The 57,671-nt window shown below is 72.6% G+C and carries 43 protein-coding genes and 1 pseudogene (1 of these 44 cut by a window edge); 19 read left to right on the forward strand and 25 right to left on the reverse strand.

Going from position 1 to position 57,671, the window contains the following annotated elements; genetic code table 11:
* Positions 1-2,964, forward strand: the 3' portion of a protein-coding gene (locus tag GA0115234_RS37840; protein WP_093550843.1) for a M28 family peptidase. The gene continues 519 nt to the left of window position 1, outside the view; only the last 2,964 of its 3,483 coding nucleotides appear in the window; its start codon lies beyond the left edge, outside the window; its stop codon occupies positions 2,962-2,964.
* Positions 2,965-3,033: 69 nt separating this feature from the next.
* Here the strand turns inward: GA0115234_RS37840 and GA0115234_RS37845 are convergent, their stop codons facing one another.
* Entirely contained in the window at positions 3,034-4,479 is a 1,446-nt protein-coding gene (locus GA0115234_RS37845) for a helix-turn-helix domain-containing protein (RefSeq protein WP_093550845.1), read from the reverse strand.
* 691 nt (positions 4,480-5,170) lie between these two features.
* Between GA0115234_RS37845 and GA0115234_RS37850 the strand changes: the two genes are divergently transcribed.
* The 4 genes from GA0115234_RS37850 (at position 5,171) to GA0115234_RS37865 (ending at position 8,924) form a co-directional block, all read left to right on the forward strand.
* A complete protein-coding gene (locus tag GA0115234_RS37850) occupies positions 5,171-6,112 on the forward strand; it encodes a DUF3048 domain-containing protein (protein ID WP_093550847.1) in 942 nt (313 codons plus the stop codon).
* 204 nt (positions 6,113-6,316) lie between these two features.
* Positions 6,317-6,979 (forward strand): DedA family protein, encoded by a 663-nt coding sequence (locus tag GA0115234_RS37855; protein ID WP_093550849.1) that lies wholly within the window; start codon positions 6,317-6,319, stop codon positions 6,977-6,979.
* A gap of 92 nt (positions 6,980-7,071) precedes the next feature.
* The gene (locus GA0115234_RS37860) at positions 7,072-8,289 is read left to right on the forward strand and encodes a sensor histidine kinase (RefSeq protein WP_370804733.1); all 1,218 of its coding nucleotides are present in this window, start codon (positions 7,072-7,074) and stop codon (positions 8,287-8,289) included.
* Positions 8,289-8,924 carry a response regulator gene (locus GA0115234_RS37865; RefSeq protein WP_093550851.1) on the forward strand — a complete coding sequence of 212 codons (636 nt, stop codon included), beginning with the start codon at positions 8,289-8,291 and terminating at the stop codon, positions 8,922-8,924. Before GA0115234_RS37860 ends, GA0115234_RS37865 begins: the two co-directional genes overlap by 1 nt.
* Positions 8,925-8,953: 29 nt before the next feature.
* Here the strand turns inward: GA0115234_RS37865 and GA0115234_RS37870 are convergent, their stop codons facing one another.
* A complete protein-coding gene (locus GA0115234_RS37870) occupies positions 8,954-10,309 on the reverse strand; it encodes a dipeptidase (protein ID WP_093550853.1) in 1,356 nt (451 codons plus the stop codon).
* A 191-nt stretch (positions 10,310-10,500) separates the two neighbouring features.
* Here GA0115234_RS37870 and GA0115234_RS42670 point away from each other — a divergent pair, with 191 nt between their 5' ends.
* Complete coding sequence (locus tag GA0115234_RS42670) at positions 10,501-10,779, forward strand: hypothetical protein (protein WP_161275742.1); 279 nt, start codon at positions 10,501-10,503, stop codon at positions 10,777-10,779.
* 34 nt (positions 10,780-10,813) lie between these two features.
* Here GA0115234_RS42670 and GA0115234_RS37880 read toward each other — a convergent pair whose 3' ends face one another.
* Complete coding sequence (locus tag GA0115234_RS37880) at positions 10,814-12,310, reverse strand: APC family permease (RefSeq protein WP_093550855.1); 1,497 nt, start codon at positions 12,308-12,310, stop codon at positions 10,814-10,816.
* 390 nt (positions 12,311-12,700) lie between these two features.
* On the opposite strand from GA0115234_RS37880, the gene GA0115234_RS37885 reads away from it, so the two are divergent.
* Positions 12,701-14,029 (forward strand): geranylgeranyl reductase family protein, encoded by a 1,329-nt coding sequence (locus tag GA0115234_RS37885; RefSeq protein ID WP_093550857.1) that lies wholly within the window; start codon positions 12,701-12,703, stop codon positions 14,027-14,029.
* Positions 14,030-14,084: 55 nt separating this feature from the next.
* Here the strand turns inward: GA0115234_RS37885 and GA0115234_RS37890 are convergent, their stop codons facing one another.
* The gene (locus GA0115234_RS37890) at positions 14,085-14,888 is read right to left on the reverse strand and encodes a LysR family substrate-binding domain-containing protein (RefSeq protein ID WP_093550859.1); all 804 of its coding nucleotides are present in this window, start codon (positions 14,886-14,888) and stop codon (positions 14,085-14,087) included.
* Positions 14,889-14,946: 58 nt separating this feature from the next.
* On the opposite strand from GA0115234_RS37890, the gene GA0115234_RS37895 reads away from it, so the two are divergent.
* Positions 14,947-15,351 (forward strand): DUF5997 family protein, encoded by a 405-nt coding sequence (locus GA0115234_RS37895; protein WP_093550861.1) that lies wholly within the window; start codon positions 14,947-14,949, stop codon positions 15,349-15,351.
* Positions 15,352-15,435: 84 nt separating this feature from the next.
* Here GA0115234_RS37895 and GA0115234_RS37900 read toward each other — a convergent pair whose 3' ends face one another.
* Positions 15,436-15,966, reverse strand: a complete 531-nt coding sequence (locus GA0115234_RS37900; RefSeq protein ID WP_093550863.1) for a nucleoside deaminase — start codon at positions 15,964-15,966, stop codon at positions 15,436-15,438.
* A gap of 149 nt (positions 15,967-16,115) precedes the next feature.
* Between GA0115234_RS37900 and GA0115234_RS37905 the strand changes: the two genes are divergently transcribed.
* Positions 16,116-17,321 carry an MFS transporter gene (locus GA0115234_RS37905; protein ID WP_202554610.1) on the forward strand — a complete coding sequence of 402 codons (1,206 nt, stop codon included), beginning with the start codon at positions 16,116-16,118 and terminating at the stop codon, positions 17,319-17,321.
* A gap of 29 nt (positions 17,322-17,350) precedes the next feature.
* Positions 17,351-18,538: an amidohydrolase gene (locus GA0115234_RS37910; RefSeq protein ID WP_093550865.1), complete on the forward strand. Its 1,188-nt coding sequence runs from the start codon at positions 17,351-17,353 to the stop codon at positions 18,536-18,538.
* A 113-nt stretch (positions 18,539-18,651) separates the two neighbouring features.
* Here the strand turns inward: GA0115234_RS37910 and GA0115234_RS37915 are convergent, their stop codons facing one another.
* The 3 genes from GA0115234_RS37915 to GA0115234_RS37925 form a co-directional block, all read right to left on the reverse strand.
* Complete coding sequence (locus GA0115234_RS37915) at positions 18,652-19,944, reverse strand: MFS transporter (protein WP_093550867.1); 1,293 nt, start codon at positions 19,942-19,944, stop codon at positions 18,652-18,654.
* Positions 19,945-20,038: 94 nt separating this feature from the next.
* Positions 20,039-21,550 (reverse strand): UbiD family decarboxylase, encoded by a 1,512-nt coding sequence (locus GA0115234_RS37920; RefSeq protein ID WP_093550869.1) that lies wholly within the window; start codon positions 21,548-21,550, stop codon positions 20,039-20,041.
* A gap of 13 nt (positions 21,551-21,563) precedes the next feature.
* The gene (locus tag GA0115234_RS37925; RefSeq protein ID WP_093550871.1) at positions 21,564-22,229 is read right to left on the reverse strand and encodes a UbiX family flavin prenyltransferase; all 666 of its coding nucleotides are present in this window, start codon (positions 22,227-22,229) and stop codon (positions 21,564-21,566) included.
* A gap of 111 nt (positions 22,230-22,340) precedes the next feature.
* Here GA0115234_RS37925 and GA0115234_RS37930 point away from each other — a divergent pair, with 111 nt between their 5' ends.
* On the forward strand, positions 22,341-22,793 hold the full coding sequence (locus GA0115234_RS37930; protein WP_093550873.1) for a MarR family winged helix-turn-helix transcriptional regulator: 453 nt from the start codon (positions 22,341-22,343) through the stop codon (positions 22,791-22,793).
* Between the two features lie 21 nt (positions 22,794-22,814).
* On the opposite strand, the gene GA0115234_RS41655 is transcribed toward GA0115234_RS37930, so the two are convergent.
* On the reverse strand, positions 22,815-23,021 hold the full coding sequence (locus GA0115234_RS41655) for an amidohydrolase family protein (RefSeq protein WP_237542086.1): 207 nt from the start codon (positions 23,019-23,021) through the stop codon (positions 22,815-22,817).
* On the opposite strand from GA0115234_RS41655, the pseudogene GA0115234_RS44000 reads away from it, so the two are divergent.
* Positions 22,972-23,355, forward strand: a pseudogene (locus GA0115234_RS44000) (LysR family transcriptional regulator); the annotation flags it as partial. The gene GA0115234_RS41655 and the pseudogene GA0115234_RS44000 sit on opposite strands and share 50 nt — an antisense overlap.
* 366 nt (positions 23,356-23,721) lie before the next feature.
* On the opposite strand, the gene GA0115234_RS42675 reads toward GA0115234_RS44000, so the two are convergent.
* Both GA0115234_RS42675 and GA0115234_RS37950 read right to left on the reverse strand, forming a co-directional pair.
* Positions 23,722-23,877, reverse strand: a complete 156-nt coding sequence (locus GA0115234_RS42675; RefSeq protein WP_093550875.1) for a DUF6131 family protein — start codon at positions 23,875-23,877, stop codon at positions 23,722-23,724.
* Between the two features lie 69 nt (positions 23,878-23,946).
* Positions 23,947-24,567 (reverse strand): L-threonylcarbamoyladenylate synthase, encoded by a 621-nt coding sequence (locus GA0115234_RS37950; protein ID WP_093550877.1) that lies wholly within the window; start codon positions 24,565-24,567, stop codon positions 23,947-23,949.
* Between the two features lie 173 nt (positions 24,568-24,740).
* Between GA0115234_RS37950 and GA0115234_RS37955 the strand changes: the two genes are divergently transcribed.
* Positions 24,741-25,217 carry a GreA/GreB family elongation factor gene (locus tag GA0115234_RS37955; RefSeq protein WP_093550879.1) on the forward strand — a complete coding sequence of 159 codons (477 nt, stop codon included), beginning with the start codon at positions 24,741-24,743 and terminating at the stop codon, positions 25,215-25,217.
* A 33-nt stretch (positions 25,218-25,250) separates the two neighbouring features.
* Here GA0115234_RS37955 and GA0115234_RS37960 read toward each other — a convergent pair whose 3' ends face one another.
* Positions 25,251-25,886 carry a DUF1345 domain-containing protein gene (locus GA0115234_RS37960; protein WP_093550881.1) on the reverse strand — a complete coding sequence of 212 codons (636 nt, stop codon included), beginning with the start codon at positions 25,884-25,886 and terminating at the stop codon, positions 25,251-25,253.
* Positions 25,887-26,147: 261 nt separating this feature from the next.
* On the opposite strand from GA0115234_RS37960, the gene GA0115234_RS37965 reads away from it, so the two are divergent.
* Positions 26,148-28,481, forward strand: a complete 2,334-nt coding sequence (locus tag GA0115234_RS37965; RefSeq protein ID WP_093550883.1) for an FdhF/YdeP family oxidoreductase — start codon at positions 26,148-26,150, stop codon at positions 28,479-28,481.
* A gap of 53 nt (positions 28,482-28,534) precedes the next feature.
* Here GA0115234_RS37965 and GA0115234_RS37970 read toward each other — a convergent pair whose 3' ends face one another.
* Entirely contained in the window at positions 28,535-29,167 is a 633-nt protein-coding gene (locus GA0115234_RS37970) for a TetR/AcrR family transcriptional regulator (RefSeq protein ID WP_093550884.1), read from the reverse strand.
* An 87-nt stretch (positions 29,168-29,254) separates the two neighbouring features.
* On the opposite strand from GA0115234_RS37970, the gene GA0115234_RS37975 reads away from it, so the two are divergent.
* From GA0115234_RS37975 to GA0115234_RS37985, 3 genes are all read left to right on the forward strand, one after another.
* Positions 29,255-30,691: a purine-cytosine permease family protein gene (locus tag GA0115234_RS37975; protein WP_093550886.1), complete on the forward strand. Its 1,437-nt coding sequence runs from the start codon at positions 29,255-29,257 to the stop codon at positions 30,689-30,691.
* Between the two features lie 72 nt (positions 30,692-30,763).
* Positions 30,764-32,395: an amidohydrolase gene (locus GA0115234_RS37980; protein ID WP_093550888.1), complete on the forward strand. Its 1,632-nt coding sequence runs from the start codon at positions 30,764-30,766 to the stop codon at positions 32,393-32,395.
* Positions 32,392-33,498, forward strand: coding sequence for a C45 family autoproteolytic acyltransferase/hydolase (locus tag GA0115234_RS37985; RefSeq protein ID WP_093550890.1), 1,107 nt, complete (start codon positions 32,392-32,394; stop codon positions 33,496-33,498). Before GA0115234_RS37980 ends, GA0115234_RS37985 begins: the two co-directional genes overlap by 4 nt.
* A gap of 88 nt (positions 33,499-33,586) precedes the next feature.
* Here the strand turns inward: GA0115234_RS37985 and GA0115234_RS37990 are convergent, their stop codons facing one another.
* The 4 genes from GA0115234_RS37990 to GA0115234_RS38005 form a co-directional block, all read right to left on the reverse strand.
* Positions 33,587-33,961, reverse strand: coding sequence for a hypothetical protein (locus GA0115234_RS37990; RefSeq protein WP_093550892.1), 375 nt, complete (start codon positions 33,959-33,961; stop codon positions 33,587-33,589).
* Positions 33,962-34,107: 146 nt separating this feature from the next.
* A complete protein-coding gene (locus tag GA0115234_RS37995; protein ID WP_093550894.1) occupies positions 34,108-34,803 on the reverse strand; it encodes a response regulator transcription factor in 696 nt (231 codons plus the stop codon).
* Positions 34,775-36,013 (reverse strand): sensor histidine kinase, encoded by a 1,239-nt coding sequence (locus GA0115234_RS38000; RefSeq protein WP_202554611.1) that lies wholly within the window; start codon positions 36,011-36,013, stop codon positions 34,775-34,777. Before GA0115234_RS38000 ends, GA0115234_RS37995 begins: the two co-directional genes overlap by 29 nt.
* 59 nt (positions 36,014-36,072) lie before the next feature.
* Complete coding sequence (locus GA0115234_RS38005; RefSeq protein WP_093550896.1) at positions 36,073-37,125, reverse strand: alpha/beta hydrolase; 1,053 nt, start codon at positions 37,123-37,125, stop codon at positions 36,073-36,075.
* 283 nt (positions 37,126-37,408) lie between these two features.
* On the opposite strand from GA0115234_RS38005, the gene GA0115234_RS38010 reads away from it, so the two are divergent.
* Positions 37,409-39,499, forward strand: a complete 2,091-nt coding sequence (locus tag GA0115234_RS38010; RefSeq protein ID WP_093550898.1) for a DUF4139 domain-containing protein — start codon at positions 37,409-37,411, stop codon at positions 39,497-39,499.
* Positions 39,500-39,505: 6 nt separating this feature from the next.
* A complete protein-coding gene (locus GA0115234_RS38015; protein ID WP_093550900.1) occupies positions 39,506-41,068 on the forward strand; it encodes a DUF4139 domain-containing protein in 1,563 nt (520 codons plus the stop codon).
* 47 nt (positions 41,069-41,115) lie between these two features.
* On the opposite strand, the gene GA0115234_RS38020 is transcribed toward GA0115234_RS38015, so the two are convergent.
* The 8 genes from GA0115234_RS38020 to GA0115234_RS38055 form a co-directional block, all read right to left on the reverse strand.
* Positions 41,116-42,531 (reverse strand): DHA2 family efflux MFS transporter permease subunit, encoded by a 1,416-nt coding sequence (locus GA0115234_RS38020; RefSeq protein ID WP_093550903.1) that lies wholly within the window; start codon positions 42,529-42,531, stop codon positions 41,116-41,118.
* Complete coding sequence (locus GA0115234_RS38025; protein ID WP_093550905.1) at positions 42,528-52,520, reverse strand: non-ribosomal peptide synthetase; 9,993 nt, start codon at positions 52,518-52,520, stop codon at positions 42,528-42,530. Before GA0115234_RS38025 ends, GA0115234_RS38020 begins: the two co-directional genes overlap by 4 nt.
* Before the next feature lies 1 nt (position 52,521).
* A complete protein-coding gene (locus GA0115234_RS38030) occupies positions 52,522-53,307 on the reverse strand; it encodes an ABC transporter ATP-binding protein (protein WP_093550907.1) in 786 nt (261 codons plus the stop codon).
* Entirely contained in the window at positions 53,304-54,245 is a 942-nt protein-coding gene (locus GA0115234_RS38035) for a FecCD family ABC transporter permease (protein ID WP_093551087.1), read from the reverse strand. Before GA0115234_RS38035 ends, GA0115234_RS38030 begins: the two co-directional genes overlap by 4 nt.
* Before the next feature lie 50 nt (positions 54,246-54,295).
* Positions 54,296-55,318, reverse strand: coding sequence for a FecCD family ABC transporter permease (locus GA0115234_RS38040; RefSeq protein ID WP_093550909.1), 1,023 nt, complete (start codon positions 55,316-55,318; stop codon positions 54,296-54,298).
* The gene (locus tag GA0115234_RS38045; protein WP_093550911.1) at positions 55,315-56,313 is read right to left on the reverse strand and encodes an ABC transporter substrate-binding protein; all 999 of its coding nucleotides are present in this window, start codon (positions 56,311-56,313) and stop codon (positions 55,315-55,317) included. Before GA0115234_RS38045 ends, GA0115234_RS38040 begins: the two co-directional genes overlap by 4 nt.
* Before the next feature lie 101 nt (positions 56,314-56,414).
* A complete protein-coding gene (locus GA0115234_RS38050) occupies positions 56,415-57,266 on the reverse strand; it encodes a siderophore-interacting protein (RefSeq protein WP_093550913.1) in 852 nt (283 codons plus the stop codon).
* The gene (locus tag GA0115234_RS38055; protein ID WP_093550915.1) at positions 57,263-57,502 is read right to left on the reverse strand and encodes a phosphopantetheine-binding protein; all 240 of its coding nucleotides are present in this window, start codon (positions 57,500-57,502) and stop codon (positions 57,263-57,265) included. The genes GA0115234_RS38050 and GA0115234_RS38055 overlap by 4 nt, the downstream gene beginning before the upstream one ends.
* Between the last annotated feature and the right edge of the window lie 169 nt (positions 57,503-57,671).

Consider the following 57,671-nt stretch of genomic DNA (forward strand, 5'->3'; position numbering starts at 1 on the left):
GTCTTCGTCGACGCGGGCACCGGCAAGGTGCTCGACAGCTACGACGACGTCAAGGCGGGCACCGGGAACAGCCAGTGGAACGGCCCGTCGCCGCTGGCCATCGACACCACCGCGTCGGGCAGCAGCTACTCGCTGCGCGACCCCAACCGCCCCGGCCTGAGCTGCGCCGACTACAGCACGGGCAGCGTCTTCACCAAGTCCACCGACTCCTGGGGCACCGGCAACCCCACCAGCAAGGAGACCGGCTGCGTCGACGTCATGTGGGCGGCGCAGCACGAGTGGAACATGCTGAAGGACTGGCTCGGCCGCAACGGGCACAACGGCAACGGCGGCAGCTGGCCGGTCAAGGTCGGGCTGAACGACGTCAACGCCTACTGGGACGGCTCCTCGGTCTCCATCGGCCACAACAACGCCAACCAGTGGATCGGCGCGATCGACGTGGTGGGCCACGAGTTCGGCCACGGCATCGACCAGTACACGCCCGGCGGCGCCAACAACGAGTCCGGTCTCGGTGAGGCCACCGGCGACATCATGGGTGCCCTGACCGAGGCGTACACCAATGAGCCGGCCCCGTACGATGACCCCGACTACACCGTCGGCGAGAAGATCAACCTGGTCGGCAACGGGCCGATCCGGATCATGTACAACCCGGGCCAGATCGGCGACCCGAACTGCTACAGCTCCTCGATCCCCAACACGGAGGAGCACGCCGCGGCCGGTCCGCTCAACCACTGGTTCTATCTGCTGGCGGAGGGCTCGAACCCCGGCGGCGGCAAGCCGTCCAGCCCCACCTGCAACAGCTCCTCGGTCACCGGTGTCGGCATCCAGAGCGCCGGCAAGGTCTTCTACGGCGGCATGCTGCTGAAGACGAGCGGGATGACCTACAAGCGCTACCGCACGGCGACGCTGACCGCGGCGAAGAACCTCGACGCGAGCTGTCTGCTCTTCGGCCGGACCAAGGCCGCCTGGGACGCCATCAGCGTCCCCGCGCAGAGCGGCGACCCGTCCTGCACGCCCAGTGGCAACAACGACTTCACGATGTCCCTGGACCCGGCGTCGGGCTCCGTGAAGCCGGGCAGCTCGGTGACGGCCGCGGTGCGGACCACGGTCAGCTCCGGGAGCGCGCAGACGGTCGCCCTGACGGCGAGCGGTCTGCCCAGCGGGGTCACCGCGGCCTTCAGCCCCTCGTCGGTGCAGTCCGGGGCGTCCTCGACGATGACCGTCTCGGCGTCCTCGAACGCCGTGCCGGGCGCGTACACCTTCACGGTGAAGGGTGACGGCACCCAGAGCCACACCGCGCAGTACACCCTGACCGTGGACAACGGCGGCGGCAATCCGGGCGGCGGCGCACCGGACATCAGCATCGCCAATGTGCAGGCGCACCTCACGCAGCTGAACACCATCGCCACCCAGAACGGCGGCAACCGCCGGGCCGGAAGCGCCGGCTACACGGCCTCCGTCGCCTATGTGAAGAGCAAGCTGGAGGCGGCCGGATACACCGTCAGCGAGCAGACCTGCACCAGCTGCACCTACCGCGGCAACAACCTGATCGCCGACTGGCCGGGCGGCCCGTCCGACCAGACGATCATGTTCGGTGCCCACCTGGACGGCGTCTCCGCCGGTCCCGGGATCAACGACAACGGCTCGGGCTCGGCCACCCTGCTGGAGAACGCCCTCACCCTGGCCCAGCGGAACCCGACCATGACGAAGCACGTCCGCTTCGCCTGGTGGAACGGCGAGGAGCAGGGCCTCCAGGGTTCCGAGTACTACGTCGGCCAGCTCAGCGCGGCCCAGCGCAGCGCCATCAAGGCGTACTACAACTTCGACATGGTGGCCTCGACCAACGCCGGCTACTTCATCAACAACGTCAACTCGGCCGCCTCCGCGCCGATGAAGGAGTACTGGGACTCGCTGAGCCTCGCGCCGGAGGAGAACATCGAGGGCCAGGGGCGTTCGGACGACTACTCCTTCCAGCAGGGTGGCATCCCCACCTCGGGCTACGCGACCGGCGCCGACGCCACCAAGACATCGGCACAGGCCACCAAGTGGGGCGGCACGGCGGGCCGTTCCTACGACTCCTGCTACCACTCGTCCTGTGACACCACGGCCAACATCAACGCGACCGCGCTCGACCGCAGCGCCGACGGTGTCGCGTACACCATCTGGAAGACCTCGGTCGGCACCACCGCGCCCGCCGACGACTTCTCCGTCTCGGTGAAGCCGGTCTCGGGCAACGTCCAGCCGGGTGGCTCGGTGACCGCGAGCGTGTCCACCGCGACGACCAGCGGCTCCGCGCAGAGTGTGAAGCTGACGGCCTCCGGCGCGCCGAGCGGGGTCACCGTCTCGTTCGACCCGGCGTCCGTGCAGTCGGGCTCCGCCTCGACGATGACCGTCTCCGCCGGGGCCCAGGCCGCGGCGGGCACGTACACCCTCACGGTGACCGGGACCGGTACGGCCACCCACACCACGACGTACTCGCTCGTCGTCGGTGGCGGTGGCAGCTGCCAGGCCCGGCAGGTCGTCGTCAACGGCGGCTTCGAGAACGGTGTCGCTCCATGGACCCAGACGGACGGTGTGATCAACAACCGGACGTCGGAGAAGCCGGCCCACTCCGGCTCCTACACGGCCTGGCTCGGGGGCTGGGGATCCACGCACTCGGACACGGTCTCGCAGTCGCTGACCGTTCCGGCGGGCTGCTCGACGTACAAGCTGTCGTTCTATCTGCGCACCGACACGGACGAGTCGGCGGGCGACCCGACCGTGTACGACACGTTCACCGTGAAGCTGGGCACCAAGACGCTCGCGACGTACTCCAACGCGGACGCCTCGGGTTCCTACGTCCAGAAGACCTTCGACGTCGGCGCCTTCGCCGGCCAGACGGTCGCCCTCGGCTTCACCAGCAGTGAGGACGCCTATCTGCAGACCAGCTTCGTCCTGGACGACGTGACGCTCGACGCGAGCTGATTCTCCACCGGTTCACCGTCCGGGGCGGGGCGTGCGCACACGTCCCGCCCCGGATTCTCTCCGCCTCTCTCAGCGGACGACGGCCGCCAGTCGGCGGGTGAAGTCCTCGATCTCCGGCCGGTTGTCGTGCCGGGCCGCCAACCGTCCGTGCAGGCCGCGCAGTTCCTGGCCGAGCAGGGTCGAGGCGGTGACCTCGGTGGTGTCCAGCACCGGTCCCGCGATGGCGATCGCCGCCTGCGGGTCCCGGGCGCAGACATGGGCGTCCGCCATCCGCACCAGGAACAGCATCCGCGCCGAATGCATCCCGGGCGGGAGCAGGGTCAGCGCGGTGCGGGCCGCCCCGACCGCGCGCAGCGCCAGGCGGCGGTCCCCCGTCGCCGCGGCGAGGTCCCGCAGCGCCCCGGCGGCACCGGACTCCACCCGCAGGCGCACCGAGGCGACGGACAGCCAGGGCGCCTCCGTCTCGTCCTGCTCTCCGACCCGGTCCAGCTGCGACCAGGCGCGGTCGATGTGCCCCAGGGTCTGCCGCGCGTCGCCCCGTACCGCGTGCCCGCGCGCCAGGTACAGGTCGCTCATCGCGCCCGCCCAGTACCGGCCGACGGCGGCCTGCCGGATCGCGCCTCCGTAGGCGAGGGCGGACGGGCCGTCGCCCTCCAGCCGCGCCAGTGTGCTCATGTCGCTGAGCGCGGCCACCTCCGTTCCGACATGACCGGCCAGTCCGGCCCAGACCAGGGAGCGGTCCAGCCAGGCCATCGCCGTCGCGTTGCGGCCCCACAGCAGTCGAAGGCAGCCGGCGGACTGCGCGTACTCGGCCGCCAGCGGGGCGAGCTGGCGCTGGTACGGCGCCGCGGGCAGGGCCATCCAGCGGAGCATCGCGTGCAGGGTACGTTCGACCACGACGGTCGCTCCGGGCCAGGCACGCTCCTCGTCGGCCCGCAGACAGACGGCGAGCAGCGCCGTCAGGGCGTGCACGGTGTCGATGTCCAGCGCCGGGCACGACACGGTGGCCGGGCCGAGGGAGCAGAAGGCCGAGTGCAGGGCGACGACGTCGGCGAGTACAGGGACGGTGCAGCCGTCCCGGCCGTGCACCGGACATATCAGCCCGTAGCTGGGCAGTCGGCTGGGCAGGACGGTGTCCGGTGGCAGCATCGCGAGCAGGGCGCCGCCCGCGGGCTCTCCGGGGAAGGGGCCCTGCCGTGCGGGGGCCGGCGCGGGGACCGGTCCCGCGCTCTCCGCACCCGTGCCGCCCGTGCCGGCGGCCTCGGCGGCCTCGCAGGCGGCGAGCAGCGCGCCGTCCGCCGACATCAGCTCGTCCAGCCTGCGGGCCAGCGGCAGCGGTGTCCGGCGGGTGCCGTGCTCCAGCTTGCTGATGGCGGTGTGGTCGTATCCGACGCGGGCACCCACCTGGGCCTGGGTGAGTCCGGCGCGCCTGCGCCACTGACGCAGCCGGGTGCCGAAGGCTCGCCACACCTCGGCGGTGCGGGCATCCGGCGCGGGGCCCATGCCCTCGGTCACCCGGGACTCCGCGGCGCCCCGCCGGATGCCCCGTCCGTGCCACGCTGACGGCTCATAGCCCGGAGAATAGCGAGGGCGTGGGCGCGCTGTCCCCTGTGCGAAGGGAAGATGGCGCCTTCCCGTCACCTCCCATTCCTTCCCGTGCGCCCGCGGCTCCGGTACGGGGAACGGCGAACGGCCCAGGGGGCTCCGGACCCTGGGCACGCCGTCCCGGCCCGCGAACGCGGGTAGATCCTGCCGGGGCGGCAGGGAGCGGCCCGTCCGGTCCGACGGAGCGTCATGACCGGTCCGACGGGGCGTCGTGGCCGGTTCGCCCTGCGCGTGATGGCGCGAAGCGGCCGCCCGCGGTCCGTGATCCGGACGATTCGCGCCGCAGCCGCATGAACGGGTCGCCCGCCGGGCATGTGACGGGTGACCGACAGGGGGTGGTGGCAGTGGGCCGCATCAGGATCGTCCGACGACCACAGCTGCCGTCCCGGCCGCCGCCCCTCGATCTGAGGACCCCGTCCGGCCGCCCGCTGCCGTACTGAGCGCGGAGTCCGACACGCCGCTGTCCGCGGCCGAGGGCCGCACGTCCTGCCTTCGGGAGCCCCTGGGGCGCCCTTCTGCGTGATGATGGGCAGGAAGCCGTCGCGGCGGGCGGCAGTAGCCGGAGGCGTCGCGTCGGCCGACTCGGAAGGGACGGCCCCTCATGCACGCATCCCGGACGAAGCGACCGGCCGCGGCCTCATCGGTCCTGCTGGCACTGCTCGTCGCGGCAGTATCCGGCTGCCGGGGCGGCTCGTCCAGCGGTACCGCGCCCACGTCCTCCGGCACGCGCGCCCATGTGCTCGCAGTGAAGATCGACAATGTCGGTCCCGCCCGCCCGCAGACCGGACTCGACAAGGCGGACATCATCTACGTGGAGCAGGTCGAGGCCGGTCTCAGCCGCATGATGGCCGTCTATTCGTCCTCGCTGCCACCCGTGGTCGGCCCGGTGCGCAGTGCCCGGGAGACGGACCTGGAACTGCTCCGCCAGTTCGACCGGCCGACGCTCGCCTTCTCCGGGGCCCAGACCAAGCTCCTCCCGGCCATCGCGGAGGCGCCGTTGGACCCGCTGCCTCCCGAGAAGGATCCGGGCGCGTACTTCCGCGCCGACGACCGCGCGGCACCGCACAACCTCTTTCTGCGCCCCGGCCGGACACCGCACGCCACCACCGGGAGGAACGCGGCCGAGGACATCGGGCTGCGTTTCGCCGCCGCCGTGCCGGGCGGCAGGGCCGTCGCCGACCGCACGGTCCGCTACCCGGCCGCGCGCTTCACGTTCACCTGGTCCGCCGAACGGGGTCGGTGGCTCGTCGCCATGGACGGCACACCGGCCCGTACGGCCGGGGGCGCCCGGCTCGGTGCGGCGGATGTGGTGGTGCAGAACGTGACGGTGCGCCCCTCGCTGTACCGGGACCGGTGGGGCAGCACCTCCCCGTACACCGAGACCGTGGGGTCCGGATCCGCCGTGGTCCTGCGCGACGGCAAGGAGTACGACGTGCGCTGGTCGCGGCCCTCGGCCGATTCCGCGACCTCGTTCACCGCTTCGGACGGCGAGCGGATGACCTTCGCTCCGGGCCAGGTCTGGATCGTCCTCGCACAGAAGTGAAACGGCCGGCGCGGCACCACGCCTACAGAAGTGAAACAGCCCGGCACGGCACCGCGCTTACGGAAAACCGCAGGGTGGCGGGTGCGGAGAACAGCATCCGGTCCTGCGGACATCCCGGTACCGGCGCCGCCCCTCGGTTCCTAGCGTTGCCGGTGGGGCGCGGCGGACTTCCCGCGCCTCACCTCGACGGCCGGGAGTCGATTCATGGATTTCGTCATTCTGGGTCTCCCCCAGGAACCCGCGGGCGGTGTGGCCGGCTGGGCGGCCGGCCTCGTCGACACCATGGGAGGTCCGGGAGCGGGCCTCGCCATCGCACTGGAGAATCTCTTTCCGCCGCTGCCCAGCGAGGTCATCCTCCCGCTGACCGGGTTCGCGGCGGGGCAGGGTGTCATCGGTCTGGCCTCAGCGCTCTTCTGGACCACGCTGGGTTCGGTGGTCGGCGCGGTGGTTCTGTACGGGATCGGCATGCTCTTCGGCCGCGACCGCATGCATGCGATCTGGGCGAGGCTGCCGCTGGTGAAGCTCTCCGATCTGGAGCGCACGGAACGGTGGTTCGCCCGGCACGGCACCAAGGCGGTCCTGCTGGGCCGCATGGTGCCGATCTTCCGCAGCCTCATCTCCGTGCCGGCGGGCGTGGAGCGCATGTCGCTGCCGCTCTTCGTGACGCTGACCGCCATGGGCAGCCTGGTGTGGAACTCGGTTCTGGTGATGGCGGGTTACTGGCTGGGCGACCGGTGGGATCTGGTGGAGACCTATGTCGGGGTGCTGTCCAAGGCCGTTCTCGTCCTGGTCCTGATCGCCGTCGCGGGGTACGTGGTCATGCGGCTGCGGCCCCGTGGCCGCGCGCAGCACCGCCGGGTCCGGTGAACCCGACGCCGTGGCCCCCGAGCCCTGCGGTCGCCCCCACCGGGCCGGAAGGATCTTGCCGTGCCTCCGCCGCGCGACTAGCCTCGGCAACCGTGCAGGGGGAATCCGCGGAAGGAACGGCCGGTCTGCTTCCGGGAGTTCCCGTCCGGTGGCACGAGGAGGCGGGTGTCCCCGCGGCGCGGCCGTATCCGTGGCCCCGCAGAGCCGCGGGCGCGCTGCTCGGCAGCTGCACCGCTCTGACCGGGCTGCTGTATTTCGCCGTGCCGGGCGCGTTGTCGCTGCCGTTCGTGTGGTGGCCCCGCACCCGGCCGCGTGCTCTGGCCCTGCTGACTGCCGGGGCGCGTCGGCTCACCGCTCTGGAGCGGATCCGCCGCAGTGTGTTCTTCGGCGATGTGTTCCCCGCCCACCACGCTGCCGACCAGGACGTCCTGCGCTATCTGGCCGCCCGCACCGGCACGGGGGCACTGTCCGCCGGGGTGCTCGCGCTGCTGGGGTACGGGGCGGTGCTGGCGGGGCTGCTGGCCGTGGGGGTGGTCCGCGATCCCACCGACTGGCGGGGACTGCTGCCGCAGGCGCTCCTCGGCGGTGTCCTGCTCTTCCTGGACCTCCAGGGGCTCGTGTCGCTGAACGCGCTCGACACCCGGCTGGCACACGATCACTTCGGGCCTTCCGAACGGGAGTTGCTGGAGCGGCGCATCGCCGAACTGGCCGCCAGCCGGGCCGGAGTGCTCCGGGCGGTCGACGCGGAACGCAGGCGCATCGAACGCGATCTGCACGACGGTGTGCAGCAACGGCTGGTGGCACTGGGCATGCTGCTGGGGCGGGCGCGCCGCAACCGGACGCCCGAACAGGCAGAGTCGCTGCTCCGGCAGGCCCACCAGGCTTCGCAGGAGGTCCTCACCGAACTCCGCGAGGTGGCCTGGCGCGTCTACCCGTCGGCGCTCGACGACCTGGGGCTCGAAGAGGCGCTCGGCGGAGTGGCCCAACGCTGCGGCATTCCCCTGCACGTCGAGTTCGGTCTGCCGCTGCCCCCGCCCCGGCCGGTGGAGACCGCAGCCTACTTCGTGGTCTGCGAGGCCGTGACCAACGCGGCCAAGCACTCCGGGGCCACCCGTATCCGGGTGAGCGTCGGCGGCGACGGAAGCCGTGTGTCGGTGTCCGTCCAGGACAACGGCACCGGTGGCGCGGATCCCCTGGGCGGCGGGCTGTCCGGGCTGCGCAGCCGGGTGGACGCGCTGGACGGCCGGTTGTACGTCGACAGCCCCTGCGGGGGCCCCACCACGATCACCGCGGAGTTGCCGTGCGCGTAATGCTCGCCGAGGACTCGACCCTGCTCAGGGAGGGCCTGGCCCTGCTGCTCGCGGAGGAGGGCCATGAGGTCCTCGCCGCGGTGGGTGACGGCACCTCCCTCGTCCGGGCCGTCGAGGCGGACCCGCCGGACCTCGTCGTCGTCGACATCCGGATGCCTCCCACCCACACCGACGAGGGGCTGCGGGCCGCGCTGGAGATCCGCGAGCGCCGGCCGCTGGTGGGTGTGCTGGTGCTCTCCCAGCACGTGGAGCGCACCTACGCGGTCCGGCTGCTGTCCCAGAGCGCCGAGCGGGTCGGCTATCTGCTCAAGGACCGGGTCGCGCAGGTGGACGAGTTCCTGGAGTCGCTGGAGCGGATCCACGCGGGCGGGGCGTCGATCGACGCCGAAGTCGTACGGCAGTTGGTGGTCCGGACCACGCATGTGGATCCGTTGGCCGGTCTGACTCCCCGGGAGCGCAGCGTCCTTCAGGAGCTGGCGCAGGGCCGCAGCAACGCGGCCATCGCCCAGCAGTTGCACATCTCACTCAGTTCGGTCGAGAAGAATCTCAACGCGGTCTTCGAGAAGCTGGGTCTGCCACGCGCCACCGGTTACAGCAGGCGGGTGCTGGCGGTGTTGCGCTATCTGGAGTCGTAGCGGGGCCCTCCGTCGGTTCCGGCCGGTGCTCAGTGCCGCCGTGCGGCGGCGTACCGGCTCAGGAAGAGGGCCTCGACATGGGCCATGTGCTGGATCTCGGTGGGGTCGACGCTCTCGTCGGGGGCGTGGATGAGGCACTGCGGTTCCTCCACGCCCATCAGGATGATCTCGGCGCGGGGGCAGGCGTTGCCGAAGACGTTGCACAGCGGGATGGAGCCGCCCTGGCCGAGGGCGGCCATCGGCTTTCCGTAGACGTCCGCCATGGCCCGGCCCAGGGTCGCATAGGCGGGTCCGTCGGTGGCGGCCCGGAACGGTGCGCCGGTCCCCTCCGGCTCGACGGAGACGTGTGCGCCCCAGGGGGCGGCCTTCTCCAGATGGGCGGTCAGTGCCCGCAGGGCGGCGTCCGGGTCCGTTCCCGGCGGTACGCGCAGGCTCACCCGGGCCCGCGCGGTGCCCTGGACGGCGGCGGACGAGCCGACGACCGGCGGGCAGTCGATGCCCAGGACGGTGACGGCGGGGCGGGCCCAGAGCCGGTCGGCGACGGTGCCGGATCCGGTGAGCGACACCCCGTCCAGCACATCGGCGTCGCGCCGGAACCGCTCCTCGTCGTACGGCGCCCCGGACCAGGTGCCGGTGGCGTCGAGACCGTCGATGCGCGTTCCGCCGTCCGGGGCGCGCAGGGTGGCCAGGATCTGGACGAGGGCGGCGAGGGCGTCCGGGGCCGGTCCGCCGAACATCCCCGAGTGCACCTCTCCCCGCAGGGTGGAGACCGTCACCACGAGACCGGCGAGTCCCCGCAGGGAGGTGGTCACGGTCGGCTGCCCCACGGCGGCGTTGCCCGTGTCGCAGATGAGCAGGGCATCGGCGAGGAACTGCTCGCGGTGCTGTTCGACGTACGCCTCCATGCCGCCGGTGCCCTGTTCCTCCGAGCCCTCGGCGACGAACCGCAGCCCGACGGGCAGGTCGTCGCCGAGGGCCCGCAGTGCGGTGAGGTGCATGACGATGTTGCCCTTGCAGTCGGCGGTGCCGCGCCCGTACCAGCGGCCGTCGCGCTCGGTGAGCGTGAAGGGCGGCGAGGTCCAGGCCGCGTCGTCGAGCGGCGGCTGGACGTCGTAGTGGCAGTAGAGCAGCACGGTCGGCGCTCCGGGCGGCGGCGGGCGGTGGCCGAGCACCGCCGCGCTGCCGTCGGGCGTCTCGGCGAGATGCACATCGTGGAGGCCCGCCTCGGTGAAGGCGTCGGCGACCCACTGGGCCGCTTTCCGGCAATCCTCGGGCGGGTACTGGCGGGGGTCGGCGACGGAGGGGATCGAGACCAGCTCGGTGAGATCCGCCTTGGCGCGCGGCATCAGGGCGGCGATCCGGTCGGCCAGTCCGTGCTCGCTCATCGTTGTCTCCCGGTCGTCGGGCCCGGACCCGGGTGGTCCGGTTCTCGTACTTGCTTCGTGGGGTCCGGGGCCAGCGCCGGACCGTGCTGTCGGTCCTGAGCTCGTCCACGGTCCTGTCGAACGCCTCGACCTGGTCGGGGCAGTAGACCTGGAGGACGATCCGCTCGGCTCCTACCGCCCGGGTGTCGGCGATGACGGGGCGCTGTCCGGGCCCGTCCGAGCCGTTGGACAGCTGGATCTTCCAGAGGGCGGTCCTGAGGGCGTCGTCGGGCGACTCGCAGACGATGCCGCCGTCCTTGCCCAGCAGCCGCTGGACGGTGCCGGGGTCGGGCGCCGGGTACCCGCCCTCCACCAGCTTCTCGCTGAGCTCGTCGGCCTTCCTGCGGGAATCGTCGGTGGCCCTGACGCTCGTGTACTGGACGACGCCGATGACGACGAGGGCGACCAGGAGCACGATCGCACCGAGGTAGATCCAGCGGTGCTCGGAGGCCATGCGTGTCGGGCTCATGCGCCGCCGTCCGCCGTGGCGCCCTCCGGCCCGGCCGGGGGTCCCGCGGCGGGAGTGCGCCAGCCCGGCTTGCGGAGCCTGAGGAAGAGGTACGGCACGAGCAGGCCGAGCACGACGAGCCCGCCACCGACCAGCGCGATGTACGACCAGACGCTGCCGCCACCGAACTGCGACGACGGTACGAAGCCGATGGCCAGGGCGGCGAGCGAGGCGAGCAGGCCGAGGACGCACAGGGGCACGAGGGCGGGGGCGCGGTAGCCGCGCGGGTGGTCCGGCCGGGTCCTGCGGAGCCGGATCGCGGCGGCGAACATCAGCAGGTAGACGATGAGGTACACCTGTGTGGTGATCACGGAGAAGATCCAGTAGGCGCTGGAGACGTTGGGGATCAGCGCGTACATGAGGGCGATGGCGGTGGTCACGACGCCCTGGGTGACGAGGATGTTCTGCTGGATGCCGTTCTTGTTGAGCTTCTGCAGGAACGGTGGCAGATAGCCCTCCTCCCGGGAGATCAGCAGGAGGCCCTTGGACGGCCCCGCCAGCCAGGTCAGCATGCCGCCGAGCGCGGCCGCGACGAGGGCGACGGCGACGACCGGGGTGAGCCAGCCGACGTGGAAGTGCGAGAAGAACGCGTCGAACGCCTGCATCACACCGGCGGTGAGGCTCAGTTGGTCGGACGGGACGACCCAGCTGATGGCCAGCGCCGGAAGGATGAAGATCAGCAGCACCAGTCCCATGGCGAGGAACATCGACCGCGGATACTCCCTGGCCGGGTTCTTCAGCGACGAGACATGGACGGCGTTCATCTCCATGCCGGAGTAGCTGAGGAAGTTGTTGACGATCAGGACGAGACTGGCGAGCCCCGTCCACTGGGGCAGCAGATGGCTGCTGGTCATCGGGGCGGCGGAGCCGTTGCCCTGGCCCAGGAAGACGAGCCCGAGGACCACCAGGACGGTACCCGGGACCAGTGTCCCGATGATCAGGCCCCAGGACGAGAGCCCGGCTACGGCCTTCGTGCCCCGGGCGGAGACCCACACCCCGGTCCAGTACAGGACCATGATCACGATCGCGGTGTACAGGCCGCTGCCGGCCAGTCTCGGGTCGATGACATAGGCGATGGTGCTGGCGACGTAGGCGAGCAGGCTCGGATAGTAGAAGATCGTCATCGCGAACTGGCACCACACGGCGAGGAATCCGAGCGGCTTCGACAGCCCCTCGCTCACCCAGCGGTAGACACCGCCGTTCCACCCCGACGCCAGCTCGGCGGAGACCAGCGCCGTCGGCATCAGGAACACGATCGCCGGGACGACATAGAGGAATACGCAGGCCAGTCCGTACACGGCCATCGTCGGGGCGGACCGCAGGCTGGCCACCGACGCGGTGGTCATCAGCGCCAGCGTGACCCAGGTCATTCCCGGCGCCGCGGTCTTCCTGGCCTGTGGCTGCGATGCGGGGAGCTCCGACTCGGCTTCCGAGGGGACGTCCATGGTGCTCATACGGCACTCCTTGCGGCGGCAGAACGGTGCTGGCGGGAAGGGGCGACGGGACTCGTGCGGCGGTGGGCCGGACCTGCGCAGGGCGGAGCCCCGGCGCGCGACGGCCCGGCGGGGCCGGGTGCCGCGGCGTCGGCCGGTGCGCTCTCGGGGAGGGCGGGACCGTGTAAGGGTCTTCGGACCGTCGTACGACGCCCCATCAGACGGCCCCCTTCACCCGAGCAGCTGGTCAGCAAGGGTAAATTGTCACGGTTTCAGCAACTTCGCATCTTGGGCCCTCCTCAAGAAGGGGCCGGTTTTCCGGACCGGGTCCCGCGTCGGCCGTCCTTGATCGATGATGATGCGGATGGCTGCCGTCCCCGGTACGGCACCGGCTCCAGGAAGGGGTTCCCGATGCGGGAAACGACGCCAGACCGGTCTCCGTCGGACGCCCGGTCCGACCACGGCCCGGACGAGGAGGCCCAGGTGATCGTGGTGGGGGCGGGGCCCGCGGGGTCGGCCGCGGCCTTCCATCTCGCCAGGGCGGGTGTCGATGTCCTGCTGCTGGAGAAGTCCCGCTTCCCCCGGGAGAAGGTGTGCGGGGACGGCCTGACCCCGCGCGCGGTGCACCAGCTGATCAGGATGGGCGTCGACATCAAGGCTCCCGGCTGGACGCGCTCGCGCGGGATGCGCTGGGTGGCCGGGAAGCACCAGGTGCACATCGACTGGCCCGCGCTCGGCCGCTATCCGGACTTCGGCCTCTCGCGCAGCCGGCACGATTTCGACGACATCCTCGCCCGGCACGCCGTCGCCGCCGGGGCGCGGCTGCGCCCGGGTGTGAAGGTGACCGAGCCCCTGACCGACCGGGTCGGCCGGATCACCGGGGTCACCGCCACGACCACCGAGAAGGAGCCCCTGGCCTTCCACGCACCGATCGTGATCGCGGCCGACGGCGCCTCCGCCCGTCTCGCCCTCGCCATGGGGTTGCAGCGGGACCGGAACAGGCAGATCGCGACGGCCGCCCGCCGCTACTACCGCAGCCCCGAGCGCTCCGCGGAGGAGTACCTGGAGCTGTGGGCCGACCTCCGGTTCCCCGGAAGCGATCACTACCTGCCCGGATACGGCTGGATCTTCCCCATGGGCGACGGCCGCGTCAACGTCGGTCTCGGTGCGCTGCCGCACCGGCGGCACGGAAAGGCGGATCTGCGTGCCACGTTGGACGAGTGGCTGGCCCGTACCCCCGAGCACTGGGGGCTGCGCGAGGAGAACGCGGAGGGCCCGGTCCGCAGCGCTGCCCTTCCGCTGGGCTTCAACCGCCATCCCCTGTACACCCGCGGGCTGCTGCTCGTCGGCGACTCCGGAGGCATGATCAGTCCCTGGAACGGCGAGGGGATCGGCCAAGCCATGGAAGCCGGTGAGGTCGCCGCCGAGACCGCCGCACTGGCCCTCGCCCTGCCCGGGGGTGCCCGGCGCGAACAGGTGCTGCACGGCTACCCCGTCGAGATGAACCGCCGCTGGGGCCGCTACTACCGTCTCGGCAACACGGCTGCCGACCTGGTCTTCAGCCGCTCCGGCTTCCAGCCGGTCCTCAACCGCTACGTCATGGGGTCACCGTTCCTGCTCGACACCCTGGCCCGGCTGCTCACCAACCTCACGGACAAGCCCTCGCACGACCTGATCGACCATCTGCTCAACGGCGTCGTGCGCCTGGTCCCGGAACCGAAGGTGCGGCGCAGGCGCTGATGCGGTCCGGTCCGGGACGGCCGGGGGTGACGCGCGCCGGCGGCCGTGCCGATGTCTAGGAACGGCGGCGCGGCTTGCCGCGTTTGGCGGCCTTGGGGCCACCGGATCCGCTCCGCGGGTTCCTCCCGGCCGACTTGGCGCCGGATCCGCCGGTCGCCTTGCCGGTCGATCTTCCGGCCGTCCTACCGGTCGCGGGCTTGCGCCGCGCACCGTCCGAATCGGCGCTCTTGCCCTGGGCCTGGGACCTGGGGCGGCCCCTCGTGCTGTTGACGGTCCGCCCTCGGACGATTCCGATGAACTCCTCCACCAGATCGGTGGTCTCGTCCTCCAGCCAGGACAGCGCGACGCGCGATTCGGGGGCGTCCACCACCGGACGGTAGGTGAGGTCCTTGCGGTGGTGGAGGCGGGCAAGGGACTGGGGTACGACGAGCAGACCCACTCCCGCGGCCACCAGCTCCACGGCGTCCGCCGTGGTGGCGGGCCGCTCGATGGCCGGCCGCCCCGGGCGGTGCTCCCATTCGAGGGTGTCGTCGAGGGGGTGCAGCACGATGTCATCGGCCAGCTCCGCCGCGCGGACCTCGTCGACCGCCGCCATGATGTGATCCTTCGGGATCACGACCACGGTCGTCTCGGCGTACAGGGGGATCGCGCTGAGGTCCGTCCGGTCGATCGGCAACCGTACGAGGCCGGCGTCGGCGTCACGTCCCCGCAGCACGTCGGACGCCTCGGCGGCCGGTACCCCCACGAGGGTCAGCGGGACGTCGGGCAGCCGCTCGTTCCAGATCCGCACCCACTTTCCGGGTGTCACCCCCGGGACATACGCGAGCCGGAACGAAGGGGTTTCTTCCGAGCTTGTCACTCCGCCAGGTTACCGGCCCTGGTCAGAGGTAGCGCACATGCTCGATACCCTTGTCCCCATGACGTCGCACAAGACCGCCCAGACGATGAAGCCCGCGACCGCGGCAAAGAAGCTGGGTGTGTACCTAGAGGCCACCCCCGCCGAGTTCCAGGAGGGTGTCGTCTCGCGCACCGAGCTCAACACACTGCAGGCCGATCCGCCCGAGTGGCTCCAGGAACTGCGACGCAACGGCCCGCACCCCCGGCCGGTGGTCGCCGCCAAGCTGGGCATCTCGATCTCGGGCCTCGCCCGTGGCGGGATCACCGAAGCCCTCACGACGGAGCAGATCGACGCGCTGAAGACGGAAGCCCCCGAGTGGCTCCGGCAGGAACGTGCCACCCAGGCCGAGGTCCGGAAGGAAGCGGTGCGCATCAAGGAGAAGAGCGCGGCACGCGACGACCGGTCCGGCGACCCGCGTTCCTGATCCGGCCCGCGCTCCGGACCGGGCCCGATTGATCCCGCCCGATCCGGACGAGAGACCACGGGGCGGGTCCGGCCCCGGCAGGCCCTAGCCGTCGAGGGTCACGCCCAGCATCCGCGCGTGCAGCGCGCGGACCTCCTCGGCGAGCGACGGATCGGGGCCCGCCACCGGGATGCCGGGAGCGACGGTCCGGATGGGGAGGGCCGCGACCGGCCCCGCGTCGAAGCCCCAGCTCCGGCGCCACGCCACGAGCTGCTCGGCGCTCGACGCGTACACGATGCGGCCCAGCCCGATCCAGGCATGGGCCGCGCTGCACATCGGGCAGTGTTCGCCCGATGTGTAGACGACGCTCGTCCGCCGCTCGTGCGGGGAGAGGTTCTCGGCCGCCCAGCGCGCGATCTCGAACTCCGGGTGGCGGGTGGCGTCGCCGTCCTTGACCCTGTTGCGGTCGCGGAAGCGGACCGTACCGCTCTCGTCCACGAGGAGCGAGCCGAACGGCTCGTCACCGGCCGTGAGCGCCTCCTGTGCGAGGCCGACGCAACCACGGAGGAACTCACGGTCCTTCTCCGTGACCGTCTGCGACGCGTTCACCGCACCTCTATCACTCTCTGTGCTCATTTCGTCAGGCTAACAGCCCTACGGCATTCGGTATACCATCCAGCTCACGGTGGGTGGCATCGCCGCTGCCCTCCTCCGCATGCCGACCGGCCGCGACGGCCGGTCCGCCGACGGCGACACGGAGGCACGAGCCAGTGAGGAACGCCCCGGTGAACACCGCCGCGCGGGAAACGGTCTGGAACGCGCCGGGCATGCCCGCCCTGCTGCTCCTGACCGCCACGGGATTCTCGGGGTTCGCGGCACTGCTGCCCACCGCGCCGCTCTGGGCCGTGCGCGGCGGCGCCGACGCCGCCGGCGCCGGTTCGGTCAACGCGGTCCTGATGCTCTGCACCGTGGGCGCCCAGACCCTGGTGCCGACCGCGATCCGCCGCCTCGGCTGGCGGACCACCCTGGTCTGCGGGATGGTCCTGCTCGGCGTCCCCTCGCTCCCGCACCTCCTGTCGACGCAGCTCGGCGTGGTGCTGGCCCTCGCGGCCGTGCGCGGAATCGGATTCGGGGTGCTGACGGTCTGCGGCGCCACCGCCGTGGCCGAACTCGTCGAACCGGCACGGCGCGGGAAGGCGGTCGGAGCGTACGGCCTGGCCATCGCGGGGCCTCAGTTCATCCTGGTCTCGACCGCGCCCTGGGCCGCGGAGAACCTCGGCTTCGGGGTGGTGTTCGCGCTCGGCGCGCTGCCCCTGCTCGGCGTGGTGCCCGCGCTGCGGCTCGCCCCCCGGCTGAGCGGGCACCCGGCCGGGACCGAGGGCCCGCCGCACCGAACCGCCCCGGCGGGTGGACGCGCCGCGTACCTTCCGCTGCTCCCGCCGATGCTGCTCCTGCTCGGCGTCACGACGGCCGGGGGCGCGCTGATCACCTTCGCCCCGCAGATGAGCAGCGACCCCACCGCGACCCTGGCCGGGTTGCTGCTGCTGACCGGAACGGCGGCCGTCTCCCGCTGGCGGTTCGGGGCGCTGGCCGACCGGCACGGCACCCGGCCGTTCCTCTGGCCGCTGGTAATCGTCACGGCCGTCGGGCTCGCGTCGACGGCCTGGGCGGTGACCTCGCCGGAGGCGACGGGCATGGTTCCGCTGCTGGCCGGGATGGTCCTGGTCGGGATCAGTTACGGCGGGCTCCAGAACCTGACGCTGGTGGACGCCTTCGCCGCCGTCGACCGCCGGTCCAGCGGCATCGCGAGCGCCGTGTGGAACATCGGGTTCGACGCCGGGACGGGAGTGGGCGCCCTCCTCGTCGGCTACCTCGCGACGGGTGCGTCGTTCTCCCTGGCACTCGTGGTCACGGCCGCGCTCTCCCTCGCCACACTGCCCCTCGCGCTCACACGCCGACGCCGTGCCGGGTCCGGCCGCCCGACCGGCTAACACCGGAGCATTTGGGATACCGTTAATCCATGGCTCATGTGATACTGACGAACGTCCGCCCCTGGGGTGCGGCGCCCGTGGACATCGTGATGTCCGGCGCCGAGATCCTCTCCGTAGTACCGGCCGGAACGGCGATCGGCGACGGCGACCGCCTCGACGGTGGCGGTCTCCTCGCCCTGCCCGGCTTCATCAACGCGCACGCCCACCTCGACAAGAGCTGGTGGGGCCAGCCGTGGGTCTCCTACGGCGGGGAGGCGACGACGCAGGGGCGCATCACCCACGAACGCGCGGAGCGAGACGGGCTCGGTATCCCGAATCCGTCCTCGACCGCCGCCGTGCTGGGTGAGTTCCTCCGCCACGGCACGACGGCGGTACGCAGTCATGTGGATGTCGACCTCGGTGTCGGGCTGCGCGGGATCGAGGTGGTCCGCGAGGCTGTGGCCGCTCTCGACGGCGCGGTCGAGGTGGAGATCGTCGCGTTCCCGCAGGACGGCGTGATGCGCCGTCCCGGCGTGCTGGACCTTCTCGACCGGGCGGCCGGGGCGGGAGCGACCAGCATCGGCGGCCTCGACCCGGCATCGATCGACCGCGACCCCGTGGCGCAGCTCGACGGGCTCTTCGGCATCGCGGAACGGCGTGGCGTCGGGCTCGACATCCATCTGCACGACGGCGGGGATCTCGGCGCGTTCCAGATCGAGCTCATCGTCGAGCGCACGCTGGGTGCGGGGCTGCACGGCAAGGTGACGGTCTCGCACGGCTTCGCCCTGGGCGAGCTTCCGGTGAACCGGCAGCAGAGCCTGGTCGAAGCCTGTGCGGAGGCCGGTGTCTCCTGGGCGACCGTGGCTCCGGTGCGTACCGCGCCGCTGCCCTGGCGCGGCATGCGGGACCACGGTGTGCCGGTCGGCCTCGGCACCGACGGCATCCGGGACCTGTGGTCGCCGTACGGTGACGGCGACCTGTTGCGCGTCGCGCTCGGGTTCGCCCGGCTCCACGGTCTGCGCACCGATGAGGAGCTGGCCTACGCGGTGGAGCTGGCCTCGACGCGTGCGGCGGGGTTCGTGCACCGCGACGCCCACGACATCGTCGCGGGGGCGCGGGCGGACATCGTGCTGCTGGACGCCGAGAACGTGCAGGACGCCCTCGTCCGCGCGCCGCGCCGGGACCTGGTGGTCGCCGGTGGCCGTGTGGTGGTCCGGGACGGCGAACTCCGCATCTGATCCCGGCCGGTGACGACAGGCAGGGCCGCGGCGGACGCATTCCGCCGCGGCCCTGCTCATGGGCCGGGACCACGCCGTCCGGGAGTCCGTTCGCCGGGGTCGTACCCCTCGCGCTACGGGATGCTCGCGCCGCTGTACCTGACCAGTTGGGGTACTCGTGCCGCGAGCGTCAGCAACCCCGCGACCAGCAGGATTCCGCTGAGGAACGCGGTGGTGCCGACCCCCACCCGTTCGGCCGCCGCGCCGAGCCCCAGCGAGGCGAAGGGCATGACGCCGATGGCGAGTTCCTGGAGCCCGAGGGCCCGCCCCCGTACCTCCGGCGCGGTCGTCATCAGCAGCAGGGTGGTCTGGAGCACTCCGAACGAAGCGCTCATCAACCCGATGCATGCCATCAGCGCGAACGAGAGCGGAACCGTCCGGGACAGCGCGAACAGCGACCACAGGGCGCCCCAGGCCGCCGTGCCGAGCACGAACAGTCCGCCCTTGAACCTGAAGTCGCCGAGCATGGCGATGACGAGCGAACCGGCGAGGCCGCCCAGGCCGCCGCAGGTCAGGAGCCACCCCAGGCCCGCGGCGTCGAGCCCGAGGGCCTCCTTCGCGAACACCGGCATGAACCCCTGGTAGACCGGCCACAACAGGACGTTGGCGGCGAGCGTGACCAGCAGTACGGCCGAGGTGAGGCGGCTGGTGAGGACCGTACGGAATCCGCTGGTGAGCATCCGCAGTACGGGTTCCGGCCGGCCCGGCTCCGGCTGCCCCACGCCGCGCAGGGGCCAGAGCGCCACGAGGGACACCGCGTACCAGGTCGTCGAGATCCAGAGGGCCGCGGGCGCCCCGAAGGCGCTGATCATCGCCCCGCCGATCGCCGGACCGATCACCTGCGTCATGTTCATCGCAAGGGCGTTCAGCGCATTGGCATTGCTGAGGTTCTCCCGTCCGACGAGATCGAGGACGAGCGAGCCGCGCGCCGGCTGCGACGGGGACTGCGCCAGTCCGATGGCCAGTCCCCCGGCGACCAGCGCCCCGTACGAGACCGGGCCCGACGACGCCATGACCGCCACGACGACCACGGCCCCCAGGGCCCACAGACAGGCGGACATGAGCAGCCGCACCCGGTCGTACCGGTCGGAGAGCACCCCGGCGAAGGGCCCCAGCAGCATGGGGGCGAGCCGTACGGCGGTGAACACGGCGAGCAGGAACTCGGACCGGGTCGTGTCGAAGACGAGCCAGCCCAGGACCAGCGTCTGCGTCCACGCGCCGCCGTAGAAGAACAGGTTGGAGATCCACAGGAGACGGAATCCCGGGCTGCTCCGCAGCGAGGACAGTGCCTGCCGGACCCCTGCCGCCGCTCGTGGCTCCCTCGGTACCGACCCCGACGACGCCTCCACCGGCTCCCGCTGCGACAACGCACCCCTCCTCGTCCGACACCATCAGAAATGGTATCCCAAAGATATGCATCCGTTTCGCCTGGTTCGGCCGGGCGGGCGTGCGCCCACGCGCTCAGCGGGACGGGGGCGCCGTCGCGGAGAAGCCGTAGGCGGTCCAGTTCTCCTCGATCCGCTTGCGGACATGGTCGGGGAACGAGTGCCGGAAGGAGGCCGTGACGCCCTTGGTGACGCCCTCGAACTGCTCGGGCAGCAGACAGCTGACGACGGACTTGCCGCCGCGGCCGGTCCGCACCTCCTCAGGTGTGAGGTAGGGGACCATTGGGATACCAGGGGCCTGCGGATAGGAGTACGCGCCGGTGCCCGGGTGGTGGCGGGTCGCCATGGCCCACACCACCTGGTCGATGTCGGTGATGTCGATGTCGTTCGCCACCAGCAGGACCTTGGGCACCAGCCATCCGGTGTGGGAGCCGAAGAGGACATCGGCCACCGCGTCGGCCAGTTCCCGCTCGCCCGTACCGCTCCGGGCCAGCCGCTCGATGTCGACGGACACCACGATCCAGCATGTCGCGGCCTCGTAGGAGCACCAGGCCATCTCGACGGGCAGACCGCTGGAGCGCAGCAGGTCCAGGCTGACCGCGGAGATCATCGTGCCCCAGATGGTGTGGTTCTCCTCCGGCGGCAGACCGGCCACACAGATCGGCAGGATGGGGTCGTCGCGGAAGGTCATCGCCTCGACGTGGAAGACCGGCTGCGGCTTGCTCTCGGCGAAGGCATAGCCGTGGTATTCCCCCATCGGCCCCTCGGGCGCGGTCTCGTCCGGACTGATGTGCCCCTCCAGGACGATCTCGGCGTTGGCCGGGACGTACAGGTCGTGCAGCTCGGTGCGGACCACCTCGACCGGGCTGCCCGCGAGGGCGCCGACGTAGCCGTCCTCGTTCACTCCGGCGGGCAGCGGCATGCCCGCGGCGGCCAGTGCCGCGGGCGGGGCGCCGAGCACCATGGCCCAGGGCGTGGGCAGGCCCTGGTCGCGCCACATGGCGTGGATCATGCCGAGGTGCTGCTGGGCCATGGCCGGACCGACGAGAGTGGTCCGGCCGTGCAGCATGGCGCGGCTGACCGACCAGCTCGTCCACCGCCCGTCGGGGGTGCGCACCACGTGGTAGCCGTAGGTGCCGAGGTAGCGGCCGCCGTCGTGCTCGTGCAGCAGCGGGACGGGGAAGCGTTCCAGGTCGACGTCGTCACCGGTGAGGACGTTCTCCTTGCACGGCCCCGTCTCCACCACGCGTGGGGCGAGGGGTTCCGCGTGCATGGCCGCGATGAGCTTCTCCACCAGCTCACGCGGCGCGGTGTCGACGGGGAGACCGAAGTGGGCCGCGAGCCGGCCGTAGGTGTTCCCGCCTGTGCCGCTCAGGCCGGCGGGCGCGCCGAGTATGCGGAATCCCGGCTCGGATCCGGTCGGATTGCTGAACAGCGGTGCGGGGCTCCTGGTCTCGTAGACGCGCCGGGTGACGGCCGCGGCCTCCAGCACCGGGCTGACCGGCTCGCGGATGTCGACCGCGTCGCCGGTGGCCAGCAGGTTCTCGACGAAGTCGCGGAAGTTGAGCGCACTGCCTCGTTGGGTCATGGTGGAGCCTTTCTCAGAGGGCGGTGGGGTGTTCCGGCCGCGCCACGGGCGAGGCGGGGCGGCACGGTTCGCCGGTCGGTCCGTGGCGGTCGCGGCGTGCCGGGCGAGGGGCGGTGGCCGCCTTGAATCCCTGCCACCGCCGGGCGGTGGGCAGTTCGAGGCCGAACTGGTCGAGGACGCGCACCACGAGGTGCTCGACGATGTCGGCGATGCCGTCGGGCTGGTTGTAGAACGCCGGGACCGGCGGCATGATCACGGCACCCATCCGCGTCAGGTCCAGCATGTTCTCCAGGTGCACGGCCGACAGGGGCGTCTCCCGGGCCACCAGGACGAGCCGGCGCCGCTCCTTGAGCATCACGTCCGCGGCCCGGCCGATCAGCCCCTCGCCCTGCCCGGTACGGATGGAGGCCAGCGTCTTCATGCTGCACGGCACGACCGCCATGCCGTCGGTCCGGAACGATCCGCTGGAGACGGGCGCCCCTTGGTCGTCCGGGCTGTGGCACACCGACGCCAGCGCTTCCACCTCGCGCAGCGTGTACGGCGTCTCCTGCGCCAGCGTGATCCGCGCCCAGCGGCTGACGACGAGATGCGTCTCGACGCCCAGCTCTCCCAGCGCTTCCAGCAGACGCACCCCGATGGGCGCGCCGGTGGCACCTGTCATGGCGACCACGAGTTTCATCGCGCCGTCCTTCCACTCACGGACGTCACGCACAGTTATTACGTACACGTCCTACTTCGCCTCACGGTAAAGTACGTGTACGTCATAATCAACTCGCGGAGGCAGGGAGCGATGTCGCAGGAGAACGGGGAGCCGGGCGTCCCGCCCGATGCCATCAGCGGGATCGGCCCCCTGGCCCGGCAGCTGAACCAGGCACACACCCGACTCTGGTACGAGCAGGTGCACCAGGATCTGACGGGGCCTCAATTCACCGTGCTGACCCTGCTGCACACCCATGGCGACATGGACCAGGGCACGCTCGGCACCCTGGCCCATCTCGACAAGTCGACCACCGCGCCGCTCCTGGACCGACTGCGTCGGCGGGGTCTGGTGGATCTCGCGCAGGACGACAAGGACCGGCGCCGGAAGCTGGTGCGCATCACCGGGAGCGGCCGGGAGCTGGCCGTCCGCCTCGCGCCCGCGGTCGTCGCGGTGAACGAGGAGATGCTGGCGCCGTTCTCCCCCGAGGAACGGGAACAGTTCCTCGCCCTGTTGCGGCGCGCGGCGCAGCGGCGGGAGCGGTGACCCCGCTCCGCACCGGGGTGCTCAGGAAACCGTGAGCGCGCCCACGTCGTGGGCGATCCGGCCGCCGACCACGGTCGCCCCCACCGTCAGCCGTCCGATGCGCTCCGGGGCCACCCCCAGCAGGTCGTCGCTGAGCACCGCGAAATCGGCGAGCATCCCCCGGGCCAGGGTCCCCTTGATGTGCTCCTCGTGGACGGCATGGGCCGAGCCGACCGTGTACGCGGTCAGCGCCTCCCGCCGTCACCGCCTCGTGGACGGCGTGGGCCGAGCCGACCGTGTACGCGGTCAGCGCCTCCCGCCGTCACCGCCTCGTGCGGGCCGATCGGGGCGCCGGAGGCGGTCCGCCGGTTCACCATGTCGTGGATGCTCGGCAGCGGGTCCGAGGCGACCACGGGGGCGTCCGAGGAACCGGGCAGGACCAGGCCCGCCGGCCGACTCGGTCACCGCCGCGGCCCGCCAGGTACATATCGCCCAGCCCTCCCTCTCACGCCAACTGAGCGCACTGGAGAAGGACTTGGGCGTTTCTCTGTTCACCCGCCGTCCGGGTTCACTGACGCTGAACGCCGCGGGCCGCCGGTTCCGTCCGATCGCCCAGGACCTGGTGCGCCGGGCCGAACAGGCCGCCGAGACGATGTCGGCCATGGGACAGGGAGAGCAGGCGGCACTCACGGTGGTGACCGCCCCCTCCACCGTCGCCTACCTGCTGGCCCCGTTCATGGCGGGCGGCGGCAGCGCGGGGCCCACAGTGCGCGACGCCATCCAGGAGGACCCCAGCAGGGTCTTCGACACACTGCCGCGCGGCGACGCGGACCTCGGCATCTCCACCAGTCCCGCCCCGGCCCCGCTGGAATCCGCCTTCCTGGGCCGTACTCCGGTCATCGCCCAGGTTCCCGCCGGTCACCCCTGGAGCCGGCGCTCTGCGACCGCGTCACCAGTAGTGGCGCCGGCCACCCACCGCGTGTCCGACCGCGCCCAGGATCCACAGGATGGCGCCGATCACCACAAGGACGACGCCGATGGTCCACAGGATGGAAATTCCGGCCACCAGGCCGATGACCAGCAGAATGACACCGAGGACGATCATGGCGTCCTCCAATCGTGCGGCTTCTCCCAGTATGCGCCCGGTGACCGCACCGCCGCCGCCCCGGCGCGGTCACTCGAACCGCGTGATGTCACCGGCCCCCCGGCGGACGATCTCGGGTTCGCCGCCGGAGAAGTCGATGACCGTGGTCGGCTCGGTGCCGCAGTCGCCGGAGTCGACGACGGCGTCCACCACGTGGTCGAGCCGCTCCTTGATCTCCCAGCCCTGGGTCATCGGCTCGTCCTCGTCGGGCAGCAGCAGGGTGCTGGAGAGCAGCGGTTCCCCGAGTTCGGCGAGCAGCGCCTGAGCGACCACGTGGTCGGGGATCCGGACCCCCACCGTCTTCTTCTTCGGGTGCAGCAACTGGCGCGGCACCTCCTTCGTCGCGGGAAGGATGAAGGTGTAGCTGCCGGGTGTCGCCGCCTTGATCGCCCGGAACACGTCGTTGTCGACATGCACGAACTGCCCGAGCTGAGCAAAGTTCTGGCACACGAGCGTGAAGTGGTGACGGTCGTCGAGGTGGCGGATCGACCGGATCCGGCCGATCCCGTCACGGCTGCCCAGCTGGCACCCCAGCGCGTAGCAGGAGTCCGTCGGATACGCGACGAGCGCGCCGGATCGGATGCTGTCGGCCACGCTGCTGATGGTGCGCCGTTGCGGATTGTCGGGGTGCACATCGAAGTACTTCGCCATTCGCGGAGTCTAAGGGCTGTCCGGTATCCGCCCCTCGCATCGGGGAGGGCGTGGCCGTATCGGGTGCGCCCGTTCCCGGCCACCACCACAGCGTTGAGATATGCCTGATATCTTACAAATGTCACGTATAGCCTGCGGTGCTGGACCGTGCCGCCCGCGCGACGGGAGCAGGAATGAACGGTGGACCCGAACCCATCAGCACTGCCGCCCGCAAGGCGCTGGAACAGGAGCTCGCCGAGCTGCGCACCGAGCGCGCGACGGTCGCCGCCACCCTGAGCGGCGGTGACGAGGTCGGCGACCGGGCCGACCAGGCCGACGAGTTGCAGCGCGGCACGGAACTCGACCACCTGGACACCCGCATCGCCGAGATCGACGGACGGCTGCGCGAGGCGGACGTCGCGGGGGCGCCGTCGACCGACGCGGTCGGCGTCGGCAGCACCGTGACCGTACGGTTCGCCGACGGCCTGGAGACGACCATCCGGATCAGCGAGTTCGCGGAGGCGGAGGACCGGACGCTGGTCACCGCCGACAGTCCGCTCGGCGGCGCGCTGCTCGGACATCACGCCGGTGAGACGCTCACCTACAACCCGCCCGGGGGTCGTACGACCGTGCTCGTGCTGTCGGTGGGCGGCGACGGCGGCAAGGCGTAGCCCGCACGAGTGCCCGTACGGGAGCGTGCGCGGTCAGCCCGTGACGATTCCGGCGACGAGGTTGATCGTGGTGGCCAGGATGCTGGCGCCGAACACATAGGACAGCAGGCAGTGCCGGAGGGCGACCGCGCGGATCGTGGAGCTGGAGACGCCGGTGTCGGAGACCTGATAGGTCATCCCGAGGTTGTAACTGAAGTAGAGGAAGTCCACGTACTTCGGGGGGTCCTGGGAATTGAAGTCGATCCCGCCTTCGGACGGCAGGTAGTAGAGGTACGCGTAGCGGGTGGCGTACATCAGGTGGAGCGACGCCCAGGCCATGAAGACGCCGCAGAGCGCCGTCGCGGCCGCGGCGTGGCTCAGGTCCGAATGGCCGACCAGGAGCAGCACCACGATGCCGACCAGTCCGCACAGGGCGGCAGCGACGACGACGAGTTCCTCGACGACGGGCCGGAACTCCTCGCGCCGTACGTTGTGATGGGTGGTCGCCGCGTCCATGGGCCACAACACGAGCCACCCGGTCACCACGAAGATCGTCTCCGCCGCGGCGATCCCCGCGAGCACTCCCAACGGCCCGTTGGACAGCAGACCGCTGAGCACACCGATCACCGCGCCGACGACCGCCGAGACGACGAGTCGGGGAACGGCGGAGAGCGCCGGCCGATGGTTCATGGACGTCAAGGGTGACCACCTCGATGGCCCGGTGGATCACCGCGCCCGGCCGGGATGCCGCCCATGAGGCAGGGGGCGGACGATGAGTACGGCCCAGCGTATCCGCGCCCGCGCCGCGGTGCAGGCCGCCGACAGGACGGGTCCCTGCCCGGCACTCCCCCGGCTCCGCACTCCGTGTACCGCACCGGCCGAAGCCGGGTGGCGGGGGTGGACCGGCGTGCATAGCCTGCCCGGGAGGACCGCTTCGCACAGCGCGCCCGAATGGCGGAAGGGTTGAAGGCCTTGAGCACCGACCATGACGAGCAGCAGCCCCCGGAACCCGCGGTGGGACCCGCTCCGAAGGACGATCCGGAGTTCCGCCCGTACCACCACCCCGCCGCGGGCTGGGGCGCCGCGAAGAGCGTGAGCCGTTTCCTGCTGCGCGAGGGCGCCCTGGTCGACGGGCCGCGGGCCATCATGCGGATGAACCACGAGAACACCGGATTCGACTGCCCGGGATGCGCCTGGCCGGACGACACCAAGGGCCTGCACCTGGACATCTGCGAGAACGGGATCAAGCACGTCACCTGGGAGATGACCCGCAAGCGGGTCGGGCGCGAATTCTTCGCCGCCCACTCGGTGACCGAGCTGTCCGGGTGGAGCGACTACGACCTGGAGAACCAGGGGCGGCTGACCGAACCGATGGTCTACGACCCCGAGTCGGACCACTACGTCCCGATCGGCTGGCAGGACGCGTTCGAGCTGGTCGGACGCGCACTGCGGGAGCTCGACGACCCGAACCGGGCGGCGTTCTACACCTCCGGCCGGCTCGGCAACGAGGCCACCTTCCTCTACCAGTTGATGGCCCGTGAACTGGGCACGAACAATCTGCCGGACTGCTCCAACATGTGCCACGAGGCCAGCGGCCGGGCCCTTCAGGCCTCCCTGGGCACCGGCAAGGGGACGGTCGACCTCAAGGACTGGGAGTCCGCCGACGCGCTGTTCATCCTGGGGGTCAACGCCGCTTCCAACGCGCCCCGGATGCTCACCGCCCTCGCGGAGGCGTACCACCGGGGCGCCCAGATCGTGCACATCAACCCGCTCGTCGAGGCGGCGGCCACACGCACCATCGTCCCCCACGACTTCACGGACATGGCCCTGTTCAGGACGACCCGGACCAGCACGCTCAATCTGCAACCGCGCATCGGCGGCGACATGGCCCTGCTGCGCGGCATGGCCAAGGCGGTCCTGGAGCAGTCCGCCTCCGATCCCAAGGCGCTGGACCGGGAGTTCATCGACCGGCACACCACGGGTTTCGAGGAGTACCGCGCGCTGTGCGAGGCCACGTCGTGGGAGGAGATCGAGACCCAGTCCGGGCTGAGCCGCGCCGATGTCCTCAAGGCGGCACGGGTCTACGGCGAGGCCGACCGCTCGATCGTCAGCTGGTGCCTGGGGCTCACCCAGCACGAGCACGGCGTGGACACCGTACGGGAGATCGTCAACCTGCTTCTGCTCCGGGGCAATCTGGGGCGGGAGGGCGCGGGGCCCTCCCCCGTACGGGGGCACAGCAACGTCCAGGGCAACCGCACCTGCGGCATCGATCACCGCCCCGGCGACGCGTTCCTGGACCGCCTCGCCGAGGTCTGCGAGATCCGGCCGCCCCGCGAGCACGGCCTGGACACCGTCAACACGATCAGGGCGATGCGGCGCGGCGACGTGAAGGTGTTCGTCGGCATGGGCGGCAACTTCGCCCTCGCCGCACCCGACACCCCGGCCACCTGGGCGGCGCTGCGCACCTGCGAACTCACCGTCCAGGTGAGCACCAAACTCAACCGCAGCCATCTCGTCCACGGCCGCCGGGCCCTCATCCTGCCGTGCCTCGGCCGTACCGAGAAGGACCACCAGCGCAAGGGCGTCCAGAGCACGTCCGTCGAGGACTCGATGAGCATGGTCCATCTGTCCGTCGGCATGAAGCGCCCCGCCTCCCCGCACCTGCTGTCCGAACCGGCCATCGTCGCCGGCCTGGCCCGCGCCGCCCTGCCGGACAGCGCCACGCCCTGGCAGTGGTACGTCGAGGACTACGACCGGATCCGCGACACCATGGCCCGGGTCCTCGACGGTTTCGAGGACTTCAACCGCCGGGTGCGGCTGCCGCTGGGCTTCCGTATCAAGCAGCCCGCCCGTGAGCTGGTCTTCCTGACCCCGTCCGGACGCGCCGAGTTCTCCACCGCCGCCCTGCCCGACGTCGTCCCCGCCCCGGGCACCCTGGCCCTGGGCACCATGCGGTCCCACGACCAGTGGAACACCACGATCTACTCCGACAACGACCGCTACCGGGGCGTCAAGAACCTGCGCACCCTGGTCTTCATGAACCGGGCCGACATGCGCGAACGCGGCATCGCCGACCTGGGCCCCGTCGACATCACGAGCACCGCCAAGGACGGCAGCCTGCGGTCCCTCAACGGCTACCTCGCCATCCCCTACGACATTCCGCGCGGCTGTGCGGCCGGCTACATGCCGGAGATGAACGTGCTGTGCGCGCTCGGCGACTACAGCACCCAGAGCGACCAGCCGATCATGAAGCACGTCAAGGTCACCATCGGCCCCGTGGCCTGAGCGGGCCCCCGCACGGGCGGGGCGCGCTTGGGCGGCGTGCCGGGCCCGGTCCGTCAGGCCCGGCTGCGGAGCGCGCCCCGGGCCAGGCCCAGCAGGCGTTCGGCCGTGGCGATGGCCATGTCCTCCAGCACCGGATGGTCCACCTGTGTGTCGTCGTTGGCGTACGCACCGAGACCGTCGACGGTGACCAGGATGTGCAGGGCCGCTCCGAGCGCGTCGTCGGTCGTGAAGTGCCCGGTGCACCGCCCCTCCTCGACGAGGTCCGCGAGGGCGGTGCGCGTCTCGGACTCCTGGGTGCGCACCGCCGTGCGCAGCCCGGTCCTGAATCTGCTGATGTGCCGCGCGTTGAGCCAGAGCCGGCTGAGGTCGCGGTACTCGCCATCGGTGAGACGCACGAGGAAGCGGGCGAGCCGCACGTCCGCCGGGAGCTCCCGCTCGTCGTCGGGCAGGAGCGATTCGCGTTCCTTCGCCGCGGCGTGGGAGAACGCCTCGCTCACGAGGTTGTCCGCGGCCGGGAAGTAGTGGCCGATGAGCCCGGGGCGGACGCCCAGCTCGTCGGCGACGCGCCGCAGGGTGATGCGTTCCAGCCCCTCTTCCAGCGCGATGTCCGCCGCGGTCCGCACGATTTCCGCGCGGCGCTCGCCGGGCAGCTTCCGGGTCCGTGTGGGCTGAGGTCTTGACGTCATGGGGGACACGCTATTGGATGTGTGCCCAACACGCAGTTGGCCATTTGCCCAATAGGGGCCGGACGGCCGGCGACCCGAGAGGCCCCGATGACGACGACGAACCCCGGCTCCCTCGACGAACACGGCCCCGAGCGCACCGGGCACGTGGAGACACGAGGCATCGACCTGGTCCCGGCCGACGAGCGCGGTGGACGGCCGCGCCAGCTGTTCGCGGTCTGGGCGGCGCCGAACGTGAGCTATCTGAGCTTCGTCGTCGGCGCGACGCTGATCCTCATGGGCCTCACGCTCCCGCAGGCCCTCGGTGTGGTCCTGACCGGGAACCTGCTGTGGATCTGTACGGGCGTCGTCGCGGCGAGCGGCCCGGCCGCGGGCACGAGCGGGTCGGTGATCTCCCGCGCGATGTACGGCGTCGTGGGCAACAAGGTGGTGCTCGTCCTGACCGGCTGGCTCATAGCCGCCGCCTACCTCGCCCTGAACTGGTCGGCCGCCTCGGTCGCCGGCATCGGCCTGGCGGGCCGGTTCGGCCTGCCGGACAACTCGGCCGTCGACGCGACCGTCATCTGCCTCATCGCCGCCGGAACCCTGCTGATCGCGATCTTCGGCCACGCGACGATCGTCCGCCTCTACACCGCCCTCAGCGTGCTCCTGACCGTGGTGTTCATCGTCGTCACGGGGTACGTGCTCGCCGGGACCGACTGGTCCTACGCCCCGGCCGAGCCGCTCAAGGGCCCCGCGCTCGCGGTGGCGCTCGGCACGGGTTTCACCATCATCGCCTCCACCCCGCTCTCGTACAGCAACAGCCCCGACCTCGCCCGCTACCTGCCCCGGGACAGCAGCCCGGTCGCCATCGCGGGGTGGACGGCGCTCGGCGCGTACCTGCCGAGCAGCGTCTTCACCATGGTCGGCGCGCTAGCGGCCACCAGCCTCGACATGAGCGACCCGGAAGCCGCGCTGGAGAGCATCCTGCCGAGCTGGTTCATCCCGGTCTTCGTGATCGCGGTCGTCGTCAACACCATGACGAACAACGGCATGACGGCCTACAGCGCCAGCCTGTCGATCCAGTCGGTCGGCGTCCGTCTCGCACGCATCCCGGCGGTCCTGATCATCGGGGTGCTCGGCACGGTCATGACGCTGTACGCGATCCTCGTCTTCGACTTCCTGACCAGCGTCAACACCATGCTCCAGCTCGTGGTCGTGGTGACCGGCCCGGCCATGGCGGTGGCCGTGACCGACCTGGTCCTGCGGCGCAATCGCTACAACGGGGCCGACCTCCTCGAACAGCGGCGCGGCGGCCCGTTCTGGTACCACCGCGGCGTCCACTGGGCCGGATTCCTCGCCATCGTCGTCGGCGGCCTCACCTCCGCGCTGTGGGTGAACACCAGCTTCTGGACCGGCCCGATCGCCAGGGCCCTGGGCGACGTCGACCTGGCGATTCCGTCCGGCATGCTCACCGCGGCCGCCGTCTACTGGGCGACGACCCGCGTCCTGCGCAGCATCCCGCGCGACCGAGAGCCTGTCGGGTGACCTCCGACCGGCTCTGAGGCGCGCACCGAACACAGCACGACACCGAACCCCGCAAGACCAGAAGGAAACCCTGTGCACGCCGACGTCCTGGTACTCGCCCACCACATCGAACATCTGACGGGGGAGATTCCCGCCCCTTCCGCCGACGCGGTCGCGATCGCCGACGGCCGGATCATCGCCGTCGGCACCGCGCCGGACCTCGAACCGCTGCGGGGCCCCGGCACGGCCGTTCACGAATTCCCGGGCGCCACGGTCCTGCCCGGTCTCGCCGATGTCCACGCCCACCCGGTGTGGGGGTCGATATCGATCGGCAGCGGTGTGGACCTGTCCGGCGCCTCGACCTTGGAGCAGGTGTACACCCGCCTGGCCGAAGCGGCCGACGCACTCGCGGCGGACGAGTGGATCACCGGGTACGACCTCGACGTGAACGTGTTCGACGGCGACCCGGCCGGAACCGTGTTCGCGGAGCGCTTCCCCGGCCGGCCCATCTCGCTGATGACACGCGACGCGCACGCGCTCGTCGTGAGCCCCCGGGTGGTGGAACTCGTCGACCTGACCGGTCAGGAGACGTTCACCGACGCCTCGTCCGTCGAGGTCGGCCCGGACGGCCGCCCGACCGGCTTCGTGGTCGAGCTCCAGGCGATGGACCTGGTCTTCGACCACTATCCCGAAGTGCCCGTGGACACCGCCGCCTCGTACGTACGCCACCAGCTCGACCAGCTGGCGCGCGGCGGGCTCACCGGCCTGCACGCGCTCGACTTCTCCGACCCGTCCGAAGCGGTGTACCGGCACATCGAGGAACACGGGGAACTGCCGCTCCGCATCCGCTGCTCCCCACTGGTGCCGGCCGACTCCTCGCCCGACGTCTGGCAGCACGTCGCCGATCTCCAGGGCCGTCGCGGGCGGCGCTGGCACGTCGAGGGTGCGAAGTTCATGCTCGATGGCACGGCGGACAACGGCACGGCCTGGTTCGACCGGCCGGACATCCACGGCGAGAACCGCGAGCCGCTCTGGCGCGACGTCGACGCGTACCGCGACGCGATGCGCTTCTTCGCCGGGCGCGGCATCCCGACCGCCACCCACGCGATCGGCGATCGGGCCGTCCGGTTCGCCCTCGACGTCATCGAGGAGGTAGGTCCGGCCGGCGGTGCCCCGCACCGCATCGAACACATCGAGTCCATCCCGGACGACCTGCTGGGCAGGTTCGCCGAACTCGACGTCGTGGCCAGCCTCCAGCCCGTGCACGGGACCCGGCACACCCGCGCCGACGGCACCGACAACTGGTCGCGGCGCATCGGACCCGACCGCGTCGCCCACGGCTGGCGCACCCGCGACCTCCTGGACCACGGCGCCGTCGTGGCGCTCGGCTCCGACTGGCCCATCGGTCCCGGAGATCCGCGCATCGGTCTGGCCGACTGTCAGTTGCGCCGTCCGGTCGAGGAGTCCGACACGGCACCCGTGCAGCCCGGACAGGCGGTCACCGCGCGCGAGGCGTATGCCGGTATGACCGCCGCCGCCGCGTACGCCGCCGGTGCGTCCGCCGAGCTCGGCCGGATCGCGCCCGGCTTCCTGGCCGACCTCACCGTGTTCGCGGCCAACCCGCTCGACCTCGTCCCCGAAGCACAGCCCGGCAACGCCGTACTCGCGACGATCGTCGGCGGCGCCGTACAGCTTCACCCGAACACCGTGAAAGGACGCCCGTGACCACGACGTCGATCCCCCGCCCCGAACACCGCCGCCACGTCAAGGCCGCCGACGCCGACCCGCGTGCCCGCGGCATCGCCCGCGGCGAGCAGCTGCGCGACGGCATCCCCGCCGCGCTCGACGCGTACGACCGGCTCTTCGCCCTCGGTTCCGTCTCCCCCGCCCAGGTACGCGAGGACGCCGAGCGCGCCCTCGACGTCATCGGACGGTTCCGCCCGGGAGCGCGCGCCGAGATCGAGGGCATCGCCCACGGGTCCGGCATCGAGCCGTGGCGCATCGGCGTGCTGAACGCGCGCACCGAGATCCTGGCGCGCAGCGCGACCGTGCCGCCCGGCGAATGCACCACGATCGTGCGCCATGTCACCGGATCCGGTGGTTCGGCGACGCGCACCTTCGGCGTCCAGACCTGGGACTGGCACATCGAGCTGAGCGCCCTGTGGCACACGTTGGAGGTGCGCGGTGGCCGGCACGACTTCGTCGGCATCACCGAGGACGGCATCCTCGGCAAGATCGGCGTCAACAGTGCCGGGCTCGCCCTGCACTTCAACATCCTCGGGCACGTCCGGGACGGGATCGGCGGCGTCCCCGTGCACGTGCTCGCGGCGATCGTCCTGGAGGAGGCGGGCAGCGTCGCCGAGGCCGTCGAGATCGTCCGTGCCGCGCCCCTGGCGTCGTCCGGTTCGTTCGCCCTCTTCGACGAGACGGACGCGGTCCTCCTCGACCTGAGTCCGGTCGGTGTCTTCCCGATGCGGCCCGAGCACGGCACTCTCGTGCGCACCAACCACTTCCTGACGCCGATGCCCGCCGCGGACGAGAAGACATGGCTCTACCAGCCCGATTCGGGCGAGCGCTACGACTTCGTCCGCGCACGTCTCGCGCGCGCGGAGCCGCCGGCCACGCTCGACGAGCTGGCGGGCCACCTCGTGACCGGGGACGGCGAGCCGCCGGTGACCTGTCTGCCCGATCTCGACAAGCCGCTCGGCCAGCGCTGGGCGAGCCTCGCGACCGTCGCCCTCGATCCGGCGACGCGCACCGCCCGGGTCCTGGACGGCACCCCGGCGGACATCGGCTCGCGCGACTGGCGCGTCCTCACCGCCGGCTGAGCCGTACCCGGCCCGCCCATGGCCGGCATGGGCGGGCTGCCGGGGCCCGCGAGGAGGCCCGTCGGGCCGGTGCCGCGCCGCGCCCCGTTCACCGGGTGGACGACGTGGTCTTGCTGACCCACTGGGACAGCGTGATCTGCCGCGTCGCGGCGGCCCGGTCCGGCCTGCGGTGGCGGGGGGCCGCGTCGCCGCGTGCGGTCCGGCCGGCCGGGCACACGCGCCGGTGCCGGCCCTGGCCGCAGGCCAGGGCGTCACGCAGCAGGGTCAGATGCGCGGGAACCGCCGCGGAGCATTCGTGCGCCTCCCGGCAGGTGGCGCAGGCCGCCAGGTGGGCCCCCACGGCGCGCGCCTCGTCGGGGGCGAGGGTCTCGGGTGCGTTTCCGGCCAGTTCACGGATCGTGCGGCAGTCCTCGACGACGGGCTTCTCGCCGGACATCGTGGTCGAGCAGCGGGCTTCGGTCATGGCGAAACCTCCGTTCATGGTCCCACCATCGCCCGGCGACGGCCCCCGGCACATCGTCCCCACACAGTGATTCCCGACTACCACGGCTGCGGTATCCGGTGTGCCGGACTACTGCCGGGGCCGACCGCTGCACACCGTGCGGGCGCTCACGCGGGCACCTCCGGGCCGCTCTCCCCGGTCACCGGGCTGACCAGCCCGCACTGATAGGCGACGACCACGAGCTGGGCGCGGTCCCGGGCCGCCAGCTTGGTCATCGCCCGGTTGACGTGGGTCTTGGCGGTCAGCGGGCTGACGAACAGCCGGTCGGCGATCTCCTCGTTGGACAGGCCAAGGGCGGCCAGGGCCGTGACGTCGCGCTCCCTCGGCGTCAAGCACTCCAGCCGCTCGGGCACGGACACCGGACAGGGCTCCGGCTGGGCCAGGAAGCGGGTGATCAGGGCCCGTGTCGCCGTCGGGGACAGCAACGCCTCGCCTCCCGCGACCGTACGCACGGCGTCCAGCAGCTCCTCGGGGCGTGCGCCCTTGCCGAGAAAGCCGCTCGCCCCCGCGCGCAGCGCCTCGGCGACGTGCTCGTCGTCCTCGAACGTGGTCAGGATGAGTACCTTCACGTCCGCGAGCTCCTCGGACTCGCTGATGAGCCGGGTCGCCTCCAGGCCGTCCATCTCCGGCATGCGGATGTCCATCAGGACCACGTCAGGGCGCTGTGCGCCTGCCAGCTCGACGGCCTCGCGCCCGTCGGACGCCTCGCCCACGGTCTCCATGTCGTCCGTGGCGTCGAAGAGCATCCTGAAGGTGCCCCGCAGCAGGGCCTGGTCATCGGCAAGCAGTACGCGAATCGTCATGCCCGTCCCTCCGGTCCCGTGCCGGGCCGGGGCGGCCGGGTCGCAGCGGCAGTTCCGCCGTCACACTGAATCCGCCCTCGGGGCGTGGTCCCGCGTGCAGCCTGCCCCCGATCGTGGCAGCCCGCTCACGCATGCCGATCAGCCCGTGACCGGCGCCCGGGTGCGGACGGCGGGGTCCGGCGGACCCGTCGTCCTCGACGGTGATCGTAAGCCGTTCACGGTGGTAGTGCAGGCAGAGCCGGGCGTGATCGGCTCCGGCGTGCTTGCGCACATTGGTCAGGGACTCCTGGACGATGCGGTACGCGGCCAGGTCGACCGCCGGCTCCAGCGGTTCGGTGGTGCCGTGCCGGGTGTGGCTCACGGACAGCCCGGCGCGTTCGAACGAGGCCAGCAGGGCCGGTACCTGCGCCAGGCCCGGCATCGGGTCGCGGGGTGCCACCGGATCGTCGGACTGCCGGAGCAGGCCCACGGTCACCCGCAGCTCGTCCAGTGCGGAGCGGCTGGTGTCCCGGATGTCCTCCAGTGCGGTGAGGATCTGTTCCGGTCGCTGGTCCACCAGGTGGACGGCGACGCCCGCCTGCGCGTTGATCAGGGCGATGTGGTGCGCGACGATGTCGTGGAGTTCGCGGGCGATCCGGACCCGCTCGGCCGCCACCCGCTGCCGTGCCTCCTGCTCGCGGGTGTGCTCCGCGTGCTCCGCCCGTTCCTCCACGGCCACGACATAGGCGCGACGGGAGCGCACCCCGTCCCCGACCGCGGCCGGCAGGGCCGTCCAGGCCAGCGTCGCGGCCGTGTCCGGCTCCAGCCAGGACTGCGGGGTGAACACCGCGGCGGCGCTCACCAGGAGCGCGGCCGAGACGGCCGCCGAGACCCAGGCGGTACGCCGGTCGGTCCGTACGGCCACGTTGTAGACGGACACCAGGACCGGGCTCACCACCAGTGGGCTGTCCCGGACCCCGAGCAGCTGAAAGGCCACCCCGCAGCCAACGGTGACGGCCAGTACGCCGAACGGGTGGCGGCGCCGCCACACCAGTGCGGCGCAGCCGATGGCCGCCACCAGCACCGGGGGCCAGCGCAGCAGGACCTGGTGCCGGTGCGGGTCGACCGAGGCGGCCACGACCGCCAGCACGAACAGCATGGCGGCGCCCGCCGCGTCCGCCGCGCGGAGCCGGGCCCGTCCTCCTGGCCGCCAACCGTTGATCACCGCCATTCCCCCACGGTAGGGGCGACGGACGGATCGGGCATCGCCGCGCCGGGGCGGGAGCCCCGCTACGCCTGCCGTCCGTCGGCCCCGGTCCCGCCGGACTGCGCGAGGAGGCGCCGGAGCCAGCGGGTGCGGGCGTCGCGGGCGTCCCGGCTGAGGGCGGCCCGCGGTGCCAGCCCGTCGAAGCCGTGGCAGGCGCCGGGCCATACATGCAGTTCGGCCCGGCCGCCCGCCTGCCAGATCGCGTTCGCGTAGGCCACGTCCTCGTCCCGGAACATCTCGGCCGACCCGACCTCGACATAGGCCGGAGGGAGTCCGGAGAGGTCGGTGGCGCGGGCGGGGGCCGCGTAGGGCGGCAGGTCCGGGTCGCCGTAGCGGTCCCCGAGCAGCGCCTGCCAGGCGGTCGTGTGGGAGGTGAGATCCCACATGCCGAGGCCCGTCATCTGGTGGCTGGAGAAGGTGCTGCCGCGGTCGTCGAGCATCGGGCACAGCAGCAACTGCCCCAGGAGCCCGGGACCGCCCCGGTCGCGGGCCAGCAGGGCAAGGGCCGCGGCGAGCCCGCCGCCGGCGCTCTTGCCCGCGACGACGATCCGGTCCGCGTCGATGTCCAGCGCGGCCGCGTGGCCGGCCGCCCAGACGAGTCCGGCGTAGCAGTCCTCCAGCGGTTGCGGGTACCGCGCCCGCGGCGCCAGCCGGTACTCGACGGAGATGACGGCCAGCTCCAGCGGGAGCACCCATTCGCTCAGGATCCGCGGCAGCACGGACCACGCGTTGCCCATGACCATCGCGCCCCCGTGCAGGTAGTACAGCAGGGGCAGCGGCCCGGCGAGCCCGGACGGCCGCGCGCTCACGAGCGTGACCTCCGGTCCGCCCGGCGGTCCCGGCACCCGGAGTTCCGTCACCTCGAAGCGGCCGTCGGCACGCAGCTCCTCGGCCGTCGGCCTGGGCCGCGACGCGGCGTCCCGTTCCTGCCGGGCGGCCAGGTTCCCCGGGGTGAGCGGCTCCCGCGCCTCCTCGCCCAGGGCGGCGAGCACGACGCCCAGTTCGGGGTCGAAGGGCGGCACCGCCCTCCGTGCCGGGACGCGGCCGGGCTCGGACGGCACGCGGCGGGCGCTCATGTCCCGCCTCCCGGCCGGACGACAGGACCGCCTCCCGGCCTGACGACGGGATGCCGCGCCGCGTCGGCGCCGCACCGGTACGTCCGTACGCGTGTGTTCATGGGGACACCTCGCCCGTTACCCATACGGCGTAGCCAACCACACCGCCGGGCCCGGCGGTCGGCGTACGCCTCGGGGTCCCGGCCTCCTCTCCCGACGCGGCCTTCTCCTGACGCGGCGCGGGTGCATGGACCGTCCGGGCGTAGGCTTCGCTCAGCATGGACACGGCAGGGGGGCGGAGCACATGACGACCGGGGCGACACCGCGGTGGGACTCGACCCTTGATGCGGTCGTGGTGTACGCGCAGGGCGCGGTCTGCCGGCGCCTGGCCCGGGGCGGCGTCCCGTCCCACGGCAGGGTGCGGGTGACGGGGCTGCCCCGTTCGCTGGACCCCGGCTCGCTGCGGGCCCGGGTCCTGGGCACCCCCGGCGCGCGCGTCACCGAGGCCCGGGTGGAGATCGAGGCCGAGCCGCTCGGCACCGGCACGCCGGACGCGCTGCGGCACGAGGTCGAGCGGCTGAGCGACGAGAGCGCGGCGGCACGGGGGCGCCGGAACCGGCAGCTGAGCCTGATCGAGGAGGTCGCGGCGCTCCGCCCGGTGCCGCCGCCCCGCAGGCGCGAGGACCCGCACCGCCGCACCCCGGTCGACGCGTGGCTTGAGCTCGCCGACTTCGTCGACGAACGGCTGGCGGGACTGCACCAGCGCCTCGCCGGGCTGGAGGAGGCGCTGCGCGACGTCGAGCACGCACACGACCTCGCCGTCGACAGGCTTGAGCGCGCCTCCACCGACGCGCCGCCGGCGCATGTGGAGACCACGGTCTGCGCGGTCCTGACCCTCGACGGCTGCGGTGACGCGCAGGTCGAACTGGAGCTGGAGTACGGGGTGCCGGGCGCCGTCTGGGTGCCGGCCTACCGTCTCGCCCACCGCCAGGACGACGGCAGCGGCCGGCTGACGCTGCGCGCCTCGGTCGCCCAGCGGACCGGTGAGGACTGGACCGGCGTACGCGTCTCCCTGGCCACCGCCGACCTGCGGCGCCGCACCGACCTGCCGAGGCTGCGCTCGGTCCGGATCGGACGCAGTCAGCCCGCACCCGCTCCGTCCGGCTGGCGCGAGCCCCCGACCGGGCTCGGCGACCTGTTCTCCGGGTACGACTCCGCAGGCCCCCGCCCGGCCCCGGCCTCCGCACTCACGGCTGTCGCGGCCGGTGCCGCATCCCATGCGGAGGTGGGCGGCCCCGTACCGCCCCCGCCACCGCCGCCTCCCCCACCGTCGGCGCCGCAGGGCTACGGCCTCCCGCCGGGCGCGGTCCCGGCACCCGGCAGCGCCGCACCGCCCGCGTTCGGCGGCGGGATGCCCGCTCCCGCGCAGCCGACCGGGTCGCGACCGGGTGACCCGTCGCGTTCCCGTGCCAGGTCCTTCGCGGGCGCCCCCGCTCCGATGGCGCCCCCGGCTCCCGGCGGGGCCGTGCCGCCGCCCCCTCCGGCACCGGTGGCCGGTCCGCCGCGGCCGAGCGGCACCGAGCTCGACTATGCCGACCTCGTCCTGTGCGGCCCGGACGAGCAGGGCGGTCGCAGGGGGCGGCTGTTCCCCGGCTCCTCCTTCGACCCGGTGGCGGCCGAGTACCGCCGCCGCGCGGAGGCGGTGGCCGCGCTGCCGTTGCCCGGAAAGGCCGTACGGCCCCGCGAGTCGGCGGGCTCCTTCGACCACCGCTTCGACGCCGCCGCCCGCGCCGACATTCCGTCGGACGGCACCTGGCACACCGTCACCGTCGGCGAGATCCCGGTCGGCCTGCGCACCGAGTACCTCTGTGTGCCCTCCGTGGAGCAGACGGTCTACGCGACGCTGGTGCTCTCCAACGCCACCGACCAGGCACTGCTGGCCGGACCGGTGGAGGTCACCGTCGACGACGAGTTCCTGCTGACCGCCGCGCTGCCCACGCTCGCCCCCGGCGGTGTCCGCCGGATGGGGCTCGGGCCCGCCGAGAGCATCCGGGTCACCCGCCGTACGAACCTGCACGAGTCGACCTCGGGCCTGCGCAACAACACCACCGTGCTCGACCACCGCGTCCACGTGGAGCTGGTCAACCTGCTCGCCGGGCCCGTCGCCGTGGAAGTCCGCGAACGGGTGCCGGTCACCTCCGAACCGGATGTCCGGATCGAGGAGCAGGCCGACTGGACGGCACCCGAGGAAGGAACCGGACCCGACCGGCTCGCGCCCGGCACCCGGGTCTGGCGACTGGACCTGCCCGCAGGCGCCACCGCCGCCCTCGACGGCGGCTACGAGATCCGCATCCCGACCGGCAAGGCCCTGGTCGGCGGCAACCGCAGGAGCTGACACCCCATGTCCACGGCCCCGAAGCCGATCGCCCTCCCCGTCGTCGCCGTCACCTGCCTGGAAGACCGCGCCCACGTCGAGCGCGCCGCCGTGCTCGACCTGGAGGCCGGGGTCCAGCGGCTGCGGCTCGGCCCGGTCGGCGCGCAGGCCGTCGACCGCACCCTCCATGCCGAGCTGACCGCCGACCACCCCGCGACCGTGCTCGACGTACGGATCGTCCGCGGCTGGACGCCGCGCGGACCGCGGCCGTCCAGCGACGACGACTCCGCCCTGCGCCACCGTGTCCACGTCCTCGAAGAGGAGCGGCTCGCCCTGGGGCGGCGACGCGACCGGCTCCGTGCCCGCCTCGACCTGCTGGGCGGCCTCGCCGCCGATCTGCTGCGGGAGATCGGTGAGGGCGCCGGCTCCGGGGAGAGCGAACGGCCGCGCTGGGCCCGGGAACTGGACCGGGTGGACGACGAACGCGATACGCAGGGCGAGCAACTGCGCACCGTGGAGGCCCGGCTGGCCGCCCTCGCCGTCGAACTCGGCGAGGCCCGGCAGGCCGTGTATCTCGCCGAGGACGAGCCCGCCGAGCTGATCGGTCATATCGAGTTGACCGTGGAGACCGCGGCCGCCGGTCCGGTCGGGCTGCGCCTGAGCCACCTCACCCCGTGTGCGCTGTGGCGGCCCGCCTACCGGGCCGTGCTCGACGGGGACTCGCTGACGCTGGAGACCGACGCGGTGGTCTGGCAGCGCACCGGTGAGGACTGGTCGGACGTACGGCTGACGCTGTCGACGGCCCGCTCGGCCCCGGCCACCGATCCGCCGGGGCTGGGCGAGGACCGGCTGACGCTCATGGACCGCTCGGCGGCGGAGCGCCGTACGGTCGACGTCGAGCTGCGCGAGGAGGAGATCGGGGCCCTCGGCCCGGCCCCGGTGCTGGGCCTGCCGGGGGTGGACGACGGTGGCGAGACACGGGTGCTGAGGGCTCCCGCGCCGGTCTCGGTGCCCGATGACGGTCGGGCACACCGGGTGCCGCTCTCCGCGTTCACCACGGCCGCGCCCAGTGAGTACGCCTGCGCACCGGAGTTGTCGCCACTGGTCACCCAGGTGGTGCGGTTCGACAACCGGTCCGGCCACGCGCTGCTCGCCGGTCCCGTGGACCTGGTCCGCGGCAGCGGGTTCAGCGGCCGCGGCACACTGGATTTCACTCCGCCCGGTGCCCCCGTCGAGCTGGCCTTCGGCAGCCGCGACGACTACCGGGTGGTCCGGCATGCCGAGGAGTCCCGCGACTCCACCACCCTCACCCAGCGGACGGTGGTCACCCGCACGGTCCGGCTCCATCTGTCCCGGTTCTCCGCCCCCGGGGAGCACGGCGAACGGGTGGTCGCCCTCCGGGAGCGGATCCCCGTCTCCGAGGTCTCGGCGGTGGAGGTGCGGCTGCGCGAGGACGCGTGCTTCCCGGCGCCCGACCGGGTCGACGCCGAGGGCATCGCCCGCTGGGACGTCCCGCTCCCGCCCGGCGGCCGCCGCACGGTCACCCTGGTCTACGAGCTGTCGGCGAGCGCCAAGGTCACCGGGCTCTGAGGCCGGTGACCTCGGCGTGCCGCCGGGGCCGGTGAGGCGGCCTCCCGTCAGCTCGCGGGCGTCCTCGGCGCATCCGGACCGGTCCGCGGCAACCGGGTGGCCCCGGCGGCGGCGAACAGACAGAAGCCGAGCACCCACCAGAAGGTGTCGCCGAACGCCCCGGAGATGTCCGGGCCCCGGGCCGACAGCCGGTTCTGCAGGACCACGGCGAGGGCGGCGGTGCCGACCGAACCGCCCACGGTGTTGAGCAGATTGAGCGCTCCGGACGCGCGTGGCAGGAATTCGGGTTCGATGCGGCTGTAGACGATGTTCATCACGGGCGCGCCGACCATCGCCATCCCGATGCCACGGACCGCGAGCGCCGACGCGATCGCGATGTCCGGAGGCTCATGGCCGAGCCGGGTGAACGGCACCGTACCCAGCAGAATCAGCCCGATGCCGGTGACCACGAGGGTTCGTGGCGCGAATCGGTCGATGGTGCGGTTGACCAGCACCGACCCGGCCGCCGCGCCGAGCCCCTGAGGGGCCAGGAGGAGTCCGGCCCCCCACGCCGACATTCCGCGGCCGGTCTGGAAGTACAGCGGCAGCAGGAACATCGTGCCGAACACCGAGGCGCCCAGGACGAGCAGCGCGACGGCTGCGGCCCCGAAGGGCGGCCGGGCGAACAGCCTGGGATCGACCAGCGGTGTGCGGCGGGTCCGCAGCCCGTGCACGGTGAATCCGGCCAGCATCGCCAGCCCCGCCGACACGCCGATCGTGGCCGGGAGGGTGCGGCCGTGGGCCACCTCGGTCAGCCCGAACACCAGCACGGCCAGTCCGGGCGAGAGCAGCAGGGCTCCGCGCAGGTCGAAGGCCGTCCGCCGGGTGGAGGGCGGCACCTCGGGCACATGGCGGCGGGCGAGCAGGATGGCGATCGCGCCGATCGGCAGGTTGACGAGGAACAGCCACGGCCAGGGCGCCACCGCGAGGATGGAGCCGCCGGCCAGCGGGCCGAGCACCGGTGACAGCAGCGGGACCACCGCGACGACACTGATCACCCGCCCGGTGCGGCCGGGGCCCGCGACGCGCGCCAGCAGCGCCTGCCCGGTGGCGGGCAGCAGCCCGCCACCGAGACCCTGGACCACCCGGAACACGATCAGGCTGGTCACCGACCAGGCCGACGCGCTCAGCACCGAGCCGAGCAGGAACACCCCCACGGCGACGAGCCATGTCCGCCGGCCGCCGAACCGGTCGGCCAGCCAGCCGGACGCGGGCACGGCGGCGACGACGGCCAGCAGGTAGGCCGTGGTGACCCACTGGATCTCCGCGACGGAGGCGCCGAACTCGTCGGCCAGACTGTCGATGCCGACGCTGACGATGGTGGCGTCCAGCGTGGCCATGAAGGTGCCGAGCACCAGGATGAACGCGGTCCTCAGCAGCTGCTTGTCCACGCGCACCGCCGGTGGCACGGCACTGTCGGTCATCGGCTCTCCAGGAGATCGCGCACGTCGTTGTCGAGGTGCTTGTCCAGGGTGCGGAGCAGGTCGAGCAGTTCCTCGGCGAGCCCGTCGACGTCCGTACCGGCCCGGTGGGCGAGCACGCCGGTCCAGCCGTCGCCGTCCGGCATGACGGTCAGGGTCGCGGGGTGGTGCGTGGACTCCCGGAAGCGGGTTCCCACGACCGTGAGCCCGGGGGCGGGTTCACGGAGCCGGTCCGGGTCGACCGGGTAGTTCTCGAACACCACCAGGCTGTCGAAGAGCCTGCGCCGCCCGGTCAGCCGTTCCAGGTCGGACAGGGCCACGTGGTGGTGCTCGGCCAGCGCCCGCTGCCGGGACTGCAGTGCGGTGAGGGTGTCGGCGAGCGTGCCGTCGAGCCGGGCCCGGACGGGCACGGTGTTGGCCAGCAGCCCGATGATCTCCTCGACACCTTCCAGTGCCGGGGGCCGGCAGGAGACCATGGCGCCGAAGCAGACGTCGGCCCGGCCGGATCGCCGCGCGAGCAGCACCGCCCACGCACCCTGCACCAGGGTGTTCCGGGTCAGGCCGCGCCCGGCGGCGAGGCGCGTGAGGCCGGCCACCAGCGCCGCGTCGAACGCGATGACCTCGGGTTCCTGCCAGGCCGGACCGGGGTCGCCGCCGCCCAGGTGGTCGCCCTCGGGCAGTCCGTCGAGCTCGGCCGCCCAGGCGCCGAGGTCGGGCTCGTGCTCGGCGCACCAGCTCAGGTAGTCGGCGAACGGCACGGGGGCCGGCAGCTCCGGGGCCCGGCCGCGCACCCGCGCCGTGTAGAGGGCGAACAGCTCGGTGAGGATGCGCGGGGCCGACCAGCCGTCGGAGAGCACATGGTGGCTGGTCAGCACCAGGTCGGCACGGTCGGGGCCGCGCCGGATGACGGTGAGGCGGAGGAGCGGTCCCCGGGCGGGATCGAACGGCTCGGCGAGGTCGGCCGCCAGCAGCTCGTCGGCGGGCCCGTCGCAGACGAGGAGGTCCGGCCCGTCGCAGACGCGGAAGTCCGGCCGGGGCGACACGGGGATCACCGCCAGGGAGGCGGGGAACACGGCGCCCAGGTTCGGGTGACGGGCCAGCAGATCGTCGCCCGCGGCCCGCAGGGCATCGGTGTCGAGCCGGCCGGCGAGGGAGAACGTCGACTGCACGGTGTACGGGTCGGGGCGCTCGGTGCGCGAGTGCCGCAGCATCACCTCCTGCAACGGGGTGAGCGGCTGTACTCCGGCGACCGGGCGGTCCCGGTCGAGTGCCCCGATCTCCGGTGCGGCGGCGATCCGCAGCAGTGCGGTCCGCAGGTGCCCGGCCAGGTCCTCGATCCCGGCGGCGGTGAACAGCGCGGACGGCCAGGTGATCCGGATCCCGAGCGCGTCGTCGCGCACGAGGGCGTTGACCATCAGGCCGTACGGCAGGGGCATCGCGTCGGAGCCGCCCGAACCGAGCGGGTCGGCGTCCGGGGGCGTCTGCCACGGTGTCTCCCGGTCCGGGGCGCCGGGGTACTGGCCGAGGTAGTTCCAGGCGATCTCCGGTTCCACGGGGTCCAGGAGGCCCGCCGCGGTGAGGATGCCGTGGCCGAGGCCGTCGCCCTGGGCGCGCAGCCGCTCCCTGACCGCCGTCACGTCGTCGCCCGCGTCGAGCCGTACGGGATGGACGGCGGTGAACCAGCCGACGGTCTGGGACAGGTCGACCTCCCGCGGGCGGCCGTGGCTCTCCAGCGCGACCAGCACTTCCGGCGTCCCGCGCCAGGCCCGTACGGCCTGGGCGAGCGCCGTCAGCAGCACGGCGTCCGGGGTGGTGCGGTGGGCGGCCGGCAGGGTCGTGATCAGGGCGCGGGTCGACTCGGCGTCGAGCACGATCTCGTGGTGCGTCGCGGTGGCCACGGTGTCCCGGGCGGGGTCGAGCGGGCGGGTGAGGGCCGGTGTGGCGCTCATCCGCCGCCAGTGCGGGAGTTCGGCCCGCCGGTCGGCGTCGCGCAGCGAACACGCCCAGCCGAGGAACGACTGGCCGTGCCGGGTCAGCGTTCCGCCGGAGTGGGCGTGTTCCAGGTCGTCCAGCAGAACGCGCCAGGACACCCCGTCGACGACCAGGTGGTGGGCGACGAGGACGAGCCGGCCCGGTCGGTCCGGCCCCGCGTCCACCCACACCGCGCGCAGCACGGGGCCGGTGCGCGGGTCCATCGCCTCCCGGGCGGCGGCGATCCCGGAGTCGACGGCGGACCGCAGGTCGCCCCCGGCCCGCACGCCGGTCAGCACGTCGGCGCCGCTCACCGCTCCGACCGGCGGGATGCGGAGCAGATCGTCGGCCAGGTGGGCCCGCAGTACGTCGTGACGGGCCAGCAGTTCGTCGAGTACGGCCTGCCAGCTCGTCTCGTCGCCGCCGGGCGGTACGCAGATCTCCACCCACTGGCAGAAGCCGTCGGCGGCCGCTCCGGAGCGGCGCAGCAGATCCCGCATGACCGGGGTCAGCGGTGCGTCCCCGACGGCGGGTGCCGCGGCGCCGTCGAGAGCGCGGGCCCGTGCCGCGATGCCCGCGACCGTCTCCCCTTCGAATACGTCCTTCGGGGTCAGGCCGAGTCCTCGGCGCCGGACCCGGGAGACCAGTTGCAGCGACACGATGCTGTCGCCGCCGATGTCGAAGAAGCTGTCGTCGGGGCCGATGTCGTCGGTGCCCAGGATGTCGCGGAAGACTCCGAGCAGTACCGTCTCCGCCTCGGTGGCCGGTTCGCGCCGCGCGGCGGCCGCGGTTCCGGGATCGGGCAGCGCGGCGGAGTCGAGTTTGCCGCCGGGGGTCAGCGGCAGCCGGTCGATCGGTACGAGTGCCGTCGGCACCATGTGGTCGGGGAGTTGCCCGGCCAGGTACGCACGTACGCGTGCGGTGTCCAGGTCGGCGCCGTCGGCCGGGATGACATAGCCGACGAGCCTGCCCTCCCGCGTGATCACGGCGCAGGCACGCACATCGGGGTGACCGGTCAGGGCGGACTCGATCTCGCCGAGCTCGACGCGGAAGCCGCGGACCTTGATCTGGTGGTCGGCGCGGCCGAGGAAGACCAGCTGTCCGTCCGGCCGCCACCGCACCAGGTCGCCCGTGCGGTACATCCGCTCGCCGGGCGGGCCGAACGGGTCGGCCACGAAGGCGGCGGCGGTCAGGGCGGGCCGGCCGAGGTAGCCGCGGGCCAGGCTCGGCCCGCCGAGGTACAGCTCGCCGGTCACGCCGACGCCGACCGGCTGGAGTCCGCCGTCGAGGACGTAGGCGCGGACATGGGGGTCGGGGCGGCCGATCGGCAGCGGCCCGGCGTCGTCCGGGTCGTAGTGCCAGGTCGTGGAGTTGATCGTGACCTCGGTGGGGCCGTAGGCGTTGAAGAGCGCCCGGCGGCCCCGGCCCCAGCGTCGCGCCAGTTCGGGGTCGAGGCGCTCGGCGCCGACGACGAAGAACACATCGGGGCCGACGGTGCGGTCGTCGGGCATCGCGGCCAGGAACGAGGGGAGCAGGTTCACTCCGGTCACCCGGTGCTCGATGATGTAGTCGAGCAGTTCGTCGCCGGGGACGCGCACCTCCTCGGGCGCGATCACGGAGGTGCCGCCGGAGAGCAGCGGCACCATGGTCTGCCAGAACGCGACGTCGAAGCCGGTCGACGCGAAGTGCAGGTACCGGTCGTGCTCGGTGACGCCGACGACCTCCTCCTGAAGGGCGATCAGGTCGGGCACGCCCCGGTGGGTCACGCCGACGCCCTTGGGCCGCCCGGTGGTGCCGGAGGTGTAGATGACGTAGGCGAGGGCGTCCTCGGTGAGCGCGGCGCGTGCCTCGGCCGGGTCGGTGTCCGGTACGGAGGCGAGTACGGCCGGGTCGTCCAGCCGCAGGACCGGGATGTCACGGTCGACGGGCAGGTCGGCGCCGGTCGTCACGGCGGCGGCCGGGGCGATGTCGTCGACCATGTAGGCCAGCCGTTCGCGCGGGTAGCTCGTGTCCATCGGTACGTACACGGCGCCCGCCTTGGCGACGCCGAACAGGGCCACGGTCATCTCGATGTCACGGCCGAGCAGGACCGCGACCGGGTCCTGCGGTCGTACCCCGCGCGCGATGAGTGCGTGGGCGACCTGGTTGGCCCGCCGGTCCAGTTCGGCGTAGCCGAGGCTGCGGTCACGGCAGACCAGGGCCTCGGCGTCGGGCTTGCGGTGCACCCAGGCGGCGAACTCCTCCAGCCAGTGGCCGCGGGCCCTGGCGGGGACGGCGCCGGTGCCGGTACGCAGCATCCGGGCCCGCTCGTCGGCGTCGAGCGCGGGCAGCCGGATCGCGGGCCGGGCCGGGTCGTCGACGATCTCGCGCAGGAGGTTGTGGAGCCAGCGGCCGTAGTCGCGCACGGTCGCCGCGGTGAAGGCGCGCGGCTGGTAGCCGAGGCCGATCGTGATCTCCTCGTCCGGGATCACGATGACGGTCAGCGCGTAGTGCGTGGCGTCGGTGATGTCCACCCCGGCCAGGTCGAGTCCGGGGGCGAGCGGGGTGCGCTTGCGGCTGGAGAGCGGGAAGTTCTCCATGACCAGCATGGTGTCGAACAGCTCGCCGACGCCCACCGCCCGCTGGATCCCGGGCAGGCCGACGTGGTGGTGCTCGGCCAGGAGGACGCTCTCTGCGTGCACCTGTGCCATGAGCTCCAGCGCGCTCTGGTCCTGGGTGTGCCTGACGCGTACCGGGATCGTGGTGCCGAGCTGGCCGATCATCGACTCGACGCCGTCGACCTCGGCGGGGCGCCCGGAGACCGGGCAGCCGAAGACGACGTCGCGGCGCCCGGTGAGCCTGCCCAGCAGCAGCCCCCACGCCGTCTGGAGCACGGTCGTCAGGGTGACGCCCCGCTCCCGGGCGAACGCGCGCAGCCGGTCGCTGAACTCGCGGCCCAGCGCGACGGTCTCGCGGCCGGGGCGTTCGACGCCGGTCCCGGTACTCGCGGGGGCCAGCCGTGTGGCGTCGTCGACGCCGGCCAGCGCGTCCCGCCACGCGGCGAGCGACGCCTCCTGGTCCCGGCCCGCCAGCCAGCGGAAGTACTCCGACAGCCGCGGGGCGGCGGGGGCGGCGGGGCCGCCGCTCAGCTCCGCGTAGATGGCGAGCAGGGTGCGGCCGACCAGCGGCATCGACCAGCCGTCGAGCAGGGCGTGGTGGTTCGTGATCACCAGCTTGTGCTCGGCGGGCCCGACCCGGGACAGCAGGAAGCGGATCAGCGGCGGCCGGGCCGGGTCGAAGGGGCGTTCCAGATCGGCGCGGGCCGCTTCGGGGAACCGGTCGTCCTGGCGCCAGTCCAGGGCGATGTCGGCGGGGATCACCTGCACCACGTCGTCCCCGACCGTGGCCAGGTGGACGCGCAGGGCGGGGTGGCGGCGCAGCAGTTCGTGGGCGGCCTCGGCCATCCGGGCCGGTTCCAGCTCTCCGGCCAGGGTCGTCACGGCCTGGACGACGTAGACGTCGGTGTCGTGGTCGTCGCGGACCAGGGTGTGGAAGGACAGCCCGACCTGAAGGGGGGTGGCGGGCAGGACGTCGGCGATGCGGCCGGTGCGTTCGAGGACGTCGATGGCGGCCTGGTCGAGGCCGACCAGTGGCAGGTCCGACGGGGTGAGCCCGCCCTCGGTGTGCAGCGCGTGCGCGGCCAGGGCGTCCAGAGCCGCGGCCCAGGACTGCTGGAGGGCCGCCACGGCGTCGGTGCCGAGCACACCGGTCGCGGCGGTCCACTCGACGGCGAGCCGTGGCTCGTCCTGCTCGTGGACGAAGCAGTTGAGGGCCAGCACCTGTTCCAGGGCCTTGGCGTCGGGTTCGGTCACCGAGAAGGCGTCGTGTTCCGGGAGGTGCCATCCGGTCCCGGCCAACGGGGCGAACCGGCCCAGATAGTTGAGGAGCACGTCCGGTGGCGGGGTGGCCGCGAGCTCGGGGCCGGCCTCCGGGTCGAGGTGGCGCAGGACGCCGTAGCCGACCCCGCCGTCGGGGACCGCGCGCCGGGCCTCCTTGGCGGCACGGAGCGCCTGCCCGACGTCTTCGGACGCGGGTACGCGCACCGGGTACTCGCTGGTGAACCAGCCGATGGTGCGGGCCAGGTCGAGGTGTTCGCGGCCGTGGCCCTCCATCGAGACGGTCACCGCGTCGCCGCGCAGGCCCCAGCCCCGCAGGGCGAGCACCAGTGCGGCCAGCAGCACTTCGTCGACGCCGGCGCGGTACGCCGCGGGCAGGGTGGTCAGCAGTGCCTCGGTGGCCTCGGCCGAGGCCATGGTGACCGAGCGGTGGGCGGTCGCCACCGTGTCCCGGGCGGGGTCCAGCGGCCGGGCGCCCAGCCGGGACGCGGCGCCGAGCGCGGTCCGCCAGTGGTCGAGTTCGCCGCGCCGCGCGCCGGATTCGCCCTGGCCGGCAAGGAGGACGGCGTGCCGCCGCCAGGACGCGCCGACCGGGGCGAGGGTGCCGCCCGTGCAGGCCGTGTGCAGGTCGGGCAGCAGGATGCGCCAGGACACGCCGTCCATGGCGAGGTGGTGCACGACGACGACCAGCCGGTCCGGGGTGCCGTCGTCGGTACGGAGCAGGGCCGCCCGCAGCAGGTCGCCCGACCTCGGGTCGAGTTCTCCGGCCAGCCTCCGGGCCAGGGCGGTCACGTCCTCGCCGCGGAACTCGCCGACGACGGCCCGTACCACGCCGCGGGGCAGTGTCTCCAGGCCGTCGGCCGCCCGCAGCCGCAGGGCGTCGTGGTGGTCGAGCACGGCCTGTACGCCCGTGACCAGGTCGTCGTGGCCGAGTCCGTCGACGCGCAGGGCGGTCCACTGCGCGTATCCGGCGACGACGTCCACATCGGGGTGCGGGTCGAGCAGACCGCGCACGATCGGCGGGGCGGGCACGGGCCCGACCGGGTCGTCCACCGGCTCGGGGGCGTCCGCCGGCAGCTCGGCGGAGGCTGCAAGTGCGGCGAAGCTGCGGCGTGCCAGCAGGTCCCGCGGGCGCAGTCCGAGGCCCGCCGCGCGCAGTCGGCTGCTGACAGTGATCGCGGTGATGCTGTCCCCGCCGAGGGCGTAGAAGTCGTCGTCCACGCCGACCCGTTCGACGTCGAGCGCCTCGGCGAGGACGGCGCAGAGCAGCCGTTCCCGCTCGGTGCGCGGCTCCCGGCCGCCGCCGGGCAGTGCGGGTGCGGGCAGGGCGGCGCGATCGAGCTTGCCGTTGGGTGTGACCGGCAGCCGGTCCAGCACCACCACCGCCCCCGGCACCATGTGATCGGGCAGCCGTCCGGCCAGGTGGGCACGCGCCTCCTCCCCGGTGACGGAGGGGGACACGATGTAGCCGACCAGCCTGGACGACCGGACCGCGGCGGCGGCCGCGATGACCCCGGGAACCGCCGCGAGCGCGGCCTCGACCTCTCCGGTCTCCACCCGGTGGCCCCGGATCTTGACCTGTCCGTCGCCCCGGCCCCGGTACTCCAGGCCCCGGCCGGGCACCCAGCGGGCCAGGTCGCCGGTGCGGTACATCCGCTCGCCCGGCGCGCCGAACGGGTCGGCGACGAAGCGCTCGGCGGTCGCCCCGGGCCTGCCGAGGTAGCCGCGGGCCAGGTGCGGCCCGGCCAGGTACAGTTCGCCCACCGCGCCGTGCGGCACCGGTTGCAGCGCACTGTCCAGCAGGTGGATCCGGGTGCCCGCGAGGGGGTGGCCGATGGTCGGTTCGCCGCCGTCGATCCGGGCGGTGGTGCTGTCCACGGTCGCCTCGGTCGGCCCGTACATGTTGCGCGCGGTGATTCCCGAGTCGGCGATCCGCCGCCACAGCGCGGGCGGGGTGGCTTCGCCGCCGAGAACCAGCAGCGCCGGCCGCCGGTCCAGCAGTCCGGCGTCGACCAGGGGCGAGGCCATCGACGGGGTGGTGTCCACGATGTCGATGCCGTCGCGGGCGTACGCGGCGAGCAGGGCGTCGGCGTCGCGGGCGGTCTCGGTGTCGTAGACGTGCAGTTCGTGCCCGCACAGCAGCCACACCAGGTGGTCGAAGGCGGAGTCGAAGGCGAACGAGTAGGTGTGGGCGGCGCGCAGTCGTCGGCCGGTGGCCCGCTCGGCCTCGGCGACGACCGTCGACCGCTGGTGGTGCAGCAGCGCGGCCAGGCCGCCGGCCCGGCCGAGCACACCCTTGGGGCGTCCGGTCGAGCCGGAGGTGTGGATGACGTAAGCGAGGTGTTCGGGGTGCCGGGGCGCGGACAGTTCACCGGCCGTCAGGGGCGTACCGGACAGCCCGGCGGCCTCGCCGAGCAGGGTGTCCCACGGCAGCCCGTCCACCGCACCGGCGGTCAGCACCAGTTCGGGGCGGGTGTCGTCGATCAGCTCGCGCAGCCGTTCGGGCGGGTGTACGGCGTCCAGGGGCAGGAACGCGGCACCGGCGTCCAGCACCGCCAGCAGCGCGACCACCGAGTCGGCCGAGCGCGGCAGCGCGAGCGCCACGACGTCGTCGGCCCCGATCCCGCGGGCCCGCAGTGCGCGGGCCACCCGGTGCACCCGGGCCGCCAGTTCCGCCGCGGACAGCCGGTCGTCGCCGCACACCAGGGCCGTGTGCCCCGGACCGGCGGCGGCCATCGTGTCGAACGCGGTCGGCACGTCCACCGGCGTACCGGGCAGCGCGGGCGGGCACCAGCCGGCCGGCACCCCGGCCGCGTCGCCGGTCAGGGCGATGCGGCCGACGGACAGGCCGTCGGTCAGCCCGGACAGCAGGGCCCGGAGCCCCGAGAGCAGGCTGTCGACCGCGGCCTGGTCCTTGGCGCGGGCGTCGACCTCGAAGCCGAGCAGCAGCCCGCCGTCCCGGGTCGGCAGGACGCTCAGGCCCATGTCCTCCGGCGGACCGCCCGCGACGTTGCGCATCACGCCCGCGGCCCCGGCGAAGTCGAGTGCCAGGTCGAACGCCTTGAGGTTGATCCCGCGTCCGTGCAGCAGCGCGCCCGCGCCGGGCACTGCGAGGTCCCGGGGCAGGTCCTCGCCCCGGTACCGCTGGTGGTCGCGCATCTCGCGCATGGCGGAGGCGACCCGTCGGCTCAGCTCCACGAGGTCGTCCCCGGCGCGCACGGTCACCCGCAGCGGCAGCACATTGACCGCCATGGCGGGGGTGCGCAGTTCGGTCGATCCGGCCCGGCACATCAGCGGCAGCGCGAACACGACGTCGGTGCGGCCCAGCACGCGGTGCAGGAAGGCGGCGTAGCCGGCGATCAGCGCCTCGCCCCAGGTGACGCCGATCCGGTCGGCGAAGGCGCGCAGCCGTGCCGTCTCCTCGGGCGTGACGACGGCACGGGCGGTCAGGGTGCGGCCGGGCAGACCGGCGGCGGGATCGCCGGGGTCGCCGAGGTCGGGCAGCGGGGTGAACCGTTCGACCCAGTACGCGCGGTCCTCGGCGCACCGGTCGCTGTCCCGGTAGGCCCGGTCGGCGGCGACCAGGTCGGCGAAGCGGCCGAACGTCGACCGGGGCACCTCGGTCCCGCGCACCAGGGCGGTGTAGCGGGCGGCTGTGCGGCGGGCGAGCATGGAGGCGGTGTAGCCGTCGAAGACCAGGTGGTGGCCGAGCTGGGTGTACCAGACCTCGTGGTCCGACAGCTTGATGACGGTACGTGAGCAGAGCACCCGGCCGACCATCCCCCGGCACGCCTCGGCCGTCCGCGCGCGCTCGTCCTCGACGAGCGCCTGGGCCGCGGCCACGGGGTCGGCCGCGCCGCTGACGTCGACGACCTCGGGCAGCCCGACCGGTGCCTCGCTCACCGCCTGGCGCGGCCCGTCCGGGGTGTCGTACACGCGTAGCCGGAGGGTCTCGGCCTCTTCGGTGGTCGCCCGGACCGCCTCGGCGAGGGCGTGCGTGTCGATCGGTTCGCCGCCCGATATCTCCACCACGTCGCCGACCACGTAGTACGGCGAGTCGGGTTCGAGGCGTTGCGCGTTCCAGATGCCCGACTGGGCTCCGGTCAGGGTGAGGAGGCCGTCCGAGGGCACGCTTGCGGGGCTCAACTTACTCTCCTTGAAGTGTGGGAACGACCATCGGTGTGCCGGTCACCGGGTCGGGGACGATGACGCTCGGCAGGTCGAACACGTCCTTGATCAGCGCGGCGTCCACGATGTCCCCGGGGTCGCCCTCGGCGACCACCCGGCCGTCCTTCATGGCGACCAGGTGGTCGGCGAACCGGCATGCCTGGTTGATGTCGTGGAGGACCGCGACCACCGTGCGGCCCTCGTTGCGCAGCCTGGCGAGCAGGCCGAGCAGTTGGTACTGGTGGGTGATGTCGAGGAACGACGTCGGTTCGTCGAGCAGCAGGTAGGACGTCTGCTGGGCGAGCACCATGGCCATCCACACCCGCTGCCGCTGTCCGCCGGACAGCTCCTGCACGGGCCGGTCCGCCAGGTCCTGGACACCGGCGGCGGCCATCGCCTCGTCCACGGCGGTCTCGTCCTCCCGCGACCAGAGCGCCAGCATCGACTGGTGCGGGAACCGTCCCCGGCCCACCAGCTGCCGGACCTTGATGTCGTCGGGCGCCAGCGGGTCCTGCGGCAGGAAGCCGAGCTTCTTGGCCAGTGCCTTGGTCGCGTAGCCGCCGAGCTCGCGGCCGTCGAGTTCCACCTGCCCGGACTCCGGGCGCAGCAGCCGGACCAACGCGCTCAACAGGGTTGATTTGCCACAGCCGTTGGGGCCCACGACGGCGGTGAACGCGCCGTCGGGAACATCGAGGCTCAGACGTGTGGCCACGGTCCGGTCTCCGTAGCGCAGGGTGATCTCCCGCGCCGTCAGGCGTGCGGTCACGCGCGCCTCACCTCCTTCGTCAGCAGCCAGATCAGATAGCAGCCGCCGATCGCGGTGCTCACCACGCCGACGGGCAGCGCGACGGGCGCGAGCAGCATCTGGGCGATCAGGTCGGCACCCTGGAGCAGCACGGCTCCGGTCAGCGCGGCCGGGAGCAGGGGTACTCCGGCCGCGCCGGCGAGCCTGCGGCCGATCTGCGGGGCGGCCAGGGCGATGAAGGCGATCGGGCCCGCCACCGCGGTCACGGTGGCCGTGCAGCCGACGCCGACCAGCACCATCAGCAGCCTCAGCCGGTCGAGTCCGACGCCGGTGGTCACCGCGATCGCGTCGCCGAGCGATGCCTGGTGCATGGCGTGTGCCCTCGTGGTCATCAGGATCAGCAGTACGGCGATCACCGAGAACGGAATCCCGAGGTCGGCCCAGCCCACGCCGTTGAGCGAGCCCGCGTTCCAGCCGACGGCGGCGATCGCCACGTCCAGCTCGGCGCGCAGCACGATCCACGAGTTGATCGCGGTCACCATCGCGTTGAAAGCGATGCCGATGACCACCAGCCGCATCCCGGAGAAGCCGCGTTCGAACGACAGCAGATAGATCGCCGCCGCGACGACGAGCCCGCCGAGCACCGAGCCGAGGGCCAGCTGGGCGGACGTGCCCGACAGCAGGGTGAGGGCGACCAGGGCGCCCGTGTAGGCGCCCGCGTCGAGGCCGATGACGTCCGGGCTGCCCATCGGGTTGCGGGTGAGGTTCTGGAAGATCGCCCCCGCCACGCCGAGCGCGGCGCCGAAGACCAGTCCGGCCAGGACCCGCGGCAGCCGCCAGTCCCGGATCACCACGGAGTGCTCGGCCCCGGTCAGCACGGCGAACACCCGGCCTGGGGAGGACCACGAGGCGCCGTAGCAGAGCCCGAGGAGGCCCAGTCCGAGCATCAGGGTCACCATCACCACGACGAGCAGCACCGTGCGGCGTCGGACTCTGGGTACGAGTACGGTCACAGCGATCCCGCCCCGTATCGGCGGACGGCCCAGATCAGCATGGGGCCGCCGAGGAACGCTGTCACGATGGCCACCGGCACCTCACCGGTGGGCAGCAGTACCCGCGACCCGATGTCGGCGACCAGCAGCAGGATCGGGCCCAGCACCATCGTGTAGAGGATGAGCCACGGGACCGAGCCCGCCGCCGGCCTGCGTACCAGGTGCGGCACGATCAGCCCGACGAACAGGATCGGTCCGGCCACCGCCGTCGCCGCCCCGCTGAGCACGGTGATCAGCACCAGGGCCGCGGCCCGTACCCGGCCCACTCCCGCGCCCAGTGTCTGGGCCACGCTCTCGCCCAGCGTCAGGGCGTTGAGTGCCCGGCTGAGCAGCAGCGCGCCGAGCAGGGACACGGCGATCGCGGTCAACGGCAGTGCCAGCGGCGCCTGTTCGCGGCCCGCCAGCGACCCGACCGACCAGAACCGGTAGACGTCGAAGACGTCCGGAAGCATCAGCCGCAGGCCCATGGCGACGCCGCCCAGCACCGCGGTCAGGGCCACGCCGGTGAGGACCAGGCGCAGCGGTGAGCGCTGTCCCACGGCGGCGACCAGCAGGGCCGCGAGCACGGATCCGGCGATCGCGAAGCCCAGTTCGTCCGCCTGTCCGCCGGCCGTTCCGAGCGCCGAGCCGACGGTGACGGCGAACCCGGCGCCCGCGGTGACCCCGAGGATGCCGGGCTCGGCCAGCGGGTTGCGGGCCAGCGTCTGGATCAGCGCGCCGGCCACCGCGAGGGCGGCGCCCACCGCGATGGCCAGCAGTGCGCGCGGGGCCCGGATGTCGCGCACGATCACCTGGTCGTCGGTGCCCTGGTGGTCGAACAGTGCCCGCACGACCTCGGCGGGCGGAACGTGGCGGGCCCCGACGCCCATGCTGAGCACGGCGATCGCTGCCAGCAGCAGCAGTCCGCCGGCGAGCAGGGCGATCTGTGGCCCGGCCCGCCCGGTTGTCGCCGTCCGGGGCGCGCGGCCCGCGACGGTCACCGGTTCAGCAGCGGAGCGAGCGACGTGTCGATCGCGTCCAGCGTCTTGAGGGCCTCGCCGTAGGTCGCGGCCTCGGTGTAGCGGAACGGGAAGGCCTTGCCTGCCTTGACGGCGGGCAGGTTCTTCCAGAGCTTCGAGTCCAGGACGTACTGGACGGACTTGGGGACGCTGCCGTCGGCGTTGACCGAGTACGTCATGACGTCGGCCTCGCGGAAGGCGGCCGGGAGTTCCTCGATGGACGGGTACTCGCTGACCGACTGCGAACCGGGGCCGGGCTTCTTGACCTTGCCGTAGTACTTCGCGCCGAGGTCCTCGGCGATGTTGGTGCCCCACGAGCCGTTGAACTCGCGCTGGAAGGTGCCCTTGGCGGCGTCTCCGTACGCGCCGACGTGACCCAGCTTGAGCCGGGGCAGTACGTCCTTGTACTTCTTGGCCAGCTCCGCGGCCTTGGTCCCGTACGTGTTCTTGGCGGCGTCGAACTCTTCGAGTGCGCCCGCGGCGTCGGCCTGCTCGTGGGACAGCTCGCGCCAGGCGGAGGGCACGGTCGGGCCGATCGCCACGACCGGGGCGATGGACTCCAGCCGCTTGATGTCGATGTCGCCGAGGACCGGGGCGGGTACGCCGATGACGATCAGGTCGGGATCGGCCTCGGCGACCGCCTCGTAGTTGGTCTCGGCGGCCTGCTCGCCCGCCACCTTGGGAAGCTTCTTGTACGTGGCCAGGTCTTCCTCGGTCATCATCGGCTCGCCGCGCTTCCACGACGAGATCCCGACGAGTGGTGCGTCGGCCTCGATCATGACGGGTACGGCATAGCCGGTGGCCACCACGCGCTTCGGATCGGCGGGGATGGTGATCTTGCCGTTGTCCGCGGCGAACACCCGGGTCTTCTCCTTGCCCGAGGCGGCCGGTCCGTCGTCCGACGACGACCCGCACCCGGTCAGGACGAGGGCCAGCGACACGGCGCCGACCAGACCGAAGGTTCTGCGTATGGACATGTGGTGCTCCTTGCTGGTTGCGTAAGGCTCGTCCTGATCGACGGCCTGGTGGCGGAACGACGGGGAAGCGGCGTCATGCCTGCCCCCGGCCGGTCCGCCGGTCAGTGGTCGTCCTCGTCGAAGTCGGCGACGCCGCGCTTCCAGTAGCCGGTGATGTCGTGATCGGCCCTGTCCAGCCGCAGTTCGTCGCGGGCCCAGCGGCGCAGCGGCTTGATCTGTCCCGCCTCACCCGCGACCCACACGTACACCCGTTCCCCTTCGGGCACGGTCACGGCGGTCACGGCCCGCTCCAGCGCGTCGCCGGTGCCCGCGGGCAGATCGCCGCGGTGCAGCCAGCGGACTTCGACGCCCTCGGGCGCGGACAGCTCGATCTCCTGTGCGGCGTCGACGACTTCGACGAATGCCCAGCCCTTCGCGCTCCTGGGCAGTTCCTCCAGCCAGCGTGCGATCGCGGGCAGGGCGGTGATGTCTCCCGCGAGCAGGTACCGGTCGTAGGTGTGCGGGACGATCAGTCCACCGGGCGGCCCCGCGACATGCATGACGTCGCCGGGCCGGGCCGCACGCGCCCAGTCCGACGCGAGGCCGCCGTCGTGCGCGGCGACGTCGATGTCGATCTCGCCCGCGTCCTGGTCGTAGCGGCGCACGGTGTACTCCCGCGAGACGAGTGCCGGCCGCGGCCAGCTCAGCATCGCCCCGTTCGGCTCGGGCAGCCGCAGTGTGCCGTCCGGGTCCGGGAAGATCAGTTTCACGTGTTCGTCCGGCGAGTGGGCCTGGAACCCCTCGGCGCCAGCTCCACCCAGGGTCACCCGCAGCAGACCGGCGCCGACCGTGGTCACGCGGACGACTTCGGTCGCCCGGATGCCGATCGGGTAGCCCACCTTCTCGGCGTGGCGGCCCGCCCGGACCTCAGCGATCCGCTCCAGGTGCCGGTGGCGGTGGTCGGCCCGGCTCATGCGGCATCGCCCGTCAGAAGTGCTGTCCAGTGCGCGAGTTCGGGCTGTTCGGCCAGGTCGGGAAAGTCCAGCGTGACCGCTCCGGCGGCGCGCCAGCGCCCGACCAGGGTCATGATCCGCACCGAGTCCAGGCCCAGGTCGACCAGGTTCTCGTCGGGCGCGATCTCGGCGGGGTCGCAGTCGAGCAGTTCCGCGACGTCCGCTCGGACGCGTTCGGGCGACAAGGTCTGCTGCATCGGGGGGCTCCTGCGGGGCTGGGCGCCGACAGCGCGGTCGACGCGTCGGCGGTGGCGGTCACGACGCCATGGCGCCGGGCGATGTACGCCCGGTCATGGCGTGCGGGAAGAACGGGAGAAAGCGGCGGCCGCGCCGGGACACCGGCACCCCCACTTCACACTCAGGTAA

Origin of the sequence: Streptomyces sp. DvalAA-43, from assembly GCF_900091725.1 — a bacterium.
GTDB classification, from domain to species: domain Bacteria; phylum Actinomycetota; class Actinomycetes; order Streptomycetales; family Streptomycetaceae; genus Streptomyces; species Streptomyces pulveraceus.

Coding starts and splice junctions, on each gene's coding strand:
- GA0115234_RS37960 (WP_093550881.1), bottom strand. CDS start 25,886: ATGAACCATCGGCCGGCGCTCTCCGCCGTTCCCCGACTCGTCGTCTCG.
- GA0115234_RS37930 (WP_093550873.1), top strand. CDS start 22,341: ATGTCGCAGGAGAACGGGGAGCCGGGCGTCCCGCCCGATGCCATCAGC.
- GA0115234_RS37955 (WP_093550879.1), top strand. CDS start 24,741: ATGAACGGTGGACCCGAACCCATCAGCACTGCCGCCCGCAAGGCGCTG.
- GA0115234_RS37895 (WP_093550861.1), top strand. CDS start 14,947: ATGACGTCGCACAAGACCGCCCAGACGATGAAGCCCGCGACCGCGGCA.
- GA0115234_RS37965 (WP_093550883.1), top strand. CDS start 26,148: ATGGCGGAAGGGTTGAAGGCCTTGAGCACCGACCATGACGAGCAGCAG.
- GA0115234_RS38045 (WP_093550911.1), bottom strand. CDS start 56,313: ATGTCCATACGCAGAACCTTCGGTCTGGTCGGCGCCGTGTCGCTGGCC.
- GA0115234_RS37990 (WP_093550892.1), bottom strand. CDS start 33,961: ATGACCGAAGCCCGCTGCTCGACCACGATGTCCGGCGAGAAGCCCGTC.
- GA0115234_RS37950 (WP_093550877.1), bottom strand. CDS start 24,567: ATGGCGAAGTACTTCGATGTGCACCCCGACAATCCGCAACGGCGCACC.
- GA0115234_RS37910 (WP_093550865.1), top strand. CDS start 17,351: ATGGCTCATGTGATACTGACGAACGTCCGCCCCTGGGGTGCGGCGCCC.
- GA0115234_RS38015 (WP_093550900.1), top strand. CDS start 39,506: ATGTCCACGGCCCCGAAGCCGATCGCCCTCCCCGTCGTCGCCGTCACC.
- GA0115234_RS37885 (WP_093550857.1), top strand. CDS start 12,701: ATGCGGGAAACGACGCCAGACCGGTCTCCGTCGGACGCCCGGTCCGAC.
- GA0115234_RS38055 (WP_093550915.1), bottom strand. CDS start 57,502: ATGCAGCAGACCTTGTCGCCCGAACGCGTCCGAGCGGACGTCGCGGAA.
- GA0115234_RS38000 (WP_202554611.1), bottom strand. CDS start 36,013: ATGGCGGTGATCAACGGTTGGCGGCCAGGAGGACGGGCCCGGCTCCGC.
- GA0115234_RS37900 (WP_093550863.1), bottom strand. CDS start 15,966: ATGAGCACAGAGAGTGATAGAGGTGCGGTGAACGCGTCGCAGACGGTC.
- GA0115234_RS37850 (WP_093550847.1), top strand. CDS start 5,171: ATGCACGCATCCCGGACGAAGCGACCGGCCGCGGCCTCATCGGTCCTG.
- GA0115234_RS42670 (WP_161275742.1), top strand. CDS start 10,501: ATGACGGGGCGCTGTCCGGGCCCGTCCGAGCCGTTGGACAGCTGGATC.
- GA0115234_RS37870 (WP_093550853.1), bottom strand. CDS start 10,309: ATGAGCGAGCACGGACTGGCCGACCGGATCGCCGCCCTGATGCCGCGC.
- GA0115234_RS37865 (WP_093550851.1), top strand. CDS start 8,289: ATGCTCGCCGAGGACTCGACCCTGCTCAGGGAGGGCCTGGCCCTGCTG.
- GA0115234_RS37995 (WP_093550894.1), bottom strand. CDS start 34,803: ATGACGATTCGCGTACTGCTTGCCGATGACCAGGCCCTGCTGCGGGGC.
- GA0115234_RS38010 (WP_093550898.1), top strand. CDS start 37,409: ATGACGACCGGGGCGACACCGCGGTGGGACTCGACCCTTGATGCGGTC.
- GA0115234_RS37855 (WP_093550849.1), top strand. CDS start 6,317: ATGGATTTCGTCATTCTGGGTCTCCCCCAGGAACCCGCGGGCGGTGTG.
- GA0115234_RS38035 (WP_093551087.1), bottom strand. CDS start 54,245: ATGGTGACCCTGATGCTCGGACTGGGCCTCCTCGGGCTCTGCTACGGC.
- GA0115234_RS37880 (WP_093550855.1), bottom strand. CDS start 12,310: ATGAGCACCATGGACGTCCCCTCGGAAGCCGAGTCGGAGCTCCCCGCA.
- GA0115234_RS38020 (WP_093550903.1), bottom strand. CDS start 42,531: ATGACCGACAGTGCCGTGCCACCGGCGGTGCGCGTGGACAAGCAGCTG.
- GA0115234_RS38005 (WP_093550896.1), bottom strand. CDS start 37,125: ATGAGCGCCCGCCGCGTGCCGTCCGAGCCCGGCCGCGTCCCGGCACGG.
- GA0115234_RS37920 (WP_093550869.1), bottom strand. CDS start 21,550: ATGACCCAACGAGGCAGTGCGCTCAACTTCCGCGACTTCGTCGAGAAC.
- GA0115234_RS37925 (WP_093550871.1), bottom strand. CDS start 22,229: ATGAAACTCGTGGTCGCCATGACAGGTGCCACCGGCGCGCCCATCGGG.
- GA0115234_RS38050 (WP_093550913.1), bottom strand. CDS start 57,266: ATGAGCCGGGCCGACCACCGCCACCGGCACCTGGAGCGGATCGCTGAG.
- GA0115234_RS37970 (WP_093550884.1), bottom strand. CDS start 29,167: ATGACGTCAAGACCTCAGCCCACACGGACCCGGAAGCTGCCCGGCGAG.
- GA0115234_RS42675 (WP_093550875.1), bottom strand. CDS start 23,877: ATGATCGTCCTCGGTGTCATTCTGCTGGTCATCGGCCTGGTGGCCGGA.
- GA0115234_RS37975 (WP_093550886.1), top strand. CDS start 29,255: ATGACGACGACGAACCCCGGCTCCCTCGACGAACACGGCCCCGAGCGC.